The organism is Spirosoma lituiforme (assembly GCF_054776635.1).
In genome coordinates this window covers 1-57,671 of record NZ_BAAHBO010000010.1, presented here as the reverse complement: position 1 = coordinate 57,671, position 57,671 = coordinate 1, and the positions used below count along the sequence as shown (strand labels likewise).

General features: G+C 51.8%; 38 protein-coding genes and 1 pseudogene (1 of these 39 running past the window's edge). 13 read left to right on the top strand and 26 right to left on the bottom strand.

Annotated features, from left to right (window positions below):
• The 8 genes from ACYU87_RS24600 to ACYU87_RS24565 all read left to right on the top strand — a co-directional run.
• A protein-coding gene (locus ACYU87_RS24600) for a CusA/CzcA family heavy metal efflux RND transporter (protein WP_461136667.1) crosses the window boundary here: on the top strand, positions 1-2,193 show its 3' portion. It extends 2,169 nt beyond the left edge of the window; 2,193 of the gene's 4,362 nt are visible here — the last part of the coding sequence; the start codon falls outside the window, past its left edge; its stop codon occupies positions 2,191-2,193.
• Between the two features lie 7 nt (positions 2,194-2,200).
• Complete coding sequence (locus ACYU87_RS24595; protein ID WP_461136666.1) at positions 2,201-3,346, top strand: efflux RND transporter periplasmic adaptor subunit; 1,146 nt, start codon at positions 2,201-2,203, stop codon at positions 3,344-3,346.
• 78 nt (positions 3,347-3,424) lie between these two features.
• Positions 3,425-4,153, top strand: coding sequence for a ZIP family metal transporter (locus tag ACYU87_RS24590; protein WP_461136665.1), 729 nt, complete (start codon positions 3,425-3,427; stop codon positions 4,151-4,153).
• Between the two features lie 161 nt (positions 4,154-4,314).
• On the top strand, positions 4,315-4,854 hold the full coding sequence (locus ACYU87_RS24585; RefSeq protein WP_461136664.1) for a GNAT family N-acetyltransferase: 540 nt from the start codon (positions 4,315-4,317) through the stop codon (positions 4,852-4,854).
• A gap of 292 nt (positions 4,855-5,146) precedes the next feature.
• Positions 5,147-7,582 (top strand): outer membrane beta-barrel protein, encoded by a 2,436-nt coding sequence (locus ACYU87_RS24580; RefSeq protein WP_461136663.1) that lies wholly within the window; start codon positions 5,147-5,149, stop codon positions 7,580-7,582.
• Positions 7,579-8,625 (top strand): sensor histidine kinase, encoded by a 1,047-nt coding sequence (locus ACYU87_RS24575; RefSeq protein ID WP_461136662.1) that lies wholly within the window; start codon positions 7,579-7,581, stop codon positions 8,623-8,625. Before ACYU87_RS24580 ends, ACYU87_RS24575 begins: the two co-directional genes overlap by 4 nt.
• Positions 8,626-8,636: 11 nt before the next feature.
• Positions 8,637-9,410 carry a LytR/AlgR family response regulator transcription factor gene (locus tag ACYU87_RS24570; protein ID WP_461136661.1) on the top strand — a complete coding sequence of 258 codons (774 nt, stop codon included), beginning with the start codon at positions 8,637-8,639 and terminating at the stop codon, positions 9,408-9,410.
• Positions 9,411-9,699: 289 nt separating this feature from the next.
• Positions 9,700-10,365, top strand: coding sequence for a hypothetical protein (locus tag ACYU87_RS24565; RefSeq protein ID WP_461136660.1), 666 nt, complete (start codon positions 9,700-9,702; stop codon positions 10,363-10,365).
• 591 nt (positions 10,366-10,956) lie between these two features.
• Here ACYU87_RS24565 and ACYU87_RS24560 read toward each other — a convergent pair.
• The 24 genes and pseudogenes from ACYU87_RS24560 to ACYU87_RS24445 form a co-directional block, all read right to left on the bottom strand.
• Positions 10,957-11,724, bottom strand: coding sequence for an SDR family NAD(P)-dependent oxidoreductase (locus tag ACYU87_RS24560; RefSeq protein ID WP_461136659.1), 768 nt, complete (start codon positions 11,722-11,724; stop codon positions 10,957-10,959).
• 99 nt (positions 11,725-11,823) lie between these two features.
• Positions 11,824-13,131, bottom strand: coding sequence for an MFS transporter (locus tag ACYU87_RS24555; RefSeq protein WP_461136658.1), 1,308 nt, complete (start codon positions 13,129-13,131; stop codon positions 11,824-11,826).
• Between the two features lie 123 nt (positions 13,132-13,254).
• A complete protein-coding gene (locus ACYU87_RS24550) occupies positions 13,255-14,379 on the bottom strand; it encodes a DUF4861 family protein (protein WP_461136657.1) in 1,125 nt (374 codons plus the stop codon).
• Positions 14,380-14,408: 29 nt separating this feature from the next.
• Positions 14,409-14,540: pseudogene (locus ACYU87_RS24545) on the bottom strand (ROK family protein); the annotation flags it as partial.
• 178 nt (positions 14,541-14,718) lie between these two features.
• Complete coding sequence (locus ACYU87_RS24540; protein ID WP_461136656.1) at positions 14,719-14,952, bottom strand: hypothetical protein; 234 nt, start codon at positions 14,950-14,952, stop codon at positions 14,719-14,721.
• A gap of 271 nt (positions 14,953-15,223) precedes the next feature.
• On the bottom strand, positions 15,224-16,441 hold the full coding sequence (locus tag ACYU87_RS24535; RefSeq protein WP_461136655.1) for a glycoside hydrolase family 88 protein: 1,218 nt from the start codon (positions 16,439-16,441) through the stop codon (positions 15,224-15,226).
• Between the two features lie 401 nt (positions 16,442-16,842).
• Complete coding sequence (locus ACYU87_RS24530; RefSeq protein WP_461136654.1) at positions 16,843-17,538, bottom strand: cupin domain-containing protein; 696 nt, start codon at positions 17,536-17,538, stop codon at positions 16,843-16,845.
• A gap of 29 nt (positions 17,539-17,567) precedes the next feature.
• A complete protein-coding gene (locus ACYU87_RS24525) occupies positions 17,568-18,914 on the bottom strand; it encodes a hypothetical protein (protein WP_461136653.1) in 1,347 nt (448 codons plus the stop codon).
• Positions 18,915-19,211: 297 nt separating this feature from the next.
• The gene (locus ACYU87_RS24520) at positions 19,212-20,303 is read right to left on the bottom strand and encodes a formylglycine-generating enzyme family protein (protein ID WP_461136652.1); all 1,092 of its coding nucleotides are present in this window, start codon (positions 20,301-20,303) and stop codon (positions 19,212-19,214) included.
• A gap of 231 nt (positions 20,304-20,534) precedes the next feature.
• The gene (locus ACYU87_RS24515) at positions 20,535-21,806 is read right to left on the bottom strand and encodes an alpha/beta fold hydrolase (RefSeq protein WP_461136651.1); all 1,272 of its coding nucleotides are present in this window, start codon (positions 21,804-21,806) and stop codon (positions 20,535-20,537) included.
• 83 nt (positions 21,807-21,889) lie between these two features.
• Positions 21,890-23,824 carry a glycoside hydrolase family 97 protein gene (locus ACYU87_RS24510; protein ID WP_461136650.1) on the bottom strand — a complete coding sequence of 645 codons (1,935 nt, stop codon included), beginning with the start codon at positions 23,822-23,824 and terminating at the stop codon, positions 21,890-21,892.
• Between the two features lie 24 nt (positions 23,825-23,848).
• A complete protein-coding gene (locus ACYU87_RS24505; RefSeq protein ID WP_461136649.1) occupies positions 23,849-26,200 on the bottom strand; it encodes a heparinase II/III domain-containing protein in 2,352 nt (783 codons plus the stop codon).
• 72 nt (positions 26,201-26,272) lie between these two features.
• Positions 26,273-27,421: a glycoside hydrolase family 43 protein gene (locus ACYU87_RS24500; protein WP_461136648.1), complete on the bottom strand. Its 1,149-nt coding sequence runs from the start codon at positions 27,419-27,421 to the stop codon at positions 26,273-26,275.
• Between the two features lie 39 nt (positions 27,422-27,460).
• Positions 27,461-29,218, bottom strand: coding sequence for a family 43 glycosylhydrolase (locus ACYU87_RS24495; RefSeq protein ID WP_461136647.1), 1,758 nt, complete (start codon positions 29,216-29,218; stop codon positions 27,461-27,463).
• Positions 29,215-30,804 carry a hypothetical protein gene (locus ACYU87_RS24490; protein WP_461136646.1) on the bottom strand — a complete coding sequence of 530 codons (1,590 nt, stop codon included), beginning with the start codon at positions 30,802-30,804 and terminating at the stop codon, positions 29,215-29,217. The genes ACYU87_RS24495 and ACYU87_RS24490 overlap by 4 nt, the downstream gene beginning before the upstream one ends.
• A gap of 151 nt (positions 30,805-30,955) precedes the next feature.
• Positions 30,956-31,960, bottom strand: coding sequence for a glycosyl hydrolase family 28 protein (locus ACYU87_RS24485; protein ID WP_461136645.1), 1,005 nt, complete (start codon positions 31,958-31,960; stop codon positions 30,956-30,958).
• Between the two features lie 93 nt (positions 31,961-32,053).
• The gene (locus tag ACYU87_RS24480) at positions 32,054-32,365 is read right to left on the bottom strand and encodes a hypothetical protein (RefSeq protein WP_461136644.1); all 312 of its coding nucleotides are present in this window, start codon (positions 32,363-32,365) and stop codon (positions 32,054-32,056) included.
• Positions 32,366-32,376: 11 nt separating this feature from the next.
• On the bottom strand, positions 32,377-34,227 hold the full coding sequence (locus ACYU87_RS24475) for a glycoside hydrolase family 97 protein (protein ID WP_461136643.1): 1,851 nt from the start codon (positions 34,225-34,227) through the stop codon (positions 32,377-32,379).
• A gap of 27 nt (positions 34,228-34,254) precedes the next feature.
• Positions 34,255-36,246 carry a glycoside hydrolase family 127 protein gene (locus tag ACYU87_RS24470; RefSeq protein ID WP_461136642.1) on the bottom strand — a complete coding sequence of 664 codons (1,992 nt, stop codon included), beginning with the start codon at positions 36,244-36,246 and terminating at the stop codon, positions 34,255-34,257.
• A gap of 148 nt (positions 36,247-36,394) precedes the next feature.
• Entirely contained in the window at positions 36,395-40,975 is a 4,581-nt protein-coding gene (locus ACYU87_RS24465; protein ID WP_461136641.1) for a cellulose binding domain-containing protein, read from the bottom strand.
• A 113-nt stretch (positions 40,976-41,088) separates the two neighbouring features.
• Positions 41,089-42,837, bottom strand: coding sequence for a RagB/SusD family nutrient uptake outer membrane protein (locus tag ACYU87_RS24460; RefSeq protein WP_461136640.1), 1,749 nt, complete (start codon positions 42,835-42,837; stop codon positions 41,089-41,091).
• Between the two features lie 69 nt (positions 42,838-42,906).
• Complete coding sequence (locus ACYU87_RS24455) at positions 42,907-46,413, bottom strand: TonB-dependent receptor (protein WP_461136639.1); 3,507 nt, start codon at positions 46,411-46,413, stop codon at positions 42,907-42,909.
• 296 nt (positions 46,414-46,709) lie between these two features.
• On the bottom strand, positions 46,710-47,834 hold the full coding sequence (locus tag ACYU87_RS24450) for a FecR family protein (RefSeq protein ID WP_461136638.1): 1,125 nt from the start codon (positions 47,832-47,834) through the stop codon (positions 46,710-46,712).
• A gap of 193 nt (positions 47,835-48,027) precedes the next feature.
• On the bottom strand, positions 48,028-48,621 hold the full coding sequence (locus tag ACYU87_RS24445) for an RNA polymerase sigma factor (protein WP_461136637.1): 594 nt from the start codon (positions 48,619-48,621) through the stop codon (positions 48,028-48,030).
• A gap of 419 nt (positions 48,622-49,040) precedes the next feature.
• On the opposite strand from ACYU87_RS24445, the gene ACYU87_RS24440 reads away from it, so the two are divergent.
• Complete coding sequence (locus ACYU87_RS24440) at positions 49,041-50,066, top strand: LacI family DNA-binding transcriptional regulator (RefSeq protein WP_461136636.1); 1,026 nt, start codon at positions 49,041-49,043, stop codon at positions 50,064-50,066.
• 434 nt (positions 50,067-50,500) lie between these two features.
• The gene (locus ACYU87_RS24435) at positions 50,501-51,901 is read left to right on the top strand and encodes a serine hydrolase domain-containing protein (protein WP_461136635.1); all 1,401 of its coding nucleotides are present in this window, start codon (positions 50,501-50,503) and stop codon (positions 51,899-51,901) included.
• 288 nt (positions 51,902-52,189) lie between these two features.
• Here ACYU87_RS24435 and ACYU87_RS24430 read toward each other — a convergent pair whose 3' ends face one another.
• A complete protein-coding gene (locus ACYU87_RS24430) occupies positions 52,190-53,581 on the bottom strand; it encodes a DUF4932 domain-containing protein (protein ID WP_461136634.1) in 1,392 nt (463 codons plus the stop codon).
• Between the two features lie 411 nt (positions 53,582-53,992).
• On the opposite strand from ACYU87_RS24430, the gene ACYU87_RS24425 reads away from it, so the two are divergent.
• The gene (locus ACYU87_RS24425) at positions 53,993-54,835 is read left to right on the top strand and encodes a DUF3667 domain-containing protein (protein WP_461136633.1); all 843 of its coding nucleotides are present in this window, start codon (positions 53,993-53,995) and stop codon (positions 54,833-54,835) included.
• Positions 54,836-55,206: 371 nt separating this feature from the next.
• Here the strand turns inward: ACYU87_RS24425 and ACYU87_RS24420 are convergent, their stop codons facing one another.
• Positions 55,207-55,968 (bottom strand): LytR/AlgR family response regulator transcription factor, encoded by a 762-nt coding sequence (locus ACYU87_RS24420; RefSeq protein WP_461136632.1) that lies wholly within the window; start codon positions 55,966-55,968, stop codon positions 55,207-55,209.
• Between the two features lie 134 nt (positions 55,969-56,102).
• Here ACYU87_RS24420 and ACYU87_RS24415 point away from each other — a divergent pair, with 134 nt between their 5' ends.
• On the top strand, positions 56,103-56,624 hold the full coding sequence (locus ACYU87_RS24415) for a hypothetical protein (RefSeq protein WP_461136631.1): 522 nt from the start codon (positions 56,103-56,105) through the stop codon (positions 56,622-56,624).
• 78 nt (positions 56,625-56,702) lie between these two features.
• Positions 56,703-57,329: a CPBP family intramembrane glutamic endopeptidase gene (locus ACYU87_RS24410; protein WP_461136630.1), complete on the top strand. Its 627-nt coding sequence runs from the start codon at positions 56,703-56,705 to the stop codon at positions 57,327-57,329.
• Positions 57,330-57,671 lie beyond the last annotated feature (342 nt).

The window sequence follows — 57,671 nt, the reverse complement described above, 5'->3', positions numbered from 1 at the left end:
ACGGGTATGCCCCAGATCGTTATTGACTTCAACCGGCGCGAGATCGCCCGGTACGGTCTTTCCATCGAAGACATCAACCGAACCATCAATGCTGCCTTCGCGGGGGCCTCGGCGGGTCAAATCTACGAAGGGGAGAAACGGTTCGATCTGGTGGTGCGGGTCGGTACAGAAGGTCGCAAAAACATGACGGATGTGCAGAATCTACCCATCTCCACGGCTACTGGTGTGCAGATACCCCTTTATCAGGTAGCATCAATCCGGGAAATCGAAGGGCCTAACCAGATTCAACGGGAAAATACCCGCCGACGAATTATTGTGGGGTTCAACGTTCGGGGGCGGGATGTGCAGTCCATCGTAGACGAGTTACAACGTAAAGTGGCAGTTGGCATGACGTTTGAACCCGGTTACACCCTGACCTATGGCGGGACCTTTGAGAATTTACAGCAAGCGAAAGCCCGATTGAGCATCGCCGTTCCGGTAGCCCTGCTCCTTATTTTCGGTCTGCTCTATTTTACCTTTTCCTCATTTAAAGAAGGCGCACTGATCTTTACGGCCATCCCTTTGTCGGCCATCGGGGGCATATTCGCGCTGGCCCTGCGGGATATGCCTTTTAGTATTTCCGCTGGCGTGGGTTTTATCGCGCTCTTCGGCGTAGCCGTACTGAATGGAATTGTGCTGATTTCTGAATTTAACCGACTCAAAGGGGAAGGTCTGATCAGCAATCCGGTTCAACTGGTGCTGACCGGCACGCGCAATCGGTTGCGGCCGGTTCTGATGACCGCAGCAGTAGCTTCCCTGGGCTTTCTGCCAATGGCCCTCAGCGACGGCGCTGGTGCGGAAGTACAACGCCCGCTGGCCACCGTCGTCATTGGCGGTCTGCTGACGGCCACATTACTTACCTTATTTGTCTTACCCGCTTTGTATTTGCTGGTAGAGGGCAAGCCCAAACGAGTGGCTAGGTCTTCGGTGATGGCAGGGCTTCTGGTCGCACTACTCATCAACGGGGGCCAGGTACGGGCGCAGACTAACCCGATTACCCTGACCAGCGCGCTGGATTTGGCGCTGGCTAAAAACGGACAGGTACAGAGTGCCCGCCTGAGCGAACAGATCGGCCAGCGACTACAGGGCAGTGCGGTAGATATCGCCAAAACGATATTTAGTGCGGATGTGGGCAAGTTCAATAGCGTGAGTAATGACACCCGCTTGGGGGTAAGTCAGACCCTTAGTTTTCCATCGGTCTACACCAACCAGCGTAAACAGTTGGAAGCCAATTACCGGGCCACGCAGGCGCAACGCCAGCTGACCGAAGCCGACACGCGGGCGCTGGTACGGCAAGCCTATTTTGAGTATGCCGTGCTCATTGAGCGCAACCAGTTGCTGATCTACGCCGATAGTTTATTTCGGCTGTTCGAAGCCAAGTCACGGGCCCGGTTTGCGAAAGGAGCCGCCAACGTACTGGAAAAAACGGCCGCCGAATCACAGCGGCAGCAGATCGCCAATCAGTTGACCATGCTGACGGTTGATATCCGTATCGTGCTCAACGAGTTCAACCGACTCCTTCAGGACGACCGGTCCTATGTCCCCGTGGTGGGTAAGTCCCGAATCGATGCCCCCCTGATCCGGCCCGACTCCTTGCCAACGGAGCTACCGATTCTGGAGTTAGCCAGACAACAGCAGCGATCCGCCCAGTTCCGGTATCAGACCGAGAAAGCCCGGTTACTGCCCGATTTTATCGTGGGCTATAACAACCAGAGCTTTGTGGGCACCCAACTGGTTGATGGCGCCGAGCAAACCTACACCAGCCGTAGCCGATTTAGCTACCTCAGCGCGGGTGTAGCCGTTCCCCTGTTTTTCAAAGCGCAATCGGCCCGTATTTCGGCGGCCAGACTGGACTGGGAGCGTAGCGGGCGACAGTCAGCGTACGTTCAGCGCCAGCTCGGAACCGAGCAGTTAAATGCGGTTCAACAGGTTCAGAAATTTGGCCAGAGCCTGGCCTATTACCAGACGCAGGGCCTGACCAATGCCAATGTTATTATTGCCACGGCTGATCAGCAATTTCAGGGTGGTGAGATCGACTACCTGCAATGGGTCATCCTGGTGAATCAGGCCATCAGCATCCGAAACGAATACGTCAACACATTGAGCAATTACAATCAGGCGGTTATCTACTACCTGAAGTTGAATAACCTATAAAGCATCCATGAAGCAACTCATCATCAGCAGTCTATGCCTGTTTATATTGGCATCCTGCGGAAAAAATAGCCCAACCGAAACCACCCAAACCCCACCTAAAGCGGACTCATCATCCCGGCAAGGGGTTTCCTTTACGAGCCAACAACGGCAGAACGTCGGCATCGAAGTGGGCCATCCCGAACGGCAGACGGTCAGCGGGGTGTTAACGCTCCAGGGGACTGTCTCCATTCCCCCTCAGGGCATGGTTAGTGTCAGCTTTCCCCTGGGGGGCTACCTTAAATCAACGGATATGCTGGCGGGCATGGTCGTCAGAAAAGGACAGGTGCTGGCCCAGTTAGAAGACATGCAGTACATCCAGCTTCAGCAGGATTATCTGACGGCTAAAGAACGCTTTTTGTTAGCCGTCAGCGAAAACAATCGCCAGCGCGACCTCAATGCCACGAAAGCGAGTAGTGATAAGGTGTACCAGCAGGCCAAAGCGGAGATGGAAAGCCAGCGCATATTGATGAATGCGCTGGGGCAGAAGCTGGACCTGATTGGTATCAGCCCAACCAAACTACAAGCCGATAATATCTCCCGAAGCATCGTGATTCGCTCCCCCATTAACGGCGTGGTCGCCAAAGTCAACACGAATGTGGGCAAATACACCGCCCCGACGGACATCCTGTTTGAACTGGTCGATCTGCGGGATATTCATCTGGTGCTGAATGTTTTTGAGAAAGATCTGGCGAAACTTTCGGTGGGGCAGCACCTGGTGGCGTACACCAACGGAGAGCCTACCCGTCGATTCAGCGGTGAAATCATCCTGATCAACAAGAACCTGAATCAGGATCGTATGGCCGAAGTGCAGTGTCATTTTAAGGACTACAGCGTCTCGCTGGTGCCGGGAACCTTTATGAATGCAGATATCTCGGTGTCCGCTAAACAGGCATTGACCGTACCGGAAGGGGCCATTGTCCGGTGGGAAAACAAATCATACGTGTTTGCCGATCAGGGAAACGGTCGCTTTACTATGGTTGAAGTAGTAACCGGCTTACTTAATCAGGGTAAACAACAAATAGAGGGGCATGGCATTACCGACCAGACCAAACTGGTCCTGAAAAATGCCTATGCCTTGTTGATGAAAATCAAAAATGCAGAAACGGAAGGCTAGGCGGACTACTCCACTAGGGGTGCTCATCAGCCCGATTTTCAGGCCTATTTCTTACCTTATATCCATTTGTATTTTATAATGATACCCTTTCTTTCCATTGCCACGTACGCTCTGTTACCCGCCCTGGCACTCACGCTGAGCGGCATATGGGCCACGTATTACCAGTTAAGCCGGAAAGCCAAAAGTGCTATTTTGCACTTTGCCGCCGGGGTTATTTTCTCCGTAGTGGCGGTTGAGATCTTACCGCAGGTGGTTGCGTATCATAATTATGCATTGACCACAGTTGGGTTTGGTGGCGCTATTGTGCTCATGCTGCTGATCCGGCAAGTGACGGAAGGAGACCACAAGCCAACCACAACTGAGTCGAGCAGGGCCATTCCGGTTACGTTTTTAGTCCTGCTCGCCATCGATGTGATCGTGGATGGCCTGTTACTGGGGGTAGGTTTTGCCGCTGGCGCCAAAGAAGGGAAGTTGCTGGCCTACGCACTGGGGATTGAAAGTATTTCGCTGGGACTGGCCACGGCCACCACCCTAGGAAGCGCCGGTTTATCGCGGGGCCGGAGCATTAGCCTCCTGGGCGGCATCGCTCTGGTGTTTATGATTAGCGCCGTTGGCGGGGCTACGCTGTTACACAACCTATCGCCTACAGGTCTGGACCTGGTACTTTCCTTTGGCCTGGCCGCCCTGTTATTTCTAGTGACGGAAGAACTGTTGCAGGAAGCCCACCTGGCCAGTGAACCCGCCTGGCTGACGGCTACTTTTTACTTAGGGTTCCTGCTTTTCCTATTATTAGGTATGCTCGCTTGACGAACAAGCTATATTATGGAAATAGTACTATCCATTGTTTATGTTCTAGCCACAGTTGAGCGTCATTGATAAAAATAATTGTCTCAAATAACCCTCTACTAGATGAACTATCAGATCTAATCAGTCGTCAAACCTGTTCAGGAGTTATTAGCCCCCAACTCATGAACATCCATATTCGCCCAGAAACCCTAGAAGAATATTCAGCGGTTTCAAACTTAATCCAGGAAGCCTATCGCTCAGTAGAGTATAGTAACAAGAAAGAACACTTAATGGTCGAGCGACTGCGTAATTCCACTTCGTTTATTCACCAGCTGTCTCTAGTAGCCCAAGCGGATACCGACGAGTTGGTAGGTCATATTTTGTTCACCAAACTTCACATTCAGAACGGTCATCAACGCTTCCCAGGATTGGCTTTAGCTCCTCTATCTATACTCCCCGCCTTTCAGCAGCAAGGCATCGGCAGTGAATTGATTAGGGCCGGCCACCGCATTGCCAATGCCTTAGGCTATCCATACTGTGTAGTGTTGGGTCATGCCAGCTACTATACTAAGTTTGGCTACCAACGACTCAGTAACTATCCCATTGAGCTGCCGATTCAGGTAGCTGACGAAAACAAAATGATCATTGAGTTGACAGAAGACGGGTTAAAAGGCGTCCAGGGGACGATTGTTTATGCGAACGAGTTTTTTAGCGAGCTGTAGTGCTCTTATGACCATCTGAACTGACCAAAGCTAATGACAAGTAAGCCATTCTCACGAAAATGCTCCCATATGAGACAATAGAGCCTTTGTATATCTGCTCTATAAATGGGGCGTTTTCTGAGATTGATAAAGTTTTACTGACAATTCATCGTTAACACTTGACCTGCTTACTTTTGAGTAAAGACCAATTACCCCTAACTCATTAGGTATTTCCCCCGGTTGGGTAAAATCAGGGTAAGTCATAACGAGACGATGGATAGGTTTGACTCATTCAACAAAATGACTCAAACCTATGCGGCTCTTGTACTTGGCCATCGTTTCACTGCTATCGTTTGTCCCATTGCGAGCGCAACCAGCTTCCGATACCACGCTATCCGTCACTGGCTCGAGCCGAGTGCGGGTGGTGCTGACCGATACGAAACAGAAACCCTTGTTTGGGGCCACGGTGCGGTTTCGGGCCTGGTCAGACTCGACCCGCCAGCTCGCTACCATCACCGACACAGCGGGTATCGCCCAGTTGATGCTACGGTCGGATACCCCCTACGAACTGAGTATTACGGCGCTGGGTAAAAAGCCAATTACACAGGGAATCCGGCTGATGAAAGCCCAGTCTACCTTCCGGTTCACCCTCGACGTCGATGCCAAAACCCTGGCGTCCGTAACCGTTACGGCGCGCAAAGCCATCATGCACCAGGAAGACGACAAGACCATCGTTAATCCCGAACTACTCGCCAACAGCAGCACTAATGCCTTTGAATTGCTCACAAAAACACCCGGCCTGTTTCTGGATCAGGATGGTAACGTGTACCTGACCAGCGCAGTACCCGCCACGATTTACATCAATGGCCGGGAGCAGCGGATGAGTGCCGAAGACGTGGCTACACTGCTGCGAAGCCTGCCACCGAATAGTGTTGAGCGAATCGAAATCATGCGCACACCGTCGGCCCGTTATGATGCATCGAGTGCCGGGGGCGCGGTGAATATTGTTCTTAAGAAAGGTATCAAACTGGGTCGGACGGGCAGCGTGACGGCCACGATGAATCAGGGCCGATTGGGCAACCAGAGCGTCGGGTTTAGTCTGAACGATGGTACGGGCAACCGATCCAGCTACCTCAACCTGAACTACAGTCGGCGCGATAACTATGACCAGCTTACCGGGTCACGCCAGTTGCCCGGCAACCAGCTTATCCGTCAGGAAGGGTACACCCGCACACCGGGTGACGCATTCTTTGCCGGCTATGGCCTGAGCTATCAGCTGAACCAGCGCTGGGAAGTAAACCTCGACGGGCGGGTGAATTATGGGTCTACCAACACGTCCGCCGATAACAGTACCCAGATTCAGTCAACTGAAAGTAACCAGCTGCTGGTCGACAACCTCAATACAGTTCAGTCTATCGGGCGGAACGGGTCCCTGACGCAGGGGCTGTCCAGCCGCTACAAACTCGATTCGCTGGGGTCGGAACTCACCGCCGATCTGTCGTACAGCTACCTGGGGGCGCGCACGAATCAGGATTACCAGACGGCGTTCATCCGCCCGGCTGGCACCGCACTTCTGGGCGAAGGCACCCTGCTGACCGGACGGCAACTGGCCACCGCCAAGCTCGACTGGGTCCAGAAGCTCCCGCATAAACTCACGCTCGAAGCGGGCCTGAAAACCAGCAACCAATGGTTCACCAGCCAAACCGATTACGTAACGATCCGACAGACAATTCGCCAGCCTGATCTGTCCCGGACAAACACCTTCGACTACACCGACGGTATCTACAGCGGCTACGTGCAGGCTGCCAAAACGTTCGGCAAGTTCACCCTAAAATCAGGGCTACGGCTCGAACACACGACCATGAACGGTCATCAGCGCGTACCAACCGACACCACCTTCCGGGTACGGCGCACCGATCTGTTCCCCTACCTGTACCTGAGTCGGCCTGTGGTATCCATCGCTAACTTCCCCGTTCAGGCATCGTTCATCTATCGGCGGTCCATCACCCGGCCAAACTACGATCAGCTAGATCCCGCGATCCGGTACGTCGATCAGTATCTGTACGATACGGGTAACCCGGCCTTACAACCTCAGTTTACCCAAAACGTAGAGGTCAACCTGAGTGTCGCGAACCTGCCGATTCTGGCCATCGGGCAAAACCATACGCAGCAGCTTTTTTCCAGTGTGCTGTACCAGAACCCCGCCAACGCCAGCGTCGCCTACCGAACAACAGACAACCTCGGTCGAAACAAGGAAACCTATTTTCGTATGTTACTCGGTATTCCGCCCGGCGGTCGCTACTTCTTTGCCGTGATTGGTCAGTACAACCATAATCAGTACGTCGGGCAGTATGAAGGGCAACCCCTTACGTTCAGCCGGGGGTCGTGGACGCTGCTGACTTACCATCAGCTTGACCTAGACAGCCGCTCCACGCTCCAGGTCAATGGCTTCTGGTCGATTCGTGGGCAGCGGCAGTTTTATGAACTCGGCAATTTTGGCACGGTCGACATGAGCGTCAACCGGAAGTTTCTCAACAGCCGACTGATCGTTACCCTCTCGCTCTCGGATATGCTTTACACCAACCGGAATACGTTTGTGCTAAATCAGGGCAGCGTTACGGCCGACGGGTCGCGCCGGGGCGATACACGGCGCGTCGGGTTCAGCGTACGATACAACCTTGGCGTGAAGAAACAGCGGGATGAAAGCCCAAACCCGTTTACTTTTGACGGTCTCAATCAAGCCAAATGATGATAAACAGTCAGCAACCGTTTCGCAAACCCACCCGCTCCGACTGGGTTCTGATCGGCGTTCTCTGGGTCATGGCCTTCCCGTTTATGGTGGCGGGCAACTGGGAGCGTCCGTGGTGGTTTATTCTATCCGGCTGGGTGTTGAACGTGGTCACGCATACCGGTCCTGTGCTGGTCATCGTCTACGTCCTGTTTCCGGCTTTCCTGTTCACTCGGCGGTACGGGCTGTTGTTTCTGTCAATGCTGGCGGTACTTGCCTTCTTCGGCCTGGTCGATCAGCTACTGATCTGGCAGCGGTATCATGCCAGCCAGCCTTTCCGCTGGTTCAACGTGCTGTACAGTTTCATCGATGTAGCCACGCAGGCGGGGGTGCTGGCTGCGGTACTCACGGGCAAGCATTTCTTTGAAACCCAGCAACGGCTAATTCGGGTGGAGAAAGAACGTACCGAAGCCGAGTTGCGCCACCTCAAAGCGCAGATCGACCCGCACTTTCTGTTCAACAATCTGAACGTACTGGGTGCCCTCATCGAGCGCAGCCCCGAACAGGCAAGTGCGTACCTGCACCGATTTTCAGCCTTGTACCGCTACCTGATTCGCAACAAGGAGGAAGATGTAGTACCGCTGGCTGACGAACTCGCTTTCCTGAACGACTATAGCTATCTGATTCGCCAACGCTTTGGTCGGGCGTACGAAATCGTGACAACGGTACAAGTTCCGGATACGTTGGCGGTGCTGGTGCTGCCGGGCAGTTTACAGACGCTGGTCGAGAACGCCGTCAAGCACAACCAGGGCAGCGAAGCCGATCCATTGCTCATCGAGTTGACGATCACCGACAAAACCGCCGTAGTGCGAAACGATCGACGCCCGAAACTGACGCCCGTCGACTCGACGGGTACCGGACTAAAGAATGTACAGGCTCGGTACGCGCTACTCTCCGACAAGACCGTACGGGTGCAGTCGACTACAACTGAATTCGTCGTCAGCCTGCCCATTCTACGCCCCGTTACCATCGACTCGCCGAACCCGTTCCTCATTCATCCCTAGTTCTCTCACACGTGACCATTGTTTTACTCGAAGACGAAGCCATCGCATCCCGTCGACTCGCCGAGTTACTGACGCGTCTGCTGCCCGATGCCCACATCCTGACCAGCCTACCCAGCGTTCAGGAAGCCACGAACTGGCTTGCGACGAACCCCGCCCCTGACCTGCTTTTCTCGGATATCGAATTGCTGGACGGGAATGTATTCGCGCTTTTCGACCGGGTCCAGATAAGCTGCCCCGTCATCTTCACGACGGCCTACGACCAGTTTTTGCTGCGCGCCTTTCAGGGCAACGGGATTGCTTATCTGCTGAAGCCGTTCACCGAACAGCAGGTACGGCAGGCGCTGAACAAATACACGCTGCTGAGGCCATCACCAACCCCGGCCGCGCCGACGCTCACCGACACCGTTCTGAATCAACTGCGCGACGCACTCCGGCCTGCCCAGGTCAGCTACCGACAGCGCTTCGCCGTCAAATTCCGCCAGGGAATTCACCTGCTCGACACGAACGACATTACGTACCTTCAGGCGGATGAGGGGGTGATTTTTGCGTTCGACGTCAAGGGACAGAAATACCCTCTGAACGGTAGCCTGAACGACCTGGAGGAACAACTCGACCCCGCCCGTTTTTTCCGGATCAACCGGTCGGAATTAGTCCATATTCGGTACATCGAGCGACTGGAATCGTACTTCAACGACCGGCTGGCGGTATGGGTTACCGGCAGAACCGAGCCGCTCATCGTCAGCACGGCCCGCACCCCCGACCTGCGCCGATGGATCGAAGGATAACTTGGCCCCTCTTCCTGCTGTAGATGGAGATAATTATAGTCTATGAATAGGGGGCGCTTATTCTCACAAACCGCTCCCACATTAGACGAATAGCATTTATGTATCTGCTCTATAAATAGGCGTTTCATCTGACTCCTTTTTCGCATCTTACCAAAGAAAGTATCAAAAGGGGAGGAATCGTAAAGCTTGAAGTTGAGCCGTTTGGCTGACTTGGCCATTCGCTACTAATCGTTAGATATAATTTTCGTTTAGCTTTGAACCCAGTGAACACATATACCTGCCTACTTCGATGCGATCATTTTTAGTAGCTATCCTACTGGCTGGCTGGTTCACCCGGGTGAAAGCGCAAAATAAAACCGTTGTCTTTGCCCCCCTAATTGGACTCGATCAGTTGGGCCCAAAACGAACGCCCATTGTCAGCACCGGTATTGCCCAAAACGTAGCCGTGGTGTATAAAACAGGGATACTGTATGGGGTAGAAGGCTCATATGCCATCAAGCGAATGTTGCTGAGTGGACAAGTAACCACTACAAATCGGACCTACGAGGCTACTGGAGATTATAATGGTATGGCAAACTTACCCATACGAGTCAGCGTGCAGGCACGTTACTTTTCCTTACCCCTAACCGTCTCCTACTTATTTAGAGCAAAAGGGCCACTACAGTATTACGCTGGTGTTGGAATACTTCCAGAACTAATCAGTGGTCCATTTGAATCAACCTCGTATGATATATTAGGCAGTGGAAGGAGTATCCGTTTAGCCCCCCAATCGCCCAGTAAACCCTTCTCGGTAGGTGCTTTGATCCACGTACGAGCCAGGTATGGGTTGAGTGAGCGAATGGTAGTGCAGCTACAAGGTGAGTTTCGCTATTTCAACAGAATAGAAAACCCATTCATTACAACGGATAATACTTCCTCCAGCGTATCTGCTTCGGTAGGGTACAGACTTTACTGATCGTATATCTAGTTAACCCTGTAGTGAATGTTCAAGAATCATGATTTTTACTTTGGGAAGTAGGTAAGGGAAAAACAGCTAGCCTTATGATGATAAAGTGGTTTTTGTCTCAATCTCAATAAATGCTCCCAACTGAGACGAAAAGAGATTTGAGTATCAATTATTCGGGCGTTAAATTGGTTTAATAACTGTCAACTACAATCCGTAGCATATGTAAAGGTTTTCAGACCCTATCAGTTGCATACGCAACCCCAATTGCTAATATCAGTTACTTTGTAGTAAGACCAAAACTTCTTCCAGAAGATGATCCGTTGGGTCCTTCAGCAAATTAGACTTGAACAGACTTCTACATAACCGCACTGAGCATTCCTTACCTAGTAGCCGAACTTCACTGATAGTCCACCCAATATTAATTAGGTGATTGAGTGATTTAACACAACCTCCAAAATCAGGAGCACCCAAGGTACATTTGCGGTAATGAGCCTCTAGATCTACTCCTTCAAACTCTACTAGTATCATATTCACTAATTTATATCGTGTTTATAATACACAATAATTTTATTTTGTTGGTTATGTCCTATACTCGTCGAATTAACGCGCCATCCAGCCGCCATCGACGGTCAGAATCGTACCATTGACGTAAGCGCCCGCTTTTGAGGTTAGAAAAACGATAGGGCCTTTGAAATCGCTGGGTTCACCCCAGCGATTGGCGGGAATGCGGTCAAGAATAGCCTTCGAACGGTCTGGATCAGCCCGCAACGCTTCTGTGTTATTGGTCGCAATATAGCCGGGCGCAATGCCGTTTACGTTGACGCCTTTTGAGGCCCATTCGTTGGCAAATGCCTTGACCAGACCAGCTACCGCGCTTTTACTGGCAGTATAGCCGGGTACGTTGATGCCGCCCTGGAAACTCAGTAATGAACAGGTAAACACAATTTTTCCGCTTCCCCGGGCAATCATGTCTTTCCCAAATTCACGGGTTAGCAAGAACTGCGCATCGAGATTTACGGAGATTACTTTATCCCACCAGTCATCGGGGTGTTCAGCAACGGGTTTGCGCAGAATCATACCGGCATTATTGATCAGAATATCGATGGTGTGCACGGCTTTGACTTCGGTTACGAACTGATAGAGTTTATCGCGGTCCGACAAATCAACAACGTATCCTCTAAATTGACGGCCCAGACCCGCGATGGCCTGCTGGGTAGCTCCGCCCAAAATCGCATCAGAATTGGACGCGCCGACAATATCGGCTCCGGCTTCGGCCAGTGCAATGGCCATAGCTTGCCCTAATCCGGTATCGCTGCCGGTTACCAAGGCCGTTTTGCCGGCCAGACAAAATTGATCTAAAACACGCATTGGTAAATGATTGAAAGTATCTTGGTGAATGGTATTGCTTGTTGCTTGTTGCTCGTTGTTCAGTGCTACCCAATTAATTTTACATCGCAAGGCGTATGATCACCTTTTTGCCGCTACGGTTTCCAGTTGAACCGGCTTCATAGTGGGCGTGAGTACGTGCATGACGAGCCAGGCCAGCAGGTAAGCGGAGCCACACATGAGAAAGATGATGCTGTAGCCGCTCTGCACGTCGCCATCCTGTTTGTAGCGTTGCAGGATACGCCCGACGATTTCGGGAAAAATGATGCCGCCTACTGACCCAGCCATGCTACCGATGCCGACCACGGTACTGACCGCCCGTTTAGGAAACATATCCGAGGCTGTCGTAAAAATGTTGGCACTCCAGGCCTGGTGGGCCGCCCCGGCCAGACCGATCAAGGCCACCGCCCCCCAGATACCCGGTTCATATCGAACGGCGATGACGGGTACCACCAGCAGGGCAAAGATAAACATGGCTGTCTTACGGGCTTTCCAGACACTCCAACCCCGCCGAATCAGCGCCGACGACAGATAGCCTCCACCAATACTCCCGATGCTGACCAGCGTGTAGAGGACGGCCAGATACAGGTTAGGCTTCTTGGGGTCAAGGTGAAAGGTGGTGGCAAAATAGTCCTGTAGCCAGAACAGAAAAAACCACCAGATGGGGTCGGTCAGCATTTTACCAAACACAAAGGCCCAGGTCTGCCGTTTGCTCAGCAGTTGCCCACACCCGACCGATGTCTCCTGAGCGGCAGTGGTTTCCGGCTCGTTATCGCTAAGGATATAGTCGTATTCGGCCTTTGACAAACGAGGTTGCTGTGCAGGCGATTGATAGCTAAAATGCCAGAAAATCAACCAGATGAACCCAACGGCTCCGGTAGCGATGAAGGCCATTTGCCACCCGTAAACACCCAGCAACCAGGGAACGACGATAGGGGCAATCACCGCACCAATATTAGCTCCGGAGTTGAAGATACCCGTGGCCAATGCCCGTTCTTTCTTGGGAAACCACTCGGCTACCGTTTTTATAGCCGCCGGAAAATTACCGGCTTCACCTAGTCCTAAACCCACACGGGCCACGATAAAACCAACTGTACTGGTCGCCATAGCGTGGGCCATAGCCGCCAGACTCCAGAAGATAATGGCTAGTGAGTAGCCCCGTTTAGTGCCGATGTAATCGATGAAACGACCGAATAACAGCAGACCCAGGGCATAAGCCGCCGAAAAAAGCTGCACGATCCGGCTGTAATCGATCTCCGACCAGTTGAATTCTTTTTCAAGCGTCGGTTTCAGCAGGCCCACTACTTGCCGGTCGAGGTAATTAATGGTTGTGGCGAAAAACAGCAGAGCCACAACGGTCCAGCGAAAATTCCCTACAGATTTACTCATACGGTCGTGGGCAGATAAGGGGTTAGTTGAGCCAACAGATCGGTAATACGCAGGCGCAACTGGTCAGGATGTGATAAATTGCCAGCCAATTCATCAAAAAAGACAGCGTAGGACATCGTTGATCTACTTACCGACAGTAATGCGGGGTGTATGTTTACGTTGCTGAGCGAACTGATGCAAGTACGCAAACCAGTCCTGGCTTGAGGTGATCCGGCCCGCTTTGTCCCAGGCACCACCCATGTAGTAGATCAGATCACCGACCGGGGGCGCATTGAGTCGGACCAGTAGGTGGTCATATTTCATCAGCATGCGAACGGGCGTAACCGGAAATACGCAACCGATCCCCAGTGTACCATCGCTGCCGTGTTTAGGCTCCCAGTAACCCAGGACGCCCGCTTTTTCGTCCAGCAAGATCGGGCTGGGCTCTTTTCGCTGGCTGACGCCAACCACCATCGGCAGAGTTTTCCCCGACGTTTGCTCGATGTGGACCTGTACCTTGTTGAGTTGTGATCCTGCATCCAGCGATACCGTTCGTACTTCCTGTACCGTTATCCCATTGAACGTATAGGGGTCGAACCGAACCCGGAACGTGGTGCGTAGGGGACCATTGTCCAGTAGCTCCCAACTCCGGTAGTTATGAATAAAATGGAGGGAGTCGTTCAGAAAAACGGCGATATCACCCGCACCAAGGGTAAGCCCCACGTGGTAGTAATCCAGCCCTTCGCCGTGATCGTTGTGGTAATCATTTTCTTTGTACCACTTGTTCAGAATCAATTGATTGGTTCGTTTGGTCCAGATATCAGTGCCGTATGCATTGTCCGACCGACCGTTCAGGGCTGCGCCGTAAATCCGAAATGCTACCCGGTCGTTCTCCCAAGCGAAATCATCGAAGCGTTCGGGAACGTAACGGCCATACGTTTTAGGGGCGGCCGATGCTGGTGTACCTTCCCGTAGCGTCAGCCCAATCGACTGTTTGGGGCCAATGGACACCTGAACTAGCAAGTTCAGCACCTCTTTCATACCCCGGCGTTCCAATTGATACGCCACTGGCTGCTTACTTCCCGTCAGCAGTACCTGTAACCTGGTGGTGTCAATTCCAGAAGAAGCCTTTATCACTGTGGCCCAAGGAATCTCAATAACCTGCTCGGTCAGAGGCACGTTAGCCAGATTATCGATCCGAATCGGCGACTGAGCCCCGACGTAATGACTAAACAGAAAAAGCGAAACGAAAACAGTAAATAGGTTCATGATTTTGTTATCGGGTCGATTTACAATAGGTCGTACCCGCAGTGCGATTCAGTATCGATTCGCCGACGGATTCGTACGGCATTGGGTAAGGGAGCGGACGGAATAACTCCCTCGATTTTGGTACCGCCTACATCGACACTCCAGTAAGTTCGCCTGGCCACCGGGTGCAGGCCCTCAGACAAATCGTTCAAGTTATTGTGTATCACCAATACAGCGAATTAATGAGAAATAAGCGGGTCTACCGCAATCGAGCTTATCGTAGTTCGGTAATCGGACAAAAATTCATATCGTGGGTGGGCATGGTATTCCAGACGCTGCCCGGTTTCAGTTCAATCATTCCTATTTGAAACTGACAGGTCGGCAACATACTATTGACTTCCGAGCATTATGATAGCGGTCTAAGAAGGAAAGCACCCAGCTGAACAGATCGGCCACGAACAGATTAACAATGAGAAAAAGCTGCCGGATCTGTTTGGTGTTCATCGTCTTCACCTCGGTCGGCGACGTAGCATATCGACTCTCAAACGCGATAAGCTGTCCTGCTTTGCCAACGGCATCGTGTTCTGTTTGCATACAATGAAGGATAATAAGGTCTGCGTCTGCCCACCAATTTTAGCCTGGAGGTAGCCATCTTTTACTCGATCTTTTTAGTAAATAGACAACTCTTCGGCCTTCATACCCCTTTCTCAGCCCAATTTTGGGCGGGGCCGTTCATATCGATATGCCCTAGAAAAAACGTGCCGATTTGCAGTTCGGTCGATCTACCTCATTTATGGCGCTTAGATAGAACCAAAATCGGCCTATAGAACAGCCATTCAAATAAAGTATCGGGCTCTAGCCAAGTTTACAAGTTTGCCAGAACCGGTTTGCCTGCCTGTAGTTTTTTCAGGCGCATCAACGCTTCGATGTAGTAATAATCAGCGTAGTTGATGGACGCATCGACCTCGCTGTTGTTGGGTTTATGTCCCGTGCTGTGCAGCAAAAAGGCGTCGTTGACCTGACGGCTCTGGTAGTTTGCCGACGATAGCGTTTCCAGCATCTGCTCGGCTTTGGCGCGGTAAGTGGCCGCTTTGGCTTTGTCGTTAACCAGCGTCGAGAGTTCCAGCAGGGCCGACGCGGTAACGGCAGCGGCCGACGCATCTTTGGGCGCGTTCGGAATGTCTGGGGCACTGAAATCCCAGTAGGGAATCAAATCTTTGGGCAGGCGCTTCAGGTACACGTCCGACACGTTTTGGGCAAAGGCCAGAAACTGGGGGTCTTTCGTTTCCCGGTAGGTCATCGTGTAGCCATAAATCGCCCAGCTCTGCCCCCGCGCCCACATCGAATTATCGGCGTAGCCCTGGTGCGTAACCCCCTTGATCTTCTTTCCCGTTTCGAGGTCATACACGACTACGTGGTACGAGGTGTAGTCGGGCCGAAAATGGTTTTTCATGGTCGTTGTCGCGTGCGATACGGCCATGTCGTACAGCCGCTTGCCGCCCCCGTTTTTCGAGGCCCAGAACAACAGTTCCAGGTTGATCATGTTGTCCATGATGGTATTGTGCTGAGGCCATTCCATATTCGGTACCGAGCGCGGCCACGACAGAATGGTTCCGACTTTCGGATTGAACAGCGTAGCCAGCGTATCGGCGGCAGCCAGCAGAATCTTTTTATAATCGGGATTACCCGTCAGCCGCAGCCCGTTACCGAAACTGCAATACATCTGAAAGCCCAGATCGTGGTCGATGGCCTTCTGGTAGGCGAGTGGTGTCAGCTCCCGCGTAAAAGAATCGGCTTTGGCCTTCCAGGCGGGGTCTTTGGTGTATTCGTAGACGTACCAGAGCGTACCGGGCCAGAAGCCGCTGGTCCAGTCTTTATAGCTGATGTAGTTCCAGTTCTTCTTGCCGTTTAGGATGTTACGGGGCAAATTCGGCGGTGTAGCGGGGAGCGACGCAGCGGTCTTGGTTGCCTGCTGCACGCAATACGTCAGGGCCGGATCGACCGGTAGACGATCCTGAGTGAGCGTGAAACTGCAAAGGACGACAAGCAGAACGAAGACAAAACTGAATCCAGAGGACGACATGATAAGAATACGATTCGGTTAGCTATAAATAGACTCCCGGGGCTAAATCTTACTCTTTTTTAGCAATGCATTTTTACCACTACCCAAAAGAAGCCTTGGTTCCTGAAGCCCCCATTTAACCGGATGGATTGCGATGAGAAATTCAACAGGAGTTAGACCCTCGAATCGGCGGCTTGACTGCGAACAGCACGCCTATGTGGCCCTGTACGTTACGAATTCAAGTAATCGTTATAGTGAAATGAGTGGGCAAGCGTCGCTCATAAAGAGCCCTTTATGAGCATTAAGATAATGGTAACTTAAGAGCGCTTATTCCTTTTTCTTTGTTGTATTTTCCTAAACTCATTTCTGGACATATCCTCGGGTTATGGAAATATGTCCAGAAACCTAACGGTAAAACTACGCTATCTTGTTTCTATCAATAAAAGAACGGCATCGTGGCTAAGTGCTTCAAATTCAAGCACCGACCGAACCTTTTTCAGCTTTAATGCATCGCCGGGCTGTAAGAGCCTGCCCTGAAATTCAAATGCACCTGCTATAGCAATGCCCAAGACATCGGCATCCTTGCGGTTACACCGATATACCCCTTCCGACCGAAGATTGAATTTGCCTATAAACCCTGTTGTACGGCCAGAATAAGAGTGAAATACTTGTACAAGTTTATCCTTATCGTCGATGTTAAAACTACAGGTCGAATTAGCCGGTCGCTTTTTGGGGTAATTGACCTTTTTTAGCCATATCTGAAGGAAACTTATTAAATCATCGGGATAAGGGTTCGTTATTACAATCGCGTCATCGGGAAAAGCAGGCATGTGTAATACCTGTCCCGATGACGCAAATAGCGGTTCTTTATTGTCCGCAGTATGCACTTCAATACCGCCCACTATGGGTAGCAGGATAATTTCTCTGGGGCTATCGATATGGAGTCTGGTACTGTTTTCAGGCGCAAGTATATCCTGGTTAAGTGCCATGAATTCACCAAAAACTTCCCTTCCCGCTTCTTTATAGCCGGCAAAATTGAAGTAATGGTAACTTCGTAAACCATCCAATTCCGTTACACCCCGGCGTTCGGCCAGATATATCCTTGCCTCGTCATTCATATGCCCGTATTTCCTGGTTAGCGCACCCTCTAATAAGCAATCGTATGAGTTAAGGTATAGCCGGCCGAAACGCTGCCGGTAACCGTCGCCAGTGAAATATCTAGCAGTTTGCCTGAACCGTAAGTGGCACTGAAAATATTATCGCTGCTGTTAGCGATGGATTTCTGCCCGTGTGAGGCATAAGCTCCCTGGGCATAGACGGTGCTGGTAATGGTCTCCGGGAAGGCAATCTGGGCTACTACCAAACTGGTTCCGCTGGCACTATAAACGTGCAAGTGGATATGCGTTGTACGCCCTTCGTACCAGCCAGGATAAATTCCGGTAAACGTAACCGTACCGTTGGCGTCAGTAGTTTGCCGACCACGCAAAAAGTTAACCGATTGATAGTTGGTCGATTGGGTACTGCCCGTGCCACCGTACTGTGAGTAGTTGCCTGCGGCATCGCAATACCATATATCTACAATTGTGCCGGCTCCTACGGCAGCGCAACTACTAGCGTAATTTTTAATGGTAATGGTAGTGATGAGCGTCGTTCCCGTACGATCTGAAGTGATGTTGGACATCACATAACTTCCCGGATTTTTAGTCGGATACGGCCCTTCTGTGACAGTAGGGTATTGCGAACAGGAACTGGTTGTTGCACTGGCCACCGTAAGCGCTAATGAGCAGGTTTGGCCGCCAAATGTAATGGCGAAACTGGCTGTACCCGAAGAAGTAGGCGTACCCGAAATGGCATAGGTAAGATTGCCGGCTCCGCTGGCAAGCGTTCCTGCCTGTAGCGTAGCCGTAAGCCCGGTAACTCCAGTAGACGATATAGCCGTACCCGCATTATAAGCAACTCCGTTACCACCTGTATAGGGAACGGTTGCTGTGCCGGAATAAGCCGTATTTATTGTTGATGTAGCCGAAAATACAGCTGATCCACACGTTAATGCGCTGACAGAAGCGGTTGTTGCCACTGCTGCGTTTACCGTAACAGTAAATGAACAGCTCTGTCCGCCAAATGTAATGGCGAAACTAGCTGTACCCGACGAGGTGGGCGTACCCGAGATGGCATAGGTAAGATTGCCGGCCCCGCTGGCAAGCGTTCCTGCCTGTAGCGTAGCCGTAAGCCCGGTAACTCCGGTAGACGATATGGCCGTACCCGCCGTGTAGGCAACTCCGTTACCGCCCGTGTATGGAACGGTAACCGAACCTGAGTAAGCGGTATTGATCGTAGCCGCTCCTGATGCCGTCGCCGACGAACAGGTGAGTGCACTGACAGAAGCACTTGCACTGGGGCTGTCAGTGTCTTTCTTACAGCTATTTAATAGAGGAGCTAAAGCAATACTGCCTAATGCTACAACTCCGTTTTTGATAAAGTCTTTACGCTCCATAGTAGATTTGATAAATTATGTCACAATACACACATTTCAATTATGATTTGATTGGTGGTCAGTTCACTCGGTAATTGACCACACTTACGCTGACGAGCTGGTCACCGCTGAACTCGTCGCGGTAGTCGATGTCGCCGTTCAGCTAGTGGCGGTGGTACTCGTACCGCTCGTACCGCTGTTGCTCGAGGTTGCTGCTAAGCTGGGTACAACCACACCCGTCTGTTGACAGCCTGTTACAAGTCTAACTAGACCTGATAATACCAGTAGAATTAGACTCGTCTTCATAGATCAGCCAGATTAGTTTTTAGTGGCCGCTACCCGGAAGCCCACCGAATTAAAAGCCCCCGCTGCCGCCCGACCTTCGCCCCGGTATGTCGTCTTGCAACTGCTGCCGTTGGCATACCAGGAGCCCCCTCGAATGGCATAAACGGTCTGCCCTTTTTCGCCCCCGTTGTTAGCTGTGATGGTTGAGGAGGTCCATACCCAGGCATTGCCCGCCATGTCGTACAGGCCATAATAACTCCGCCCTTTGGGATACGCCGTCACCGGTGTAGTATACCCACCTGCTGCCACCAACGTGTTGAACAAATCGGTATAGGCAAACCCCTTGATGTTGGTTTCGTCTTTCCAACCCGTAACACCCCCATTGGCATTGATGGACAGGATCGAGTTTAGCGCCACTGATTTATTGTAATCAGTGGAAGACGAGTTGGTATTGGTGGCCAGTGTGGTGCCGTAATTGGCCAGGTAATAAGCCGAACAGACCCCGTTGTAATTGTAGTTGCTGGTCAACACTTTATTAGAGTAGGAGGAGCCTTCGGCGTTACCCCAGGGCCAGGTATATTTATTCGGACCAGCAGCTGCGTTCTCCCACTCGGCTTCTGTGGGTACTCGGAAAGTATAGCCACTGATTTGGGTACCCAGCCAGGTACAGTAAGCTTGGGCATCGGTGAGTGAAACGTATAGTACTGGGTGATCGGCTTTGCCGCTGGGATAGGTGCTGCTGGTCCAGTAGGAGGGTAGTTTATGGTTGGTGGCATCGCAAAAGGCCTTGTACTGCGCGTTGGTGACTAAGTATTTATTCAGATAGTATTGAGCTGTAACAGGCGAAGACTCACCCGTGCCGGAGTTAGTGACGGAGGAGGCAAAACTGAAGGTAGTGTTGGCAGGAATCGACACAAAACTGGTGTCGGGTAAACCGACGCTCGAACTGGTGGTCGATGTACTGGATGATGCGGTTGTGGAGGTAACACCCGTTGACGAAGTACCTGGTGTTACTACAGTATCTTTCTGACAGTTAGTTAGTAGCCCGAATAGTAGCAGGAGACTTGCTGCATTGAGTATCCAGGAAAGATGGACAGCCGCGAAATAGAAGGGCTTCGTTTTCATGATAGACTACTTAGTTTATTCCACTTAAACATACGTTACTGCTTTCGCTGCTATTACAGATAAAGTTGTATTTGAGGTAAACGGGCAGAATTCTGCGGTGAATAGCTAAAAAGACAGGCAACTCGTTAAAAATCAGTGAATATCTGTATTATTTGATCCGTTAATAGCCATTGAAACGGTGAAGTTGAAACAGCAGGTAAAATTACTTAGCCAGCTGAAGCAAAAAACGGATCACTTCTTTTTAAAATGCGTATCCAGAAATTGCAGAAAATAGTGCCAGTCCAGGCTTGTCACGTCGTGGCCACCCGTTCGCATGTGATAGCCGATGGTACCCTGCACGGAGGTGTTGAGGGGCGGTAGCGTCGTCGTAGGTAGCCCGTCTCGCCCAAATAGCTGGTATACGGCACTGGCCGCTTTGGCCGATTCAAACTCGCCAATCGGGTCGGCTCCCTTGTCCTGCTCGGCGCTGGCGATGTAGACGGGTCGGGGGGCCAGCAGCGCAAGGACTTCGTGTTGATCGAACGGCAGTAGGGTGTCCATGTCCATGTATTGCCGGAAATTAGTACTGTACCAGTGCGGAAAAACGGTACAGAGCCGCCGGATGGATTCGCCCTGACCCCGCCTGAACAGCTTGGCGCCCCCCGAGCCCGATTCGTTACTGAGCACAGCCGCAAACCTCTCGTCGGTAGCCCCCGCCCACAGGGCCGCTTTGCCCAGCCGCGACCAGCCGAATACTGCCACCCGTTTCCCGTCGACAGCGCGGTCGATTTGCAGGTAGTCCATAATCCGGCTCAGTCCCCACGCCCAGGCGGCAATCGTTCCGAAATTGTCGGGCCGGTTTTGCCAGTCGGAATAGACTGTGTGGAAACCCGTAGAAAAGCGGGTAGCCGGTACGTCGGAGGCAATGTCTTCCCGGTAGGCTGTTACCAGCGCGTAGCCACGATTCAGGATACTGTCCAGCGGCCATTGACGGGCGTTGATGCCCCGGCAGGCTTCCGTTGCCCGGTTATCGGTTACGCAATCCAGATCAACGTACGGATTATTTTTGCCCGTTTCCAGGTAGCTGGTGGTAATGCGAATACCGGGGTCGGCACTGATGCTGTGATTCCCCCAGAAATTCAGGCCCACGATGGCGGGAACGGGTCCGCGCACACGATTCGGGATGTACAGCAACACGTCGATGCGGGGGCCGTCGGGCTTACCATTGATGTAGATGGCGACCTGTTTACGGGTTGCTTTGCCACCCAACGCCATTGTGTCCGTATCAAAAACGCGGAACGTCATACTGGCAGGCTTTCCCGGCGCACGACCATACACTTGGCTGGTAAACAGCTCGATCAGTTCCGGCCGGCGCTCCCGTTGCCATTCGCGGGCGGTGGTAATATGTGCACCACTATTACTCCGTAACGGATCAGGCAGGCCCGGCGTAGATTGAGCCAGCACGTGGCTCGCCATTCCGAAGAAGCTGAGCCCACTAATCATCACAAAGCGGCCAATTGACATATGGTTTTGAATATTGAATGACGCTATTTGACTAGCTTTTTTTGTCATTCCGAGGAACGACCGAGATAACAAAAATAGAACGCTTACTTCGCTGGGGTTAGCCAGACGGCCTGACCACCACGCGGTAACAGCTTCATCTCCAGCGACTGACCAGCCTTCACAGTTTTGGTCGACACCCGTACCTGCGTTTTGGTCGGCACCGTCGGATCGTCGGTGTAAAGGTGCGCGATGTAGCTTTTGCCTTTGGACAGAAAGTCGAGTGGCAGTGACAACGTACGGCCATCGTTGTTGGTGATCGTGCCGACAAACCAGTCATCTCCGCTCCGGCGGGCGATGGTTACGTACTCCCCGATAGCGTCGTGAATTACTTTCGTATCGTCCCAAACAGTGGGGACCTTGTCGAAAAACTCAATTTCGGGTTCGCCACCGTACTGCGCCGGTTTGTCGTACCAAAACACCGATTGCAACGGACTGTAGGAAATAACGTTCATCGCCAGCTGGTGCGCATGGGTGTTCTTCAGCCGTTTGTCGTAGTAACAGATCGTATAATCGCCCGCCCCGGCCAGGTAACGCGTGAAGGGCAATACGGTGTTGTGGGTGGCATCGGGAAATTCCTCATTGCCCCGGATACCTTCCTGGGTCATCACGTTGGGATACGTTCGGCTGGTGCCTGTTGGGCGGTATTCGTCGTGGATGTTGACCATCAGGTCATTTTCAAGGGCTTTCCGTTTGGCTTCGGTGAGCCAGGTCATCCAGCGGTGTGAGCCAACTTCGACAAACCCGAACTTAACGCCTTTGACACCCCACTTTTTGTACAACGGAAAAATCTCGTCCATCTGCTTATACAACGCCTGTAAATTCACGTACAGAATGACGCCCACATTTTTCGATTTTCCGTAGGCAATCACCTGCGGCATATCGACGGGGGCCACGACCTGCCGGGCGTCCGAATGGAAGGTAAACGCCGGGCCGTACCATTTCCAGTCGAACAGAATGTATTGCAGGTTGTGAGCAGCCGCAAAGTCGATACACGACATTGCCCCCTGCGTGGTCAGTGTCACCTCGCGTATCATCTTGCCCGGCTTGATCCAATCAGTGTTAATCACCGTAGCGGGCGGGTTCAAGTTCAGCATGATGTCATTGTTTTCCAGTAGCTTACCCAACCGGTTCGCCACCATCACCACCCGCCAGGGCGTACCCACATCCGACATCAGATCGACGCTTTCGTACAGCGACGTAACCACTGTGTTCGGCTTGCCGGGGGCGAGTTTAAATTTGGTCATGGCGTAATCGGTCAGTTGCGCTTCGGCCAGCGAGGCATAGATACCATTGGGCAGCGACAGGGTCAGCGGACGCTCCGAATCTTCGGGCCAGCGGTCCGTCGCACGGCCGGACAGGGGCAATGCCTGATAGGCTCCCTGCGCCCAGGCCGTGTACCAGGCTTTAGTATCGGCGGGCAGTGTGAACTCCGAGTTTTCGGCCATCACGCGGTAGTACAGTCCGTTGGGCTGCTCAGGGAAAAAATACCGGAACGCGATACCCGAATCGTAGGCCCGAAAAATGACGTGCAACGAATAGTCCGGCGCATCGGGTTTCTGAAGCTGAACCTCAAGCTGGTTGTAGTGATCCCGGATCAGGCTGCGTTCGCCGTACACCGGTTTCCAGGTTGTGTCTTTCGCCGTTTTGACGACGTTTTTAATCACCAAGTTATCACACCAGTTGGCACCCAGCGTACCGGGGGGCGTGGTCACTTTGTGCGCCATAGCGTGCTCGAATACGTGATTGTCGATCTGCACACCCAGCCCCGACTCCAGGATAACGGGTTTCCCGTCGTAGTTGACGTAGTAGGTCATCTGCTTCCGGCCGGGAGTAATTTCTTTTTGCGCGAAAACGACCTCCAGCTTTCCATCGGGCGACTGCAAACGGGTTTCGGGTGTCTGGGCCGCCACAAATTGACAGGCCAGAACCCAGGCGAGTAAAAAACTGAGTTGGATGAAACGGTGACGTAGTAGGCGCATGAAAGCGAAAGGCTAGTAGAGAAATTACTTTTTTTCTTCTGTGGTGACGAGCAACAACTTACCCGAATCGTAGATGGGCGAAACGGCTTTGTTATTTACATTGAGTTTAGTTACTTTTTCGAACCCCAGCGATGCTTCAATCAGAGGTTGTCCCTGAAGCTGCACATCGAGTTGAGAACCTGTGCGGGCCGCGTGCAGAAACACTTTAGACAGCGAACTCAGGAGCGGCTTTCCGTTTTTGCGGAGGTAGCTACCATTGCCGACAAAGAAGGAAGACAACTGAGTCAGATCCTGACGGTTAGCGCCTTCGGGAAAAGTAATGGCCGACAGGTATGCATCGGTTTGCCAGTCACCGATGGTCAGGTTGGCGTTGCGGTGCATCAGCCGACCGTCAGCCAGCAAGTTGACGTACACCTCCGTTACCTGTCCGTTCTGGGTGATGCGCAGGCCCAGATAATTGGTACCCTCAAACTTCTCGATGGTCGGTAGGTTGCTTCGCCCGGCAGAACCTGAAGCGCCCGACGAACCCGTGGCCGTCTGAATCGACTGGTTCGTCTCATCAAGCAACAGAATCGCGTTGACCAGCTTGGTGCGGTCCGTTTTCTCGGGGGGCGATAACACGTAGTACGGAATCTTGACGTTCGTGGTGCGGTCCTGTAAACCGTATTCGGTGCGGTATTTTAGTTTTTCGGGGAAATCGTGCGGGTAGCCCAGCGGCAGGGTTTCGGGGTATAGGGGCCGGAATAGAACCCCCGCTTTACCGCTGGTAATTTCCAGATCGGGACCGCGCTTGATGGCTTTATCGGCGTAGTGCAGCAGGAAATCGAACTGGCCGCTATCGTACGTTTTCAGATCGTCGATGATCAGAATCACGTTGCCGATCCAGAGGAAATTCCGGTAGTTCCGCAGAAAGTTGCGGGACGTGGGGCCGGTCGCATCAGCTAGTATGTATTTCAGCGATCCGCCATCGAGCAGGTTATAGAGGTGACCTGGATTCTTTACCGCATTGTACTGATCGCGGGCGTCCTGCGCTTCGCCATTGAACGTCACGACGTTATGCGCCTGACTCTTCACGAAATAGCTGCTGTATTCGGGATTACCGTACCCCACATCGCCCCCGTCGATCAACAGGTATTCACCCTTATGGTACAGCACAAACGACCCCGCATCAGCGTGGGCGTGGTTCCAGGTGTAGCCGCTTTTTATGCCCAGCAGCGTCGCATCGGGCTTCCACGACGACCGGAGCGTTCCCCAACCCATCGAACCATACATCGCCGAAGGAGACAAGGTTGGCGTTTCGGGAACGCGTTTGCTTTCGGGTTGGTACAAGAGGCCCATCGGTGTGCCGACGTTCAGATTTTCCCGAAACGGGTTCTGATCCGTGTGCCTGATGTACCAGTAATAATCGTCGTTACCCAGGCCCAGCGCCAGCATCAGTTTGGCTGGCCGTTCGCCGTTGGCAAAGTCGTTGCTGTCGCCGAAGTTCAGCGACAGTACGGGCTTATCGCCACTTCGTGGGTAGGCCGCGTGTATAAACCAGTCGACGGTTTTTTGCAGCAGGTTATCATAGGGCATCGTCAGTTTGCCCAGCGCATTGGTGTACGCTACCCGGAACAACAGGTATTCGCCCACGCCGTAGTTGGCGTAGTTGATACTTTCGTAGAAGCCACCCGCCGGGTCAAAGTTGGCCGGTTTGTTTTCCAGCAAACTACCTGCAAAAGCAAACCACTGGCGGCTATCCTGCATGATGTCGGCAGCCCACTGGCGGGCCTGCGGCTGCTCGTTCATGACCGCCAGCGAGGCAATACCCGCTTCGAACACGATGGCTGCCCACCAGTTGTGGCCCATGTTGTCGAGCGACTGAATGCGTTTGTCTTTTGATACCCAGTCGGCAATTGACGGTTCGACACCTAGCTTGACAATCCGGTCGGCAATGGCCCGTCGCTCGCCGTTGGTCAGGGCATTGTAAATAGCATCGAACGTAACGGAGGCCGTCCAATTGTTGTGACTGGTACCCAGCCCGGCATTCCAGCGGGGTGTGCGGTCGTCCATACCATCCCAGAAAGACCGGCCCGTCAACTCGTTCAGGAGCGTTTTGGCCCGGTCGGCGTAGCGCTTGTCGCCGGTCATGGTGTAAGCCAACGCCAGCTGTTCCATGTTGCCGCCTTGCGGTTCCGAAAGCCATTTGTCGCAGCGCTGCCGCAGGGCATTCCAGCGATTGGCCAGCAGCGTATCCGTTTTGATACGCTCTTTCAGCCGGTCGGTCCGCTGAGGGGTGTAGAACAGGTACGGGTGTGCTTTAGCGGGTTGGGCCTGCCCGGCAAGGGCGGTACAGACAGCACTGAGCGACAGGAACCAAAAAGCTAACATGCGCATAATCAATGTATTGGTTAACCAAAGTTAGGGTTTGTGCATCGGCCTGACAGGTATTGTCAACGCGGGTCGTGCCTAAAAATTCATGGTCAGGCTGTACCGTTCGGCCAGTGATTGGGCTTCTTTCCGGGTCAGGTGAATAACAGTTCCGTGTTTGGGCGAAGTGAAGTTGGTCGTCTTCATCACACCTTCGTTAAAGTGGCCCAGCTTGGTAAAATGGACAAAATCCGTGGTTTCGCTGAAGCCAAAATTGTGCGGACTGATGCCGTAGCAATCGTACATCAGCACCCATTTTTTCTGCCCGATGCGTTTCCAGACGTTGGGTGCTTCACAGGCTTTCGGCTCCGGATCGTAAAATTTCTCGTCGTAGACGTAGCCAGTGGTCAGTTTGTCAGAAACGGCCTGTTTAATGCCCGCTTTGCCGTCGTGGGAAACGTAGAAAAGGTGGTATTTGTCGCCTACGTTCGTAATGTCGCCATCGATGTAGGATTTGTTATACTTCGGGTACTGAAACAGTAGCTTTGGCTCAGTGGCCAGTGCCGTAAACCCCGGGTTGAGGTACGCGTAATACAACTGACTCAGGCCGTTACCAAAACGGAGCGTAAAATACATCATCAGTTTCCCGTTGGTCGGGTCGTAGATCAGTTCGGGCGCCCAGGCACAGCCAATTTTGTCCCACTCTGGAAAGGCTTTATCCACGCGCAGAATCGTGTGCGACCAGTTGATAAGGTCTTTCGATTTCATCAACACAATACCCCGGTTGTTGCCCCAGCCGTATTCCTTGCCGTCCCGCTCCCATTGCGTCGACCGAAACCCGGCTTCTTTGGCGTAAATGTGTAGGTCGGTCATGGCCATGTAGAAATACCCGTCGTTGCCCCGCATGACGTGCGGATCGCGAATACCTTTCTGCTCGGCCAGCGTGTCGCCCGCCAGCACCGGCTTCCCCTGGTTAACGTCGGTAAACGAGTAGCCGTCGTTGCTCAGCGCCATGTGCAGGCTGTGATCTTCGTCCTTGAAATACACCAGCAGATAAGCGGCCATGTCCTTCTCCGACGGAACGGCGTTGACTGGTTTGCGTTTCTTATGCCCGCCGGTTGTGATCGGATGGCTGAATGCGGAGTTGGTTTCGACGGCCGGGAGACGTATCCAACCCGACGACAGGAACGTGGCTAGCCCGATGGTCAGGTACAGCAACAGGTGGCCGGGGCGATGCAGAGAAAACATAACGTAAATGGGTAAATGGGTGATTGACTTATCCGACTATCAGGGAATGTGTTGTGGTTTGGGGCCCGGTGTTACGCCCCGACCATTGAAGCTGTCGATGGTGAAATAGTAGCTTTCATCCTTGTTGAGGCTACGAATCACCAGCGTATTTTTCCCTATGACCTGATAAGTATGCTGCAACTGATTCGGCGCTGTGCCGTATCGGATGTTATACCCAACGCTGCCATCGCTCTTGGGCCAATTCAACGTAACGATGCAGGGATCCGTTTTGTCGCGTATTACCGACAGCTCGCTCACCGGCGCGGGTAGTTTCTCCGAACTTTTACCAAATACCCGGAAGTCGGAAAGGGCAAACTGACCACTCGGGGTATGCAGATTCGTCACGCGCAGGTAGCGGGCCTGAACCGGCCTGGCAAACGATAGGTAGTCGTGGGGGGCGTCCTGCTGATTGGTTGATTTATCAGCCAGCACTTTCCAGGTACAGTTATCGTCCGAATAGGCAAGCTTGTAGCGGTAAGCAATGTCGGCAGTCCGCCCCAGCAAGGTGGCCCCTTCTTCGGCGAAATTGAGTTGCACGGCGTTAATCTGACACGGCTGCTGCAAGTCGATCTGCATCCACTCATTCGGTCCGCCGGTAGCCGCACTCCAGTACGTCCGAATATCTTCGTCGACTCCCTGCCGGGCGGGGTGGTTGGGCAGTTCCGACGAAACCTGCACGGGTTTATCGTACGAGAGCAGCATCCAACCCGGAAAGAGTTCAGCGGGGGAAGTGATCTTCTTTTTCGGAATGATAAACGGAAAATCTCCGAATGCGGTGTTGGTATAGGAACTTCCGTCGGGGCCAAAAAAGGTGGGGAAAAGCCCTAGTCGTCGTTCCCAGCGGTGTTTTACAGAGATGGACATAGTCGAGATCCGCCAGAAATTGCCGTACCGATCCTGAAACGTGCTACTGTGACCCGCGCCCGCGATGAAGCCTTCGGGCCGGGCCGAGAAGGGGTTATTGGCCGCGAGTTTGAACGGCCCCGTCGGTTTGTTCGATGTATATAGCCCATCCGAATAACTCTTGAACTCGGTTCCAGGACTGGCGTATTGCAGATAATACGTACCCTTGTATTTGGTCATCCAGGCCCCTTCCAGCCAGGGCTTTTCGGGGCGTTCGTTGTAGTCGCCGAAGCGTTCCCAGCCGTACGTTTTCGGATTCCCTGCAAACAAGCCCGTCGATTTACCCATCGGCATGAGCGTTTTCCGATCCAACTCGACCACGTAGATCGGCTGCACATTGGAACAGCCGTAATAGAGATACAACCGGCCATCATCGTCCAGAAACAAATCCGGGTCGGTCAGGGCAAACGGAAAATCCGAATTGGCTACGGTCCATTTGCCGCTTTTAGGGTCGGCACTTTTATAAATTTTTCCGCCCGGCTTCGTGGTAGAGGCCATGAAGTAAACCGTGTCGCCGACGGTGACCGCCGTTGGCGCGTAATCTTCCAGCGGCAGGTCATCAGTTTTGATCAACTCCCAGTGGTTGAGGTCCGTCGAGTGCCAATAGCCCCCCGACCGGGAAGCAAATAGGTAATACTCGTTCTTGAACATGATGGCGGTGGGGTCGGCAGCTTCCCGCCGGGATGGACCGTCGAGCGTGAAGCGGTAATCCAGATTCATCGGATTACAGACCGTCGTTACGTTGCCTGTTGGCAATGTCTGAGCAGCACAGGGATTGACTGAACAAAGAACGCCAGCTGTAAAAAGTAAGGCCGGTAAGAAAGACGTTAACGGATTGACTATCTGTTTACTCATTTGCGCGATTGAATCAGAAAGGTTTGCTCGACGGGCGTGGCCGACTGGACTTTGTCGCCCACGCTGGTACCATACTGCCAGGCTACCACCGTGACCGCCACGGGTCGACGGCTGCGCGGAGGAATGGGCGTAAGCACCAGCCGGTTGCCTTCCACGATGGCCGGCCCCGCCTTGACGTAATAGTGAACCGGCAAGCTCGCGCTTGACACCGCCCTGAGCCGCAGCGACTTCGTGGCTAGTTGCTGGTCGGGTATAGCCGGAAACGTAATGGTCTGTGACTTCCCGTCTTTGTTCGCTATCGGAAACCGCAGATCAGCTTGCTGCACAATGCTCTTGTAATTGGCATCACCGTCATTGGACGCTAGCAGCCAGATGTCGTTCGAGCGTTTGGGGTTGTTGAACCCCATGCGGTAAAAGCTCAGCTGAAAGGTCGTATCGTTGAGTTTGCGGACGGGGCCACATATGCGGTCGATGCGGATGGGCGTGCGGGCGTGCGCGGTAGTAACCCGAACGCGGGACGTATCGGTTAAGACACTACTCAGATAAAACGTAATCCCATCAGTATCGGGCAAAAACGGCAGTTGGTAGTTGGCGTGCCCTTTCGTTGGTTTGAGGAACTGTCCGTTCTGCCGGAAACCCAGGTACTGCGGCTTTTTAGCCCGCGCCTGCCGGTAGATAGCCTCAGTCGCCCGGGCCATTTCCCCATCGAAACACCAGCTGGCTACCCGCTTATCGCCTTTGTAGCTTTGGTACGGAGCCGGTGCCGCCGTGGGCAGACTATCCTTGCGCCAGCGGTCCATCAGCCAGCCCTTTTGCGGATCGATGGGCGTCAGGATCACCGTATCGGCCTGATTCTTTTGTTTAGGCAGGCGGTACTGAGCGGCTTTTTGGATGTACAACGCCAGGTAGCGAACCATCGCGTCGGAATAATCGAAATGGCCCCGACCAGCATCCGCTAGTAGACTAAACGGTGTTTTGGGGTGGTTAGTCACGTAAGCAAAGGCGGGTTTCAGCCGGTCTTCCCACCATTCGTATTCACCCATCACCATTAGGCCCGGTACACCGTCGATGGTTCGTCCGGCCCAGTCAGGATTCGGGCGACCGCTGCCGGTAAGGTTCGTTTGCGGGGCATCGCCGTGTACTGATACAATGGCCAGCGTACGACCGGGGTTCCAGGCCGCAAAATTCCACGGATAACTCGCCAGCGCCGAATGTCCCAGCGGCACGACGGGGGCAATTGCCAATTCCGAATAACCTGACACGTCGGCCAGCCGTTTCATCATGTCCTGAAACTCCACCCCCGCGCCTTTCGTCGTAGCCGTTGGGTTCCAGTCGAACGTCTGGTTGATCATAGGGGTAACCCAGACGATGGCAAAGCCCAACTGACTCATGGTTTTGCGGAAGTCGGGGTGTTCGAAGATGCCTTCTTCGAGCATATTGTGCTGACCCACTACTACGCCCCGCACGTAGCGGCACTGGTCAGGAATCCACAAAAAGGCCTGCGGATGGTCGCCTGTTTCGGGCGACACAACGGTCGGAACGGGCGTGGACCACTGCCAGACCTGCGCGTGGGCAGGCCACGCCATGCAAAGCATCCCTAGTAACCAACTTATTCTGAGCGCACGGCTATGCATACGAAAATTTTCCCGATGAATCTGGTTCACCGTCTACCCGTAAATAGACCGTGGCTAGTTGCTCATACCCTGCCATTCATCAGAAATGTATGATGAGCTGAAATCAGTCTGCCTTAAACTGAATGTTCTGCGTAAATGCACCGACGCGGATGTCGTCGGATTGGTTGGTCCGAAGAAGTTTGCCGTTGATCCGGACGTTGTCGAATGTTACTCCGCGAACCATGCCCTGATCGCTAAGCCCTTCGATGATCGACGGAGTAGCCATTGATCCCGAATACGTTATGTTTCGGAGTGTAATATTTTCGACCGTTCGCCCGGGCCCCGTGTTGTACTTTTTGTTATAGATTACGCGGAAGCTCAGCAGCTTGCCCTCCTCAAAATCCTCAATCCGAATGTTCTCGTAGGTTACGTTACGAATCAGATTCAGGTCTCCGCAGCTAATGGCCAGACAGCCCTGATAATCCGGGTCGTCCTCGTCGTGTTCCAGAATGTCCAGATTGCTGAAGGTTATATTTTCCAGCGTATCGCCAACGGACCGGGTATCTCCGTGCAGGCCCAGGTTGGTCGGGTGCGCTACGTCGGCCCAGAGCGTCGAATTTTTAACCACGACGTTGCGGGACCCGCCGTAATAATCCCAGCGGTGCCCATACAGGGCAATGCAGTCATCGGAGTTGCGCATGAACACATCGTCGACCAGCACGTCCGAGCAACTCATCAGATCGATACCGTCGCTCCAGCCTTTGCAGCTAAACGATTTCAGGTTTCGAATCGTAATGCCCTTCGACTGACCGCCGTAGACGGTATAATGCTGCGGGTTTTTGACGATGATCCCGTCGACCAGTACGTTCTCGGAATGGGTTATTTCAATGCCCCGTTGCGGCTGATCGATGATGCCCCGACCGATAATCCGCACGTTTTTGACGTTGTTGCAAACGAGTTTACCCCGGATAACCGCACCCCCGTCGATGTACACCGTTTTGTTACTGGGAATTTTAAACACGTCACCCGGCTTGTCATCCGGTGAGTGAATTCCCGGACCAAAGTACATCACGTTGGGGTCTTTCGGGTCAGGTTTGCTGGTTTCAATCGGGTTTGCGAATAGGTGCAAATTCTGAAGCTTATCGCCATTAAATTCAATCGACAGCTTGCGGGGCTGCGTGAGGGTAAAATACAGCGTGTTGCCCTCCAGTTTCGATTGGATCTAGTACGATAACGGGCGGATTCGGGCGTTCTGAACGGAGCCATTGTTTTTGCGCACAGCTATCTCTACCGTACCCGAAAAGTCGAAGAACGCCATCGACGCATCGCGTACTTTGTCCAGATCGACCTGTACGTTGTATTCAAACAGGTCCTGCCACGGTCCGCCCGGCTTGCGTACCCTCACCGTGTAGTCGTCGTTGTGCTGACTATACAATATACCCGTCGGTACGGGATAAATCACCAGTTCCTGGGCGTATAGCCTGACCGATAGCACCCAAAATAAAAGACCTAGTCCTAATTTTATATGATTCATTGTCAATAGTCTTACGGCTTCTCTTCGATGATCATGGCTTGCCCGCCTTTGGCTTTCAGGCTGATCGGGAACGAAGCATCGGCCCCCATTTCGGCCACTCGCTTCTGAATGCTACCCGCCCCGTCGTCTTCGTAAATCGTTGCCTGATACCGCTTGCCAGACGCCAGAAACGAAAGCGGTAGGTTACCAGCCCAGTCCGTCAGGCTCGCTACTGAACCAACGTACCAGACATTTCCCTGCCGACGCGCCACGCTGATGAACTGACCAATTTCACCCGCCAGATAATGGCTTTCGTTCCAGACCGTTGGTACTCGTTTGAAGAACTCAATTTCGCCTTCATCGTTGTAATCGGTTGGGTTACCGTACCAGAAAATAGCCTGCAAGGGGCTGAAATACACCACCGACAGCGCCAGTTGCTGCCCTTTGCTCACCTGCAATTTGCTTTTATAGAGGTTGTCGGTGAAGTACCGATTCGTGTTGGGATAGCAGAACGTATAATCAGCCGCACCGGCCAGAAAGCGGGTGAAGGGCAGCACCGTATTGTGAAAGGCATCGGGGTTGTTTTCGTTGCCCCGGATTCCCTCCTGCGTCAGCAAGTTGGGGTAGGTTCGGCTCAGGCCCGTCGGTTTGTAGTTGTCATGAATGTCCAGGATGAAACCATAGTCGTAGGCTTTTTTGATTGCGCCGGGTAGCCAGCTGATGCCTTCCTGCGTCAGCCCGTCCACGAAGCCAAATTTCAGGCCCACCACGCCCCATTTTTTGTACAGGGGCAATATCTCGTCCAGCCGGGTTCGTAGCGCAACCCGGTTGACGTACAGAATGACGCCCACGTTTTTCGACTTCCCATAAGCAATCACTTTCGGCAGATCAATGGCCGGAATGGGTTGCATAGGGTCGGAGTTGGTCCGGAACTCCGACCCGTACCAGCTCGCATCGAACAGGATATACTGGAGATTATGACTGGCTGCAAAGTCGATGCAGTTCAAACCACCCTGCGTCGTCAGCGACGAGCGAATCAGCTTACCCGGCTTGATCCAGTCGGGAACAGCCTGGGCGGATGGGGGACAAAGTCGCAGCGGCAGGTCACTGAACGCGTGCAGCCCAATGGCCGACGTTGCCACGCTAACGGTTCGCCAGGGGGTTTGAAAATCACCCGCCGTTCGGACGGAGTCTTTACGAAAAGCAACCGCCAGCGCAGTCGGTGTCGCACCTTTGGCCAGTACGGCTTTGGTGTAACCGGTATTATCGGCTTCGCCAATTGAGAGGAAAAGCTTGCCGTTGGTAAGTGTAGCCGGGAAGTCGCAGGTTTTTTGCAGGTCCGAAACGGGGGTCGGGGTGAATACCGTTTCTTCGTTGTACTGGTAAATCGTGAACGCACCGGGTAGGGCAAACGTCGTACGCTCCTGCCGAATCAACCCCGCACTGGTGCCGGTCTGTTTCGGCAACATATAGCGAAACGCCACACTACCATCGAATACGCGCGCTATGAACTGGTACGTCACCGACCCGGACACACAATCGAATGTTAGTTCATTGTAATTATTGTGAATGACATCGTTTTCGCCCAGCCGCCACGCCAACGATTCGGTGTGCCTGCTGGCGCGCTGCTTTTTGACCACGGTATTCTGCCCGACAGCTACCCCATTCAGGTCAAGCCCCAACGCCGACCAGGCCAGCACCGGCTCATTGGAAAACCACATTCGGTACGTAAGGGCTTTCTGCTCGTTAACGGTAATCTCTATACGCGTATTTTTGTCAGGGGAAACAGCCTGATAAATAGTCGGTCTGGGAGCGGAAAATCCGGCCAGCGAGATAAACCACAAACTTATCAGACAGGAATATAACAAAGATCGGTTAAGCATATTTTTTGAGCGCTTCTAAGCGAGTGTTTAGTTCAGGTCCCAATAAACGACGTAGCGCTGCCGATGCAGGTTGTAGTACGGTCGCAATTCGACGGCTTGATTACCCATTCCGGCTACGGTCTGGAACGTCAACGGCTTTCCGGCAACGGGTTTCAGCCAATCTGTCACTGGCTTACCGCCCGTATGGATCGTATGACCGATTGAGTCGGGAATGGTGTAATCGTAGCCATAATACTGATACGGGTCGGCGGGGTCGTGAAACGGGGCCGTTCCCTTCATATTGGCATGGCCCTTTTCGCCAGCCAGCACGATCGGGCCGTACGCGATGGCCGCCACGCGCGGATCGTCATTAGTGGGAACCAGCCGGAGTGTCATCGGATAGGTAAGCTCCACCTTGTCGCCAGTTTTCCAGGTGCGATTGACGGTGATATAGCTTCCGGGCAACTGCTTGACGGCTACGACTTTCCCGTTCACTTTCAGCGTAGCGCCAGCTGTAGCCCAGCCCGGATACCGCAGGTAGAGCGGCATTTGTGTCGGTGCGTTGGCCTGGATGGTCAAGCGAGTTGTGGTTTCTTCGGGGTAGTTCGTCTCCTGCACGAGCGTAACGCCCTTCTCCCGCCAGTTCAGTTCTGAAGGAATAAACAGATTGACGTAAATGCCTTTGTCGTCGTGGTAGTAAATCGCTTCGCCGTATTTCGACTGGCTTTCAAACCCCGAACCGACGCAGCACCAGAACGATTGATCGGGCGTACTGTAGAGCCGGTACGCACCCGCTTTCATGGGTGTGAAGTAGCAGACCATGCCCGACTCGGGGTCCTGCTGGCCCAGAATGTGGTTGTATAAAGCCTGTTCGTAATAATCAGCGTATTTCTCGGCGGCCGACCAGGTAAACAGGTGCCGGGTCAGCTTGAGCATATTGTACGTATTGCAGGTTTCGCTGGTGTTACCGGTGAGGTGTTTAGAAAGTTTATCGGGTTCGAAAAAATGCTCCTTGTCGCTGTTCCCCCCATGTGCGTAGGTGTGGTGCTGCACGACCGTGTTCCAGAAGAATGTAGCGGCCGTTTTAGCTTTCTCGTTGCCGGTCAGTTCATAATCCCGCGCTTCGCCAACCAGCTTCGGAATAAACGTATTGGCGTGGGCCTTGTTGAGGTTATCCTGCCCATTCTCCAGCGGTTCCAGAGCCGCTTTGTGGTAGAAAAACTGGGCCAGTTTCAGGTGTTCAGGATTTCCAGTCAGGGCATACAGATTGAAGAAAGCATCATTCATACCGCCAAACTCATTCCGGAGCATTTTCTGGCGTTGCTCAGGTGTTAAGGGCGACAGTTTTTTGCTGGCCCACGCAGCCATTTTAGTCGCAATAGCAAGTGCCTGCTGGTTACCGGCATACGTGTACTGATCGGTTAAACCGGCGAACAGTTTATGAAGCGTGTACCAGGGGGCCCAAACGGCCGTTCCGGCAATATTCCGGTCGATGTACTGCTGCGGATACGCGCTCAGGTAACCCTCCTGGTTCAGTACGCGCTGTATATCATCCAACGCTGTTACCAGACTATCGCCTTTTTTACGAAACGCTTCGTTAGTGGTGGAAGCGTATTGCAGGGCCAGGCCCGATAATAAATGTCCGATGCTGTGGCCACGCAGTTCCATATCCAGTCCTTCCCAGCCACCCAGGGGCTTGGGCATTTTGGTCGGACTACCCGGCTTGGGCGTATTCATGCCCGCATTGACCCGAAAGCTATGCACCAGCCGGTCAACGGGTAGCGACAGTAGCCACTTACCTTCTCGTTCTGCGTTATCCCGAAACAGGCCATGCGTGATCCGCACATCCTGAAGGTCGAAGCTTTTCGCTTTCACGGGTACGCTAACAGGTACCTTCATTTTATCGGACGCCTGACCGGGGTACTGCGCCAGCCCCAGCACCGACTGTCCGACCAGACCGAACGTCAGGATACCCCGCAATAGGCCGGACGTTGGGATTACGTTAAATGTATTGAACCGCATTGATGTGAGTGACTGCATTATGAACCTCTAGTACGAAATAGACAATACCCGGCACCGGATACCCTTTGCCGTACCGAAGAAGAATCTTTATTATGGTGCGAAAAAAAGAGCGGGGAGGTCTCTGGACTTCCCCGCTCTTTCAATCAGCGATGCGGCTCGGTTTGCCCTATGGCTTCACCAACTTGATCGTTGCCCGTTCGGTGTCGGAGGTAGCCCGAAGCAGGTAGGTACCCGCCCGATGGTTCATCGGAATCACCTGCTGCTGACCCGAGGTGACCGACTCGATCAGCTGCTCAAAAAGTGGTTTGCCATTTAGGTCCGTCAGCGTCAGATTGACGCGTTGGCCGGTAGCTCCCCGTATTTCAATCGCAACTTGATCACCCACGACTGGGTTGCCTAGCGCGGTCAGGGTAAATGGGCTGTCCGTCGGTTCTGCCGATAAACGGCTCCCTGAAGCCGGCTCTGTTCCGCAGATGAGCTGACCTTTGTAGTAGATCGTTACCCGATCGTTTTCCGCCATTGCCCCGGCGGCTTTATACGAATGGTCGTTTGTTTCGGTGAAGTTCGACCAATCCGCTTTGGTAATCCGGCATTGAATATTGCCCGTCGTACCCAAGGGATATAACATACCCACACTGGCGTTGACCTTCAGTTCGAGGTACGTGTCGGCGTTACTACGGCCCACGTTCCGAACAAATCGACCCGTCGCGTTTGGGTTGCCCAGCTTGGCGTAGTCGATCCAGTAGTTAAGCGACTGGCTACCCTCGGCGGTGAACCAGTACCGCACCGATAAGTCCCCATACTGCATCGGCGTATTACCCTCGTTATTGACTTTCAAGTAGATGCTGATCGAGTTGTTATTGGTGTTGTCGTTCTTATTCTCGGTATAAACCTTCAATTTGGTTACCGGGGCCACCCCGGCGGGCTCAGTGCCCCAGATCAGGACCCCGTTGCGATACAGCGTGATGCGGTCATTGTCGCTATAACTTGTCTGAGCCTTGAAAGCATAGTCATTGGTCTCATTCAGTGCGGACCAGTCGGTGTTGGCAAATCGGGTCTGGATAGGTCCAGAGTTACCCCCGGCAGCCAGATTGCCGGCCCCAGCGGTGAAGCTGTATTCGATGTAGCCCAGAGCACCGTCGCGGGGCTGATCCAGGGCTACGTAGTTCATCTTGACGTTATTATTACCTAGCTGGGCATAGTCGATCCAGGTATTGATACCGGCAAAGTTTTCGGCCGTAAACCAATAACGAACCGTGAGTTCCGTGTAGGCCACCGGGGTTGTTCCTTCGTTGACCAGGTTGAGGTAGGGCCGGATGACGTTATTGGTGGTCTGGTTGTTATCCCCATCCAGTGATTTGACTTTCACTGAAGTGGCCAGCGTTACAACCAGGGTCTGATCGACCGACATGGCATCCCCATACGTAGCGTTACCAGCCTGCGATGCGGTGATGGTCGTTGAGCCTGGGCCCACGATGTGGACGTTGCCGTTAACGATCGTAGCGATCGCTGCGTTCGAGCTGGTATAGCTCACCGATAAACCCGAACTCGCCGTAGCGCCCGGATTGAAGTCCGCATCGCCGACCTGCTTGGTTGGCAGTGCATTGAACGTGATCGTCTGAGACTGCGTCGATATTACCAGCGCAACATCGTTTCCTGTTCCGCCCAGATAGGTGATCTGAAAGCGAATCGAGCCGACCGTTACGACACTTCCTTCGGCTAGTCCAGCAAAGGTCCCCATTACGGCATTACCCGATGTATTGTCGATGATGATGTAGCTGGTTCCGGCAGGCAGGCTGGTCGCGTTTCCGAGGTCAGTGATGACCAGATTCGCATTGTTAAGCGACACGCCATTGGCCACAAGTTTGTCAGCCGTGCTGGCGCTACTGTTTAACTCCAGTTGGTACGTTGCACCGCCGGTCAGGCTTAGGGCCGATGTCGTCGTAAACGTACCAACCGAGTTGCCGGGAGCAACAAATCCATTTGTACCAATCGTTACCGAACCACTGGTGCTACCCGTTCCGGCCAGTGTGCCTCCGATTACTGAAACAGGACTGGCCAGCGAGCCGTTGACAATCAGTGTACCGCCATTTACCGTAGTAGCACCCTGGTATTCATTGGCTCCAGCCAGAACCAGTTTTCCGTTGTTTACGACAACAGTCGAGTAGTAAGGAACATTGCTGATCATCGTCGTTCCGTTCCTGATCGAACCCGTGATGGTTTGCGTACCGGTACCGATTTTTTCCAGATTGACCCGTCCTTTGTCTACTGCGGCAGTCGTTGGGCCTGACCCTATGGTCCCTTCAAACGTTCCATCTTGATTGTCAGCACCTACAGCCAGGGTAGGTGTTCCGTTCGTAACATTTGTTCGCGATGCGATGTAGGCATCTGAGGTACCATCCAGCGCACCAATCGTCTGCTTGCTGGCGTTCGACGCACCGTTGAACAAGAGTAAAGCTGTCGCTTCTGTACCCATGGTCGTCCGGGTTGGCGGAAGCAGTACGTTATCCAAATCGGTGGTGACGGTGGTTGTTGGCGTGTGCAGTTCGATCGTACCCTGTGCCAGATTAATACCGCCCTGTAATCCACTCCAGTCCATGGCGGCCTGTATACGAAGACCAGCGTACGAGCCGCTGCTTCCGTAAATGGGTGTCGTAATTTTAAGCCCCTGCGTGCCGGAAATTTTCAACGGTACCCGCGAATTGTTGGTAGCATTGCCCATAAATAACTTCCGGGCACCGCTGTTAATCATCGTCAGTAAAGGTGTACCCGATTGGGTCTGGAAGTTCAGCGTTCCACCGTTAAGCCCGCTGGCTAACGTCAATTCCGACGTACCGTTTGCCGCATAGGTCAGCGTACCGATAGTAACGACACCGTCGAGCTGAACGCCCGGGATATTAGCAAACGTAGTAGCTCCGAACGTAGCATTGGACCCAATACCTGACGGAATAACCGAGTTCGTCCAGTTAGTCGCTGTCGACCATTTCAGAAAACGGGCCCCGGTACCATTTGTGATCGACGTGGTGGCTACGATGGCTGTGCCGCCTGGCCGTAGCGAAAGCTGGATTTGCGATCCGTTTGCTGCCACGACGGTATAGAGTACATTCGCCGTAAAGCCACCGGGTACAGTGCCTGTCAGCCGTACGTGGTCACCAACGGCAAACGTCTGGCCCGGCCAGGTCAAATCGGCACTACCCGCTGTGGACATAATGCCCGTTGACAGGATACCCGCTGTGTTCGACCAGGTGCCGTCTGTAATGCCCGCGATCTGGTTCACGGTCAGAACCTGGGTTACGATTGGGGCCAGGCTGTACTGGCTGTCGCCCATTTGCTGCGCGACGATGGTTGTTGTGCCCGGTTTCGCTACGTGAATGGTACCGTCCGCATTGACCGAAGCCACCGCTGGATTGGTGCTGGAGTATACCACAGGTAGTCCTGAGCTAGCGGTGGCCCCCGGTGAAAAATCAGCCGATCCAACCTCTTTTGCCGAAATAGCCGGGAAGCTGATCGTCTGGCTGTTAGGCTTTACCGGCTCCTCCAGCGACGCGGTCAGTGTACCAAAGCCTAACTGATCGTATCCACCACTGTTGGGCCCAAAATTACCGCCACCACCTTCGGGCCGGACAATCTGCGCAAAGCGAGCTATGTACGGAGCCGATAGTCCTTTTCGGTTGACGTAGTGGTTGTAAACCAGTTCCCAAACTGGACGAATGTTGCCCCGTCCGTCTTCCGAGACGATCGTTTGCACAACACCGATACAGTTGCTGTATTTCGTAAAGGGAACGTCATAACCTAAGTTGTATTTGGCGATGTACTCGAAGCCTTTCAGCAGTCGGTTGTCGTCATAGCCGTACAAGTCGTCGCCCTGATTCCAGGCCATTTCGGCAAAAGAGCCGGCCAGCGTTACGCCTAGCACGGTATGGCCCTGATCACGTCCGGCTTCCTGCCATTGGCCCAGATCGCCAACTACGTACGGTAAAACATTTTTGATCGAGCCCATGCCCGCCCCGTTCTTGAAGTAATCGACGGCTTCGTTGTAGATATCCCGGCGGTCGCAGAGTACGCCGATACTGAGCATAGATGCCATATTGCACAAATCCCAGTTGGCCCAGTAGTTACTGATACAGGCTCCATTGTGGTTGACCAGAAAATCGTGGTTCATCGGGTACCAGACGGTCAGCATCCAGTTTTGAAATTTAGCAAAATCGGCCGCTGCCCAGCCGTTGTAAGAACGCATTATTTCGGCGGCATTGGCCAGTTGATACCCTTGAATACCCGCCAGCAGAAACCGGTCAGCCGTACCGCTGAGGGCTGTTGTACCTGCTGCCCAGGCATTCAGGATAGCAATCGATTTGGCAGCATAGGCATCGTCGCCCGACACTTTCCAGCGAATCGCGGTCTGATAGGCGGCTGCGGCATCCCGAAACAACGACGCGTAGTTTTCCGTGTTCGTACCATCAAAACCCCGATACACCGTAGCCGGAATGGGGTTCGTAAAATTGCGAGTCAGCGACGAGTTTGAGTTGGCGACCAGTACGTCCCAGCCCGCTTTCCAGGGTTGAGCACCAGCGTCTACTTTGGCTTTCATCCGATCGAAGTCGGCTTGTTTATGGAGTAGTCCCGGATGCACAAATGATTGTGCCTGAGCGAACTGCGCTACGGACAGCAGTAGCAAAACAAGCCAGGAGAGTTGTCGGTAGGCAATAGTGCCCCTACCCCGGCTGATGGGGAATAAAGGTAGATTCATGATTGATTTAGGAAATGAATTATTGATTGTTTAGAAAGAAGGCCACCCGATACTATAATAAACTGATCTGGGTGGCCTTGAGGTAGTTAATCAAGCACGGTGGGAAATTACTATTACCAGCCTGGGTTCTGCGTAAGCTGGGGATTCAGCTGAATCTGCTGAGTGGGAATGGGCAACAGATAGTTCTTATCGCTGAAGGAACGGCTACCGTCGATAATGATGTTTCCATCAGCATCTTTAGGCGTGGAGGCCATCGCCGGCCACAACGCCTGGTATTCAGTGCCCGTCCATTTGATACCGATCAATGGTTTCTGCAACTCACTGGCAGCAGCCCACCGTTTCAGATCGTCGACCCGGAAGCCTTCGTAAAACAGTTCTACGTTACGCTCCCGGCGAATTTCGGTACGCATATCCAGCCCGTTGGTCTGTGCGAAAGCGTTGCTCAGCTTCGGCATCGTCTTGTTCACCCGATTGCGAACCAGGTTGAGCGATTTGTCCAGATCGGCGTCGCTGATTGCTCCATTCCGTTCAAACACCGCTTCCGCATAATTAAGCAGAACTTCAGCGTACCGAATTACCGGATAATCATAAGCTTCTTCGTTATCGGCCACGGCCCGCTCCGTAATCCATTTCTGATGCCCGTAGCCACCGAGTCCACCTGTGTACATTTTAAAGGGTGATGCGTAGGCGGTGGCGCGATCAGCCGCCCCGCTGGTCCAGTCGACCCGGGCATTGTTGATGCCAAACCAGTAGTATCCACCCGGCACTTTCAACGTGTATCTCATTCGGTTCTCCCGGTTCTGAAATTCGGACAGCATCGTTGCATACCCTTTAAAGAGCGGTGACTTCTCGATGGGTAACCCATCCTGACACAAGATCAGATTAACAAAATTCTTGGTCGGTGACATTACCTGCGCCTGCCGCGATACGTTCTGGCGAATCTGCCGGAGTGTCCAGTCATAGCGGTTAGCCAGAATGTATTCGTTGTTAGCGCTCTTTGTGAGGTTGGCCGGATTCGATTTCTGGTTCTCCAGAATGAACAGGTACTTCTGCGCCGAATCACCCAGGGCTGCCGGGGCAAACAACTGGTATTGTGCCCCCGTAATGACGGCTCCGCTGGCGGCTACGGAAGCGTCGAGCAGCGTATTGGCGCGGCCGGTATTGTTGCGGAATTTCTGCCAGGTTCCTTCGTAGAGCGTTACCCGACCCAGAAACGACTGGGCGACCTCTTTATTGATTCGACCCTGCTCCGCTGATACGTTCTGCGCTGTCTTGGCGGGTAGTGAGGCAATGGCTTCAGTCAAATCTTTGACAATGAAATCGATCACCTCATCCCGCGTGTTCCGGGGCGCCTGTAGTTCGGGCGCATCGGTTGCCAGCGGTGTCGTGATGATGGGTACACCCCCGAAAATCTGAAGTAAATCAAAGTATACGTATGCCCGGAAAAACTTGGCTTCAGCAACATATTTGGCGATATCAGCCTGATTGCTGTAGGCGCTGGCTTTGCCGAGCATATAGTTGATTGTGCGAATCCGGCTGTAGTTGTTGTTGTAATTGGCATCCGTTGTCGGGACCGTGTTCAGCCCCCGGCTGTAGGCATTTTGACCCGAAGCAAAGTCGCTTTTGAAATCAGAATGGTAGTTCTGCGTGGAGCCATTTACGTCGTAGAGTACGTCGATGAATGACCGCTCATAGGTGTAGAATGTGTTGGCTGCCAGCAAGAAGTCATTGGCGGACTGCCAGTAAGCAGCGTCCGAGAGTTGATCGAGCGGGTCTAAATCCAGGGCTTTATTGCAGCCGTTCTGGGTTAGTGTCAGCGTGCCCGCCAGCAAAATGAGATAAAGTTTCCGTAGGGGTTTCATAGTTTATATTTTTTGGTTCGGGATGGACCGACAACGCTAAAGCGTATCGGCCATCCGGAGGCCAGGTAATTAGAAAGTAAGGTTTACGCCTACGGTGTGCAACCGGAAGAAGGGATAACGGGTAAACGTGTTTTCACTGTTGGCCCGTCCCACGCTGCGGGTTGCTTCAGGGTCCCAGCCGTCGCGGATGTGCGAGATTTCCCAAAGGTCATTCCCCGAGTAATAGATTCGTAGGCGGTCGACTTTGATGCGCTGCGTAATCTTGACCGGCAGCGTATAGCCAACGACCAGATTTTTCAGCCGTACATAGGCCCCGTTTTCCACCGACCAGTCCGAAATCTGGTAGTTGTACGTATTGTATGACGTAGCATTCTGACCTGTTGACAGAATAGGATAGTAGGCATCGGTGTTGGTTGGCGTCCAGGTTTTACCGATCCAGAAATCGGTCTGCCCCTGGAAGATCGATCCAAATGGTACGCGCCAGTTACCTTCCCGGAAGATCGTCCGTTGCCCAACGCCCTGGAAAACAGCCTGTAAGTCAAACCCTTTCCAGTCGGCGCCCAGGTTCAGCGCAAAGCTGTAGCGCGGATCGTCCCGGCCTAAGTATTTCAGATCGCCCGGTACGGTCAGCTTACCATCGCCATTAAGATCCGTAAACATATTATCGCCAATCCGGACGCCGGGCAGGGTCGATGTCGTGATCGGCATACTGATGTTGTTACCGGCAGCGAGTGCCCGGGCGGCCGCTAGTTGTTCCTGGGTCTGGATACGCCCCGCGTATTCAAGCCCGAAGTAAGAACCCAGCGCGTACCCTTCTACAGCCCCATTGAAACCCTGGTTGATGACATTAGCCCCGCCATAACTTAACAGTATATTCTGGTTATCGGTCAGGCTACCGCCAATCCGGTAACCGAACTGCCCGATCCGGTCATTCCAGTTCAAGGCCGCTTCCCATCCCCAGGTTTTCAGGTGACCGATATTGGCAAAGGGTGCTGTTGCTCCCAACGTTGCCGGAAAGGTTTGGCCCAGCAGCATGTTCCGGTTATGTTTCACAAAATAATCGATGCTACCCGACAAACGACGATTCAGGAACGAAAAGTCTAAGCCAAAATTTGTCGTCTCAACCCGTTCCCAGGTACGGTTCAAACTGACCAAGCTGGTCGTTGGGACTACGGTTACCACCGGGCTTGCACCGATGATGGGGAAACCCGCGCTGGTTGCGCCCCCGGTTGCCGCTACATTGAGTAGTTGAACGTAATCATACAGACCAATATTACTTTGGTTACCAACCGTTCCATAGGAGGCCCGAAGTTTCAGGTCGTTCAGGAACGTCAGATTTTTCATGAAAGTCTCCTGTGAAATACGCCAGCCGCCCGATACCCCGTAGAAGAACTTCCAGCGGTTTGCCGCATCGAACTTCGACGAACCATCGTAACGGGTATTCACTTCAAGCAGGTATTTTTGTTGGTAGGCGTAGTTGAAGCGCCCGAAATAAGAGCCGATGGCGTAGTGATTCTGCCGCTCATCAACGCTTTTAGTCGTCGCATCGCCAATGCCCAGGTTCAGCGAAGGCACGTTATCATTAGCTACGTAGCTGGTACGGGCCTGATACCAGTTGTACTCATCCCGCTCGTAGTTTGTGCCGACGGTTACGCTGAGATCATGATCTTGTCCAAACGTTTTGGCGTAGTTCAGATAGGCATTGAGTGTCGTATAGGCGTCCTTATCCAACCGGCGCCGGTAGGCCGAGTTTTGCCGGGTTGGGTTATCAGCCGCCTGGATAGTGCCCAGGTAGTTGTACCAGGAAATCACTTTTTGCTGTTCTTTAACATCCGTTGCCGTCCAGTTATAACCGGCCTGACCAACCAGGCTCAGGTTCTTGCTCAACTGATAGCTAAGTCGGAAGTTAGTAAACACCCGGTTGTTGTATTCCTTGTTCTCTCCCCCGAGTTCGGCCTGCCAGTTTGGGCTATACTGCGTTCCCCAGGCGTAGGGCTTCCCATCGATGGTCGACACGGGAAAACCGGGTTGCTGGTATTGCCCCATTACGGAGCTGATCAGCGTAGGCTGAATGATGTCGTTTTTTTCGAGTGAAATGTTCGTTTCCAGCTTCAACTTGTTGGTAAACTGGTAGTCGTGGGTCAGGCGGATGTTGTACCGGCTATTGGAGTTTTGCCCCCATTGCAGCATACTGCCGTCATTCAGATAACCGAGCGATACCCGGTAACCAGACCGTTCGTTACGCCCCGATATGCTTAGGCTGTGTTGCGTCGAGGTCGCCTTGCCCCACAGAATGTCGACCCAGTTGGTATTGAAAAACGTCTGATCTTTCACGTCGCCAAAACCGGGGTTGAGCGGATTGTTGGCGGGCGAAACCGTTCCGTTGTTTGTGTAGTCGATGTAACCCGAAGCCGGTGGATTGAGCATCATCTGACCAAATTTATACCAGAGAAACGTTGTCGGTGGTGTGCCGTAGAAATCATTCGTTGTTCCATCCACAAGGCCCTGTCCAAACTGTTGACCGTTAATCAGATGAGGCTGTAAACCCAGTACCTTCTGCGACACAGAGCCGTCGTACTGAATGGTGGTTTTGCCGGTTTTGGCTCGTTTGGTGGTTACCAACACGACACCTCCTGCCGCTCGGGCTCCGTAGATAGCGGCCGAGGCATCTTTCAGAAACGACATATTCTCAATATCGTTTGGATTGATCGAGTTCAGGGCTGCCTGACTACTGACCGCCACGCCATCGATCAAAATCAGCGGTTCAGTGCTGTTGGTTGAGGTCGCCCCCCGAATTTGAAAGTTCCAGCTGGCCCGGCCCGGAGCGGCCGAGGTACGGGTAACGACAACACCTGGCACCTGACCCTGCAACGCCGATAGTGGGTTATCGACAACCCCTCTGTCCTGAAATACTTTGTTATCGATGGTAGCAATCGAGCCGCTCAGCGTGGCCCGTTTCTGAGTACCGTAGCCGACCACGACCACTTCGTCCAGTCCACGCGCTTCGCCTTTCAGTTGAACATTCAGGGTAGTCAATTTGCCGACGACAATCTCCTGCCGTTCGTAGCCGACGAATGAGAAAACCAATACGGCATTGTCGTCTGGAATGGAGATCGAGTATTTCCCGGCGGCATCGGTGGTTGTGCCGCGCGTCGTACTTTTGATCGCTACGGTAACGCCGGGCAGGGGCTGATTCTTTTCATCGGTTACGGTTCCCGAAATAGTCTGATCGGCAGCCGCTGCCACTGTGGCTCTCTCCGGTAATAGCGTCGTGGTCTGGCTGGTGCTGTTGTTTCGCAGAATGATCTGTGAGCCAACCACTTCATAACTAAGCTGAAGCGGAGTCAGCAGCGAATTCAGGACGGACGACAGCGGCTGGTTCTGTACCGACAGATTCACCTTCCGCTCCGAACGGATAACCTGCGGGCTGTAGATAAACCGTACCGAGGCTTGTTTGGCAATCTGTTTGATAGCCTGTTCAATCCGCTGATTTTCAATTGTAATGGATATAGGCCGATTCAGCAATTCCTGGCCTTTCCCGTCCAGGGCCAGGACCAGACTGGAGAGCCAGGTCATTAGAAGGATCTGGTAACAGGCTATTCGCATGATTTTAGTGAAAATCACTCGTGGTTTCGTATTGATTCGCATAGATATAAATAAAGAAACTCGTTTACGTTTGGCACAAAAAATTCCCTTACCCAATAACCTTGGGTGAATAGCAGAGTACGTAGTTGGGGGGGAGTCGCGTTCAGGCACTCATGGCCTTACGGTTTCGAAGAGCTGACTACATGGACTGTAGCCGAAGGTTGGGTGGGTTCATACGCATTATGCAAGTTTAGGTTAGAAAAAACCAGGCTACTGGACGGGACGCTTCATCGACATCCTTTGCTGTGAATAACGATCTGGGCATCGATCACCTCGTACGTTGAATTGGTGGCTCGGCAAATCAGGTCGAGTTTCTCGAACAACGACTCTGCACCAAACTCCGCCGTCAGTTCACAACCGGTCAGCAGGTCAACATCATAATTGATGACAATTCCGTAGGCAGTTTCCAGCTTTTTAAAAACCGATACGACCGGGGTGTGCTCGAAAGCAAGTACTTGAGGCTCTCCTGCCGGACTGGTTATTGGTTCGGGTAACGCGACCAGCGAACGCTCTAACAAACGGTCGTTGGCCTGAAAGGTAGCCTGCTGATTGGGCGTGAGAATAATGGCCGGTTCGCTACCCCCCAGATCCCCGAGCTCTCCACCGGGCGGGGTCTTAAAAACCGACACTTTCCCCGTCCGAACAATGACCTTTGCTTCTTTGTCATCCGGATAAGCGCGAACGGTGAAACTAGTACCCAAAACCTGGGTAGTCAGTTGGCTGGTATAGACCATAAATGGTTGTTTAGGCCGACGGACTACGTCAAAGAAAGCTTCACCAACCAGAAAAACCTCGCGTTGGCGAGCAGTGAACGTTCGCGGAAAGCTGACCCGGCTTCCTTTGTAGAGCGTAACTCTACTCCCGTCGGGTAGGCGAACCAACTGGCTGGCATTGGTCGTATTCTGTATTTCCTGTAAGGTTCCGGCTTGCTGCTCAACCTTGTGTTGATAAACGGCGAGGGGCGTAGTAGGCGTACGCCAATAGAAAAAAGCCAGTGTACCTAGCCCAACAACCAGCGTGATAGCCGCTGCGATCCGTGCCCAACTTATAAAATGAGCCGGTGGTTGTTGCGGTTGCAGCGGTTGTAATTCATTCAGATCCTGTGCTTTCTGCCGGTTTACACGGATACGGGCGACCTCACTGGCTAACTCCTCGTCCGATAACTCTTCCTGCGCCTGCTGCATCTGACTCACAAACTGGCGGGCAGCCAGCACCAGATCCACTTTATCGGGATTTATCTGAAGCCACTCATTCCAGAAGACTTGATCGGCAGGCGCGTTTTTCAGCACCCATTGCTGAAACCGGTCGTCGAGTATAAATTCGTCAAAGGTGTAGGTCGTATAATCGGGCATAGAAGCGTTTGGCGTTTTCTCCCTTCATAAGGAAGTAGACCACACCTGTTAGGGTATACTCTATTTTATAAACTTTTTTTTGTTTTCTTGGAGCAAAGCTTGATTTATATACTTACCCCGAAACGAATAATTCCAGTCTTCCCCACTTACATAAGTGGGGAAGACTGGAATTATTCGTTGGCTAATTCTCCAATTAGGAGAATAGGCGAACAGGCAGGATGGTTCTTAGTTGTGTCATGGCTCGGTAGAGGAAATTAGCGACCGTTTGTTTTTCAATATCCATCACCTGGGCTATGTCATCATTAGTAAGACCTTCGTAAAATTTTAGAAACACAACTTCCTGTTGCCGCTTGGGTAACTGATCGACTGCCTGCCGGAGACTTTGCTCGGTTGATACCAACATTTCTTCGGCAATCCACTTGTGGTCAGCGGTTAGTTCGTTGGTGGCAACGGTTTCCCATTCTAAGGTTTCGTCAGAAGTAAATGGGCGGGCGGTTTCACGGCGTATCCGACGGAATAAATTGTTGCGAAACGCCTTGATCAGGTAGATCGTCACATAAGGCGTTTCGACAATAGCGGTCCGCCGATTCCAAAGTTCTAGAAACAAGTCCTGGATACAGTCTTTTATCAAATCACGGTCTTTGGTAAACCGGGTAGCATAGTTAAACAGCACTCTGTACCGAGCCTGAACCAGCTGATCAAAAGCCTTCTCGTCATCCGCTTTAAATCGAATCCAAAGCTGGGCCATTCGTTGTTCATCTGCAGGAACTGACGGTGAACTTGTCATAGGTGGTTGATCTAAAAATAGTAAACAGCAATTGTCTATTTATACCGCAATTTGTGCATGCCAATGTCAACTCCTTCTGGCACACTTAACCCTATCCGTTTTTCACAATAAAATACAATTTCAGCCAGTGCTTTAGTAGAGGTATTCTCTACCTGACTATTACTCATTGTATTATCTAACTGGATATATTCTACTAAAATACTTCATAAGTACAATATGTCAAGTGAAAATAGGCTTTAGCGAAGCCATGATGAATTATTATTTTATGCAAACGTTTCCGGAAACGTTTGCATAATGTGATTATGCCTAAATATTTTTAAATTTTTCTAGTTACAATTGCCATACTCAATCTTTCTGTGGTTACAGGATTAACAAACCAAATTATAAAATATATTCTATTTTTTGTTTACTCATTCACGATGAAAAACGCACCGGTCACTATCAAAGACATTGCTCGTAAACTGAACATATCGATTTCAACTGTTTCACGGGCATTACGCGACATGCCGGAAATACATCCTGATACGCGCAAGGCTGTTGTACGATTGGCGAAGGAGCTGGACTACCAGCCGAACCAGTTGGCTAAAAATCTAGTGAAAAGCCGCACCAAGACGATTGGTATTATCTTCCCTAACCTATCCTACCACTTTTTCTCGGCGATGCTTAACAACCTGGAAGAAGCTTTTATGCAGGCGGGGTACAGTGTCCTGGTGGCCCAGACCAATGAGTCATACGTTCGGGAAACCATCAGCATTCAAAATCTCCTGCGTAGCCAGGTCGAGGGCATTATTCTTTCGCTTTCCCGGGATACCGCCGATGTTGAGCACGTTGAGCGATTAGTCAAAAAAGGACTACCGATCGTACTGGTTGACCGTACAGCCGATATTGCATCGGTGTCTAAAGTAATGATCAACAATCAGATGGCTGCTTTCAAAGCTACTGAACATTTGATTGAGCAAGGTTGTCGCCGGATTGGCTTTCTAGCGGGTCCACCCCAATTATCGTTGACTACTCAACGAGTAGAGGGGTACTTAGCAGCCGCTGCCCAGTATAACGTTACGGCTGGCGATCACTACATTCGTTACTGCGACTACACCAATGAAAATACAATCCTACAAACGTTGTCGCTGATGAGTTTGCCCAATCCCCCCGATGGAATCGTTGCCATCAGTGATCGAATTGCTTATCCAGCGCTATATGCGATGCAGCAAAAAGGGCTGGTCATTCCCAGGGACGTAGCGGTTATCAGTTTTAATAATGAACCCGTTTCTGCTTATTTTTCACCGACACTAAGTAGTATCAATCAACCCATTGCAGAAATGGCGACGGAAACGGTCCGATTGTTATTACGTCAGCTTGAAAGTCCTGAATCATTGTGTAGTGAGACTAGGATGTTTGATACCCAACTTATCGTTCGTGAATCATCGCTTCGGAACAAATTGTAAGTGTAAAGGGGCGTTTTATGTGATAGTAAAAATGCGTCCTTAGGCAGGTCAAAACACCTTTCGTCCGGATTTTAGCTGATCGTATTGCTAGAATGATCACCGTTTGAATTAACGTTGTTCTGACCGGATAAAATAGCACATGTTGTTTTCAAATGCCCTTATTCCCTTCGTTAATTTACGTATGGGTGATCATACAACAAAATACTGAGTAGCCTTGTATAGCACCCTTATCTGAACCAACCCTTACTGACCCTCCTCCCAGGTTTATGATAAAACTATTGTTGCGTTATCAGGCCCTCCTTTTCGCCCTCATCACGATGGCCTTGATAGACAGTTGCCGAAAAAAAGTAGATCCCCTACCCTCTAGTACTCTCGCCCTACTCGATTCAGTGCAATTGATCTACAATCAAGATTTGACCGCTACTTCCTGCCGAATGACTTCCTTACTGGTTTCAGCCGGCAACCAAGCGGTCGTCACCATTGGTCACTTATGCTCAATAACCAATCCCAAGCCAACGCTAACCGACAACGATGCTTTCTCGGCAGCCGATGTGCGAGTAGGAACACTGCCTTACCGATTTACTACGGTTGTTTCAGCCTTGCAACCAGCAACCCACTGTTATGCCCGGGCTTACGTAACTAATTCCGTCGGCACATCGTACGGGCCCACGATTCAATTTAGCACGTTTGCTAAGCAGAAAACCGTCTATGCTACGTTGGCTAAACTTCTAGACGATTCCTTGCGGCCAAAAGATGTTGGCTATGCCTTCACGATTTATCAAGGAGCAACCCTACTGGCGAGTGGGGCAGGTGGGCTGGCCTCCCGCTCAACGGAGCCTGAGGGGAATACCAACTACACGATTGACACCAAAATGCATGTGGCTAGTATTAGTAAAACGATCACCGCGTTCACCCTGGTTGCTCTAGCCGCTCAGAAAGGGCTTAGTCTATCGGCTCCCATTGCCCCATATTTACCCAAAAATTGGCCGCAAGGACCTAATGTGAGTCGGATTACCTTCAACGATCTGTTGACTCACCAAAGTGGGATCAGTAGCTCAGGTTCAAATTGCCAGGCAGGACCGGTGGCCGAAAACGAGTATGCATTCCTGAAGCAAACGATCGCACAAGGCGTAAGGGCGTATGGGCAATACTGCTATCAAAATACCAACTATGCTTTACTGCGGGTGTTGATTCCGGCCATAATGGGGTACCGCTTCTTAGCAGACGATCCGATCGATACTGAAAACACCAGTAGTCTGTATCGTCAAGCCGTTAACGCACTAATCTTTGAGCCGGTTGGGCTAGCACGTATAAGCGTCAAACAGCCGCTGGGTCAGCCTACCTATTTGTACAGCTACCCCTACCGAAGCAGCCGAGGCTACTTGACGGGTGACTTCTCGGGCACGGTAGGGGCAATAGGCTGGTACTTGACAGCCGCTGAAACAGGCAAGCTCATGGCGACGGTGCTCTCTTCGGCCGATCAATCGGTTTTGGCCTCCGCCTCGAAAGCAATACTATTGGAAAATCGGCTGGGTTGTTTTGCTGGCCTGCTGGGTGATCAAACAACGGTTTATTATCATGATGGCTGGCAGTGGGAACCCGATCCAAGCCTTTTGGGGACTTATCGAGGCTTGCGCACGGTGTGGATGAAGTACCCGGATGAGGTGACAATCGTCATATTTACGAACGCGTTGAATGGCAATCGACTTTTTCCGTCTACTACCGGTTTAGATATCGTCGACTATGTAAATCGCGCTTATAATCGGGCGAGGCAAATTCAAAATGGGCGAACAGCGTACGCTTCTCTTCAACTGGAGCATGCAGGTCCCCATTGACTCATTTCATTCACGTTACCTTAAGGGTTTTTATATTGGCTTTACATAGTACCACTTACACTATAAATCGTATGGTACTAATGGCGTTGGACAGATTTTAAAATATCACTGTCTGGCAGTTCGCTCCCACCTGAGACGATGATAGATTGGCGTACCCGTATTCGGGCATTTCCTGTTACACTACCTTTTCTTCTATGGTAAGAAGTCCGAAAAGGATTTTCCCCAAACGTTGATCCTGACTAGTTTGGATAGCCGGTAGTTTATCTAAACATAAGGCGACTGATCTTCTTACTCAACTCGCTTTGCCCAGGCTAACAGAGGTATATATAAATCTGCGACGGTCTGAGTGGGGCCTTTGGCTTTATAAAGCCGTTGTAGTTCATTTAGAAAGGCCTCGATTCGGTAAAAACCACGCTGATCAGCATTCAACTTGATCCGATCAGCGCGTACTAGCTGGTAGACATCAGCGGAATAGCGGTCGTTGATGTACAGGAGATGTAGACTATGAGTCATGTACTCATTAAACACATCATACGCACTGCCATAATGATCCGAATCACCTTTTCGGGTCCATTTCTGGCGGTCATTGAAGGCTTCGTTGATCGCTGTCAGGTGCTTGTCGCTGGTAGGATTCACAAAGTTATGATCAATCTCGGTGAAGACGATGCCTGAATACAGACCCTCAATTTGAGCGTCCGAATACGTTTTGTGATCATATCCTTTGGCGTCACAAATAAACATTAAGCACTCTTGATAGTCTTGATCCGTAAATTTCTGGGTGGCGTGATCCCCACTAATCAAGGGTGAAAAAATAACTTTCTGGCCATTGTAGACAATACCCGGAAATTGGCTTTCCAGCCAGGTCTGCATTTGTTTAACCGGTAGGAGTCGTCTTACAGTAGCAATGTCTTGCTGATAAAACGGTTGATTGGCCTGGTAGAACTGTCGAAAGCCGGATTGTTGGACGAAATCAGCCCACTGATCGGCATGTTCGGCCATGTCGTTCACCCCCGGCCACATGGCCGCATAGATGCCTACTTGAGTCGGCATGCCTTGCGGATTCAAGGCCATGATGTAGGCGTTTTGACGGACACCATTATAGAAATTATTACCCCCCGTTTTAAGCTGTTGATTCAGTCGTAGGATCAGCGGGTGCTTGGTGACGGGAGCAAAATAGTGCTGCACTCGTGAAAAGTAGTCTCCAGACTGCTCGATCATATTGGGGTCTTTCTGTCCGACTTCGGTTAAGGCCATGGCGATATTGGCCAACTCGAAGGTTTCGGGAATTTCGCAGGTCACCTTCCCCTGAAACTGCTGTTGATAGTCAGCCGAGAAGTGAGCGGATATGTCACCCAAAAAACGGATTTGGATGTATTTCGTAAGCGAACCACTGGTTAGCGCAATTCGCTGGGTAAGCACTTTTCCATTACGATGACCAACGGTGATTTGTTGGTCTCCTGTGGCTAATACAAAGGAGATGCGTTTTCCTTCGTATTTCTGGGGTGAATTGAAGTTTTGGACCGAGTCCATTGTTGAGAAGTGAAGCACATCGGTCAGCTTGAACGCTTCGACCTTGTATCGAAGGGTATCACCCTGAACTTGCAGCCGATGGGTAATGGGCACTTGTGCGAGGGAGGATTGGGAAATAGCCAACAGGCTGCTGATCAACGCGATTTTCATAAAGTCCACTATTACATTAAGCTTGGGTTAGACGAACTAGCTACGGCTATTAGAATATATATAGGGGATGAATCTACCTATTGGCTTGTTGGTTGTGTTGCTTGGATAGTTTATCCCAATTTAATATTCTCAAAATACGCTCCTGCATGAGACGATGGTATCTTCATGTATCTGCTGCAAGAAATGGGGAATTAATGGAACAATATTCTTTCCTGAGTTAACACAATTATTACAAGCTATTTCAGAGTTATACAGTATAAAATGCTCGTTTACTCCGTTGAAGGCCCCGGGCTAATTTTATACTGGTTGGAGCGGGGCTTTTCGAGGAGGTCAGGGCAGGCAGAATTTTAGGAAATTTGAGCCAGTTTGTGCGGAAATTGTCTGTATTTTTGAGAATATCCGCGAACCGTAATGACGACTCCCTCCCTTATTGTTGAACAGCACCTGCACCCGACCGATGAACAGGTGACATGTCTGAATTGTGATCATGCGTATGCTGGTCAGTATTGTAATAAATGCGGTCAACAGGCCGAAACCCATCGGGTTGACTGGCGCTATCTCTGGCACGAAATCGCTGAAAGTCTTTGGGGCGTAGACCGGGGGATTCTCTTCACCCTGCGCGAACTACTCGTGCGGCCGGGCTACTCGATCCGCGAGTTTCTGGCGGGTAGGCGGGTCAATCATTACCGACCGCTGGCCCTGCTGCTCATGCTGGCGGCTATTTATGTGTTTGTTTCGCAGGGCCTGCACGTCGACTTCATGAAAACAGGCCAGGGGATGTATGATACCGCAAGATTTAAAGATGATTCACCAGCTCACATAAAGCAAAAGGAAATACTGACCAGTTACCTGCAGTTTATTGATGATAACCAGCAGTTCAGCGATCTGGCAATGGTGCCATTTGTTGCCTTCTGGTGCTGGTTACTGTTTCGGCGTATCGGCTATAACTACCCCGAACAATTAGTTGCCCAAACATTCATCGCCAATTTCAATCTGTTGTTCTCCTTAGTTATACTGCTTGCCTATTGGGCACTGGGGGACTCCAGCAACGTAATTTCCGGTATTATGGGGGCCAGCTTACTGATTCAGCTAGCCTACATTGTCTTTGCCTATGTGCAGCTTTTTGAAGGCAAACTAAAAACCGTTCAGCATTGCGATCCGCTCCGTAAGCGCTTATTTGCTAGGTTATGCCAGCTTTATACTCTTTACTGGACTTATTGTGCTTACGTACACTATCGTCATGATGATCAATAGTGAACCCACTAAAGCATTACCTAAAAAGGCCGTTCCCGCAACGAGTCAGCATGTTCACTCTTAATCGTTAATCAATACCACAACCGCTGGTCGAGGGGTGGTGAAAAAAGTGATTGGCAAAGAGAACAAAGCTAGCGTAAACGTTATACGGGAATCCTGTAAATGCATTGACTGCAAGCCGTGTTAACTAGCTGACGAAACGTAGTGATTTTCTCCCAAAGCTAGGGCGATAAAGAGTCGTTTTGGGAATGGTTGTAACGGTCCTTACAGTTCGCCGTTCGCTTCCGAGTGTTCTAAAAGTAAAACGCTACTTTTTTAGTGTTTACTCGCTTACTGATCAGGCATCCTAAACCCCTGAAGTCAGCACCTTATCATTGGTTCAGTAATACAGGCTGCCTGAGACGATCCAAAACGTGCTGCTTGTAGGTACGGCCAATTCGTAGTCGATACGTGTCTACTAGTAGCTCATCGCCTTGCTGGCTGAGCACATGATGCCGATTAATGAAGTGGGAGCGGCTGATGCGTAAAAAATAGCTCGGCAGTTGCTCCCCAGCCTGCTTCATCGTTAATCGACTCACCAAACTCGTTTGTCGCGTAACGATGCGTACGTAGTTTTCCAGGCTCTCTACATAGATAATATCCTGAGGGGGCACATCCTGCCAATGCCCATCGACCAAAACACGAAACGGCAATGAACCCGATAACGCAGACGACTCCCCTGGCGCGTTAGCCTGGGCTTCTGTCGATTCGCTGACTTGCCGATAGAGTTTATATACCCCTAAACCAGTCAGCGTAAACACATAGTATTTCACCAAAAGAGGAACTGGCCAGGCCTGATTGTATAAATAATGCAGAATCAGACTCAGCCCCAGACCACCGACGACCATAGACAGCAAGACCCAGCCTGCATATTCGCGTCGTTTGTTTTGCTCAAATAGCCGTTCAAACAGAATCCGGTTATGAAACACCAACCAGCAGTAGAGCAATCCTAAAAAGAAATAGGGTGTCAGTTTGGACCAGCCCGGACGCAACGCCAGGGCGTGCATGTCTGGCAAATAGGTCGCCAGCATCAGGCCGAGCAGTGCTATGCCATTACGAATCCAGAAATGCTTGGTCCAACGGAGTTGGCTCATCGTTTTTCTTGTAAAGATACAGGCGTGACCAATGCACTTGGTCACTGGCCAATGCACTTGACCACATTTGGCTTGACAGTAAGCGAGATAGGGCCAGACATTTGAGCCGGGTTCTTTGTCAAGCCCGTTTTCTCATGGTTCGTCTGTTCTCCTGTCGCCATCGCTTATTTACCTGCTTCGTCAGTACGTGTCTACCTCTTTTGTGGGTGGCCGTATGCTGGCCCATCACGTCGGTTCGTGCCCAAAGCCAACTTGGCCACCAGGCACCTGACTTCACACTCATTGACCAGTTCGGTCATCAAACGACACTCCACTTTCCCCAGCCGACACATGTAGCGATTCTGTTTAGTGATCGCCATAGCCGTTCGCTGGCCGGTCCCTGGGCAGAAGCCCTGACAACAACCTCCGTGCCCCTTCGTACGATGACCGTTGCCTGTATCGGGTGGATACCAACGGTGCTGCAACCTGTGCTTCGCAAAGCGTTCAGCCAATCCAAACCGGTGCTGCTGGACTGGAATGATACCATTTCCCGGCGATATGGTTACGCAGGTGGGTTTCTTCTGGTACTGATCACACCCGCAGGGCGAATTATTGCCACCGAAAATACCGCCTATTCACCAGCACGCCTGCCAGCCTTGATTGGCTTGCTGCCCTGATAATATCATCGTTTTCACCACTCATCATTCGCTCACTTTATGCTACCACCTACTATCAAATCGCTACGTCCTCTGTTGATGACGCTACTTATTGTGCTGATTACCACACGCGTCGGCATCGAACTGAGTATGCATCTGTTACCGATGCATCTTTCCTGGATTATGGCTTTTGGCGTCTACTATTTGAGTATAGAAGCTGCGCTTTGGTTTCTTAAGATAAAAAGTGGTCTGTCGAGACCTCGGTACACGTGGTCCTTGAAGCCCTTGCCAGCCTTGAAGCCGCTGCTTGTCGGACTGGTGCTGCCGGCGCTACTGCCTTTGGGTGTCTTTGTCGCTAATTACGAGCGTGTCCCTGCCACTACTTTTGCTTACATCGTTGTTTTTGCGGCTATCAATCCCTTTTTTGAGGAAGTATTCTGGCGTGGGGTGTTGAATCAGTTACCCATCAGTGGGGTAAAGCGACAGGTAACGTCGGCTTTACTGTTTAGCTTTTCTCACTATTTTCTGTGGGGTTCCTATTGGTTATCGAACCCCAAAGTGCTGATTCCTACCTGTCTGACTACCTTTATCATGGGTTGGTGCTGGATGTGGTTTTATCAGCGAGACGGTCGTTTGCTATACCCTGTTTTGTCGCACATGGCCGTCGACATTTTCAATCTATCCATTGCCGTATTTATGGGCATTGATCTGGTGGGCGCACGATAAATAGTCTTTTATAATCGAATTGGATACGCCTTGGCATGACTAATCTTACAAATCGCTCCCGACTGAGAAGTCGTGTTTCAATAATTGCTGAATTATTGAAACACGACTTCTCAGAATTGCCTAGAAAACGTCAACTTACTAACCTCGTTTTCTGTCGTACAGCTGTAAGACAGGGCTTGTTTTTGTCTTACAGTTTGTAGTACTTAACATATAAGCACTTATACAACACTTTCATACAATGAAAATTTTATTTGTATTATCTATCGTCCTGATTTTGATGACAGGCTGCAATAGGGAAACAACTTCAGTCCAACCACAGACTACCACATCAACTAGCTTGAC

Coding starts and splice junctions, on each gene's coding strand:
- ACYU87_RS24530 (WP_461136654.1), bottom strand. CDS start 17,538: ATGAATGACGAGGCAAGGATATATCTGGCCGAACGCCGGGGTGTAACG.
- ACYU87_RS24525 (WP_461136653.1), bottom strand. CDS start 18,914: ATGGAGCGTAAAGACTTTATCAAAAACGGAGTTGTAGCATTAGGCAGT.
- ACYU87_RS24415 (WP_461136631.1), top strand. CDS start 56,103: ATGGTTCGTCTGTTCTCCTGTCGCCATCGCTTATTTACCTGCTTCGTC.
- ACYU87_RS24520 (WP_461136652.1), bottom strand. CDS start 20,303: ATGAAAACGAAGCCCTTCTATTTCGCGGCTGTCCATCTTTCCTGGATA.
- ACYU87_RS24430 (WP_461136634.1), bottom strand. CDS start 53,581: ATGAAAATCGCGTTGATCAGCAGCCTGTTGGCTATTTCCCAATCCTCC.
- ACYU87_RS24595 (WP_461136666.1), top strand. CDS start 2,201: ATGAAGCAACTCATCATCAGCAGTCTATGCCTGTTTATATTGGCATCC.
- ACYU87_RS24410 (WP_461136630.1), top strand. CDS start 56,703: ATGACGCTACTTATTGTGCTGATTACCACACGCGTCGGCATCGAACTG.
- ACYU87_RS24435 (WP_461136635.1), top strand. CDS start 50,501: ATGACTTCCTTACTGGTTTCAGCCGGCAACCAAGCGGTCGTCACCATT.
- ACYU87_RS24515 (WP_461136651.1), bottom strand. CDS start 21,806: ATGTCAATTGGCCGCTTTGTGATGATTAGTGGGCTCAGCTTCTTCGGA.
- ACYU87_RS24445 (WP_461136637.1), bottom strand. CDS start 48,621: ATGACAAGTTCACCGTCAGTTCCTGCAGATGAACAACGAATGGCCCAG.
- ACYU87_RS24480 (WP_461136644.1), bottom strand. CDS start 32,365: ATGAATCATATAAAATTAGGACTAGGTCTTTTATTTTGGGTGCTATCG.
- ACYU87_RS24490 (WP_461136646.1), bottom strand. CDS start 30,804: ATGGCGTGGCCTGCCCACGCGCAGGTCTGGCAGTGGTCCACGCCCGTT.
- ACYU87_RS24510 (WP_461136650.1), bottom strand. CDS start 23,824: ATGCGCCTACTACGTCACCGTTTCATCCAACTCAGTTTTTTACTCGCC.
- ACYU87_RS24465 (WP_461136641.1), bottom strand. CDS start 40,975: ATGAATCTACCTTTATTCCCCATCAGCCGGGGTAGGGGCACTATTGCC.
- ACYU87_RS24460 (WP_461136640.1), bottom strand. CDS start 42,837: ATGAAACCCCTACGGAAACTTTATCTCATTTTGCTGGCGGGCACGCTG.
- ACYU87_RS24590 (WP_461136665.1), top strand. CDS start 3,425: ATGATACCCTTTCTTTCCATTGCCACGTACGCTCTGTTACCCGCCCTG.
- ACYU87_RS24505 (WP_461136649.1), bottom strand. CDS start 26,200: ATGCGCATGTTAGCTTTTTGGTTCCTGTCGCTCAGTGCTGTCTGTACC.
- ACYU87_RS24535 (WP_461136655.1), bottom strand. CDS start 16,441: ATGTCGTCCTCTGGATTCAGTTTTGTCTTCGTTCTGCTTGTCGTCCTT.
- ACYU87_RS24475 (WP_461136643.1), bottom strand. CDS start 34,227: ATGCTTAACCGATCTTTGTTATATTCCTGTCTGATAAGTTTGTGGTTT.
- ACYU87_RS24580 (WP_461136663.1), top strand. CDS start 5,147: ATGCGGCTCTTGTACTTGGCCATCGTTTCACTGCTATCGTTTGTCCCA.
- ACYU87_RS24455 (WP_461136639.1), bottom strand. CDS start 46,413: ATGACCTGGCTCTCCAGTCTGGTCCTGGCCCTGGACGGGAAAGGCCAG.
- ACYU87_RS24540 (WP_461136656.1), bottom strand. CDS start 14,952: ATGCAAACAGAACACGATGCCGTTGGCAAAGCAGGACAGCTTATCGCG.
- ACYU87_RS24585 (WP_461136664.1), top strand. CDS start 4,315: ATGAACATCCATATTCGCCCAGAAACCCTAGAAGAATATTCAGCGGTT.
- ACYU87_RS24560 (WP_461136659.1), bottom strand. CDS start 11,724: ATGCGTGTTTTAGATCAATTTTGTCTGGCCGGCAAAACGGCCTTGGTA.
- ACYU87_RS24500 (WP_461136648.1), bottom strand. CDS start 27,421: ATGTTTTCTCTGCATCGCCCCGGCCACCTGTTGCTGTACCTGACCATC.
- ACYU87_RS24495 (WP_461136647.1), bottom strand. CDS start 29,218: ATGAGTAAACAGATAGTCAATCCGTTAACGTCTTTCTTACCGGCCTTA.
- ACYU87_RS24440 (WP_461136636.1), top strand. CDS start 49,041: ATGAAAAACGCACCGGTCACTATCAAAGACATTGCTCGTAAACTGAAC.
- ACYU87_RS24550 (WP_461136657.1), bottom strand. CDS start 14,379: ATGAACCTATTTACTGTTTTCGTTTCGCTTTTTCTGTTTAGTCATTAC.
- ACYU87_RS24565 (WP_461136660.1), top strand. CDS start 9,700: ATGCGATCATTTTTAGTAGCTATCCTACTGGCTGGCTGGTTCACCCGG.
- ACYU87_RS24425 (WP_461136633.1), top strand. CDS start 53,993: ATGACGACTCCCTCCCTTATTGTTGAACAGCACCTGCACCCGACCGAT.
- ACYU87_RS24450 (WP_461136638.1), bottom strand. CDS start 47,834: ATGCCCGATTATACGACCTACACCTTTGACGAATTTATACTCGACGAC.
- ACYU87_RS24575 (WP_461136662.1), top strand. CDS start 7,579: ATGATGATAAACAGTCAGCAACCGTTTCGCAAACCCACCCGCTCCGAC.
- ACYU87_RS24420 (WP_461136632.1), bottom strand. CDS start 55,968: ATGAGCCAACTCCGTTGGACCAAGCATTTCTGGATTCGTAATGGCATA.
- ACYU87_RS24555 (WP_461136658.1), bottom strand. CDS start 13,131: ATGAGTAAATCTGTAGGGAATTTTCGCTGGACCGTTGTGGCTCTGCTG.
- ACYU87_RS24470 (WP_461136642.1), bottom strand. CDS start 36,246: ATGCAGTCACTCACATCAATGCGGTTCAATACATTTAACGTAATCCCA.